The 57,671-nt window shown below is 51.8% G+C and carries 55 protein-coding genes (1 of these 55 running past the window's edge); 35 read left to right on the forward strand and 20 right to left on the reverse strand.

All coding sequences use genetic code 11. The features are described 5' to 3' along the window. From ACJJIW_RS06890 to rpmE, 6 genes are all read right to left on the reverse strand, one after another. A protein-coding gene (locus ACJJIW_RS06890) for a disulfide bond formation protein B (RefSeq protein ID WP_444936976.1) crosses the window boundary here: on the reverse strand, positions 1-383 show its 5' portion. 109 nt of this gene lie to the left of the window's left edge; 383 of the gene's 492 nt are visible here — the first part of the coding sequence; the start codon lies at positions 381-383; the stop codon falls past the left edge of the window. Beyond that, positions 380-982, reverse strand: a complete 603-nt coding sequence (locus ACJJIW_RS06895) for an acyl carrier protein phosphodiesterase (protein ID WP_444936977.1) — start codon at positions 980-982, stop codon at positions 380-382. The genes ACJJIW_RS06890 and ACJJIW_RS06895 overlap by 4 nt, the downstream gene beginning before the upstream one ends. 34 nt (positions 983-1,016) lie before the next feature. Beyond that, on the reverse strand, positions 1,017-2,645 hold the full coding sequence (gshA, locus tag ACJJIW_RS06900; protein ID WP_413663800.1) for a glutamate--cysteine ligase: 1,629 nt from the start codon (positions 2,643-2,645) through the stop codon (positions 1,017-1,019). A gap of 40 nt (positions 2,646-2,685) precedes the next feature. Further along, positions 2,686-3,117 carry a hypothetical protein gene (locus ACJJIW_RS06905; RefSeq protein ID WP_444936978.1) on the reverse strand — a complete coding sequence of 144 codons (432 nt, stop codon included), beginning with the start codon at positions 3,115-3,117 and terminating at the stop codon, positions 2,686-2,688. 130 nt (positions 3,118-3,247) lie between these two features. Beyond that, positions 3,248-4,501, reverse strand: coding sequence for a malic enzyme-like NAD(P)-binding protein (locus ACJJIW_RS06910; RefSeq protein WP_282930667.1), 1,254 nt, complete (start codon positions 4,499-4,501; stop codon positions 3,248-3,250). A 382-nt stretch (positions 4,502-4,883) separates the two neighbouring features. Continuing rightward, positions 4,884-5,096, reverse strand: coding sequence for a 50S ribosomal protein L31 (rpmE, locus tag ACJJIW_RS06915; protein WP_108734996.1), 213 nt, complete (start codon positions 5,094-5,096; stop codon positions 4,884-4,886). A 324-nt stretch (positions 5,097-5,420) separates the two neighbouring features. Here rpmE and ACJJIW_RS06920 point away from each other — a divergent pair, with 324 nt between their 5' ends. From ACJJIW_RS06920 to ACJJIW_RS06950, 7 genes are all read left to right on the forward strand, one after another. Then, positions 5,421-7,634, forward strand: coding sequence for a primosomal protein N' (locus ACJJIW_RS06920; protein ID WP_444936979.1), 2,214 nt, complete (start codon positions 5,421-5,423; stop codon positions 7,632-7,634). An 82-nt stretch (positions 7,635-7,716) separates the two neighbouring features. Beyond that, positions 7,717-8,295, forward strand: a complete 579-nt coding sequence (locus ACJJIW_RS06925) for an SPOR domain-containing protein (RefSeq protein WP_444892358.1) — start codon at positions 7,717-7,719, stop codon at positions 8,293-8,295. Positions 8,296-8,460: 165 nt separating this feature from the next. Continuing rightward, on the forward strand, positions 8,461-9,000 hold the full coding sequence (gene hslV / locus ACJJIW_RS06930; protein WP_108734993.1) for an ATP-dependent protease subunit HslV: 540 nt from the start codon (positions 8,461-8,463) through the stop codon (positions 8,998-9,000). Between the two features lie 73 nt (positions 9,001-9,073). Then, positions 9,074-10,390 carry an ATP-dependent protease ATPase subunit HslU gene (gene hslU / locus ACJJIW_RS06935; RefSeq protein ID WP_282930670.1) on the forward strand — a complete coding sequence of 439 codons (1,317 nt, stop codon included), beginning with the start codon at positions 9,074-9,076 and terminating at the stop codon, positions 10,388-10,390. Between the two features lie 4 nt (positions 10,391-10,394). After that, a complete protein-coding gene (locus ACJJIW_RS06940; RefSeq protein ID WP_444936980.1) occupies positions 10,395-10,769 on the forward strand; it encodes a gamma-butyrobetaine hydroxylase family protein in 375 nt (124 codons plus the stop codon). 267 nt (positions 10,770-11,036) lie between these two features. Next, on the forward strand, positions 11,037-12,572 hold the full coding sequence (locus ACJJIW_RS06945) for an alkaline phosphatase (RefSeq protein WP_444936981.1): 1,536 nt from the start codon (positions 11,037-11,039) through the stop codon (positions 12,570-12,572). 16 nt (positions 12,573-12,588) lie between these two features. Beyond that, positions 12,589-14,151, forward strand: coding sequence for an alkaline phosphatase (locus ACJJIW_RS06950; protein ID WP_444936982.1), 1,563 nt, complete (start codon positions 12,589-12,591; stop codon positions 14,149-14,151). Positions 14,152-14,206: 55 nt separating this feature from the next. On the opposite strand, the gene ACJJIW_RS06955 is transcribed toward ACJJIW_RS06950, so the two are convergent. Next, on the reverse strand, positions 14,207-15,019 hold the full coding sequence (locus ACJJIW_RS06955; protein WP_444892353.1) for a CHAD domain-containing protein: 813 nt from the start codon (positions 15,017-15,019) through the stop codon (positions 14,207-14,209). 123 nt (positions 15,020-15,142) lie between these two features. Here ACJJIW_RS06955 and ubiE point away from each other — a divergent pair, with 123 nt between their 5' ends. The 8 genes from ubiE (at position 15,143) to tatC (ending at position 20,695) form a co-directional block, all read left to right on the forward strand. Next, positions 15,143-15,892, forward strand: a complete 750-nt coding sequence (gene ubiE / locus ACJJIW_RS06960; protein WP_108734987.1) for a bifunctional demethylmenaquinone methyltransferase/2-methoxy-6-polyprenyl-1,4-benzoquinol methylase UbiE — start codon at positions 15,143-15,145, stop codon at positions 15,890-15,892. A 55-nt stretch (positions 15,893-15,947) separates the two neighbouring features. Beyond that, complete coding sequence (locus ACJJIW_RS06965; protein ID WP_444892352.1) at positions 15,948-16,577, forward strand: ubiquinone biosynthesis accessory factor UbiJ; 630 nt, start codon at positions 15,948-15,950, stop codon at positions 16,575-16,577. A 2-nt stretch (positions 16,578-16,579) separates the two neighbouring features. After that, positions 16,580-18,190 (forward strand): ubiquinone biosynthesis regulatory protein kinase UbiB, encoded by a 1,611-nt coding sequence (gene ubiB, locus ACJJIW_RS06970; RefSeq protein WP_444936983.1) that lies wholly within the window; start codon positions 16,580-16,582, stop codon positions 18,188-18,190. Positions 18,191-18,241: 51 nt separating this feature from the next. Further along, positions 18,242-18,634 (forward strand): phosphoribosyl-AMP cyclohydrolase, encoded by a 393-nt coding sequence (hisI, locus tag ACJJIW_RS06975; RefSeq protein ID WP_282934621.1) that lies wholly within the window; start codon positions 18,242-18,244, stop codon positions 18,632-18,634. A gap of 7 nt (positions 18,635-18,641) precedes the next feature. Next, the gene (locus tag ACJJIW_RS06980) at positions 18,642-18,974 is read left to right on the forward strand and encodes a phosphoribosyl-ATP diphosphatase (protein ID WP_282930677.1); all 333 of its coding nucleotides are present in this window, start codon (positions 18,642-18,644) and stop codon (positions 18,972-18,974) included. An 88-nt stretch (positions 18,975-19,062) separates the two neighbouring features. Then, positions 19,063-19,326: a Sec-independent protein translocase subunit TatA gene (gene tatA, locus ACJJIW_RS06985; protein WP_444892350.1), complete on the forward strand. Its 264-nt coding sequence runs from the start codon at positions 19,063-19,065 to the stop codon at positions 19,324-19,326. Between the two features lie 29 nt (positions 19,327-19,355). Then, a complete protein-coding gene (tatB, locus tag ACJJIW_RS06990) occupies positions 19,356-19,949 on the forward strand; it encodes a Sec-independent protein translocase protein TatB (RefSeq protein ID WP_444892349.1) in 594 nt (197 codons plus the stop codon). Next, entirely contained in the window at positions 19,946-20,695 is a 750-nt protein-coding gene (gene tatC / locus ACJJIW_RS06995) for a twin-arginine translocase subunit TatC (RefSeq protein ID WP_413663789.1), read from the forward strand. The genes tatB and tatC overlap by 4 nt, the downstream gene beginning before the upstream one ends. A gap of 310 nt (positions 20,696-21,005) precedes the next feature. On the opposite strand, the gene ACJJIW_RS07000 is transcribed toward tatC, so the two are convergent. Beyond that, positions 21,006-21,179, reverse strand: a complete 174-nt coding sequence (locus ACJJIW_RS07000; RefSeq protein ID WP_282930681.1) for a DUF3149 domain-containing protein — start codon at positions 21,177-21,179, stop codon at positions 21,006-21,008. A 110-nt stretch (positions 21,180-21,289) separates the two neighbouring features. Then, positions 21,290-21,523: a hypothetical protein gene (locus ACJJIW_RS07005; RefSeq protein WP_413663788.1), complete on the reverse strand. Its 234-nt coding sequence runs from the start codon at positions 21,521-21,523 to the stop codon at positions 21,290-21,292. 71 nt (positions 21,524-21,594) lie between these two features. On the opposite strand from ACJJIW_RS07005, the gene ACJJIW_RS07010 reads away from it, so the two are divergent. After that, complete coding sequence (locus tag ACJJIW_RS07010; RefSeq protein WP_444936984.1) at positions 21,595-22,731, forward strand: aminopeptidase; 1,137 nt, start codon at positions 21,595-21,597, stop codon at positions 22,729-22,731. 503 nt (positions 22,732-23,234) lie between these two features. Then, the gene (locus tag ACJJIW_RS07015) at positions 23,235-25,238 is read left to right on the forward strand and encodes a hypothetical protein (protein ID WP_444936985.1); all 2,004 of its coding nucleotides are present in this window, start codon (positions 23,235-23,237) and stop codon (positions 25,236-25,238) included. A 389-nt stretch (positions 25,239-25,627) separates the two neighbouring features. Here ACJJIW_RS07015 and ACJJIW_RS07020 read toward each other — a convergent pair whose 3' ends face one another. Both ACJJIW_RS07020 and tkt read right to left on the reverse strand, forming a co-directional pair. After that, positions 25,628-26,632 carry a type I glyceraldehyde-3-phosphate dehydrogenase gene (locus ACJJIW_RS07020; RefSeq protein ID WP_282930685.1) on the reverse strand — a complete coding sequence of 335 codons (1,005 nt, stop codon included), beginning with the start codon at positions 26,630-26,632 and terminating at the stop codon, positions 25,628-25,630. Between the two features lie 109 nt (positions 26,633-26,741). Next, positions 26,742-28,742, reverse strand: a complete 2,001-nt coding sequence (tkt, locus tag ACJJIW_RS07025) for a transketolase (protein ID WP_282930686.1) — start codon at positions 28,740-28,742, stop codon at positions 26,742-26,744. 258 nt (positions 28,743-29,000) lie between these two features. On the opposite strand from tkt, the gene ACJJIW_RS07030 reads away from it, so the two are divergent. From ACJJIW_RS07030 to ACJJIW_RS07050, 5 genes are all read left to right on the forward strand, one after another. Beyond that, a complete protein-coding gene (locus ACJJIW_RS07030) occupies positions 29,001-29,957 on the forward strand; it encodes a metalloregulator ArsR/SmtB family transcription factor (protein ID WP_108734975.1) in 957 nt (318 codons plus the stop codon). A gap of 72 nt (positions 29,958-30,029) precedes the next feature. Continuing rightward, positions 30,030-31,250: a methionine adenosyltransferase gene (gene metK / locus ACJJIW_RS07035; RefSeq protein WP_282930687.1), complete on the forward strand. Its 1,221-nt coding sequence runs from the start codon at positions 30,030-30,032 to the stop codon at positions 31,248-31,250. 107 nt (positions 31,251-31,357) lie between these two features. Next, a complete protein-coding gene (gene ahcY, locus ACJJIW_RS07040; RefSeq protein WP_369974263.1) occupies positions 31,358-32,734 on the forward strand; it encodes an adenosylhomocysteinase in 1,377 nt (458 codons plus the stop codon). A gap of 64 nt (positions 32,735-32,798) precedes the next feature. Then, complete coding sequence (gene metF, locus ACJJIW_RS07045) at positions 32,799-33,629, forward strand: methylenetetrahydrofolate reductase [NAD(P)H] (protein ID WP_444936986.1); 831 nt, start codon at positions 32,799-32,801, stop codon at positions 33,627-33,629. A 150-nt stretch (positions 33,630-33,779) separates the two neighbouring features. Next, positions 33,780-34,445 carry an RluA family pseudouridine synthase gene (locus ACJJIW_RS07050; RefSeq protein WP_444936987.1) on the forward strand — a complete coding sequence of 222 codons (666 nt, stop codon included), beginning with the start codon at positions 33,780-33,782 and terminating at the stop codon, positions 34,443-34,445. 64 nt (positions 34,446-34,509) lie between these two features. Here the strand turns inward: ACJJIW_RS07050 and ACJJIW_RS07055 are convergent, their stop codons facing one another. Further along, positions 34,510-36,864, reverse strand: coding sequence for a Tex family protein (locus ACJJIW_RS07055; RefSeq protein ID WP_444936988.1), 2,355 nt, complete (start codon positions 36,862-36,864; stop codon positions 34,510-34,512). A 294-nt stretch (positions 36,865-37,158) separates the two neighbouring features. Here ACJJIW_RS07055 and ACJJIW_RS07060 point away from each other — a divergent pair, with 294 nt between their 5' ends. The 6 genes from ACJJIW_RS07060 (at position 37,159) to ACJJIW_RS07085 (ending at position 44,152) form a co-directional block, all read left to right on the forward strand. Continuing rightward, positions 37,159-38,409, forward strand: coding sequence for an efflux RND transporter periplasmic adaptor subunit (locus tag ACJJIW_RS07060; protein ID WP_282930689.1), 1,251 nt, complete (start codon positions 37,159-37,161; stop codon positions 38,407-38,409). Next, positions 38,409-41,540: an efflux RND transporter permease subunit gene (locus tag ACJJIW_RS07065; protein ID WP_444936989.1), complete on the forward strand. Its 3,132-nt coding sequence runs from the start codon at positions 38,409-38,411 to the stop codon at positions 41,538-41,540. The genes ACJJIW_RS07060 and ACJJIW_RS07065 overlap by 1 nt, the downstream gene beginning before the upstream one ends. Before the next feature lie 131 nt (positions 41,541-41,671). Next, a complete protein-coding gene (locus ACJJIW_RS07070) occupies positions 41,672-42,418 on the forward strand; it encodes a 16S rRNA (uracil(1498)-N(3))-methyltransferase (RefSeq protein WP_282930691.1) in 747 nt (248 codons plus the stop codon). Between the two features lie 44 nt (positions 42,419-42,462). Further along, positions 42,463-42,828, forward strand: coding sequence for a hypothetical protein (locus ACJJIW_RS07075; protein ID WP_282930692.1), 366 nt, complete (start codon positions 42,463-42,465; stop codon positions 42,826-42,828). 14 nt (positions 42,829-42,842) lie between these two features. Next, positions 42,843-43,490 carry an HAD family hydrolase gene (locus tag ACJJIW_RS07080; protein ID WP_282930693.1) on the forward strand — a complete coding sequence of 216 codons (648 nt, stop codon included), beginning with the start codon at positions 42,843-42,845 and terminating at the stop codon, positions 43,488-43,490. An 86-nt stretch (positions 43,491-43,576) separates the two neighbouring features. Further along, positions 43,577-44,152 carry an OmpA family protein gene (locus ACJJIW_RS07085; protein ID WP_444936990.1) on the forward strand — a complete coding sequence of 192 codons (576 nt, stop codon included), beginning with the start codon at positions 43,577-43,579 and terminating at the stop codon, positions 44,150-44,152. Between the two features lie 43 nt (positions 44,153-44,195). On the opposite strand, the gene ACJJIW_RS07090 is transcribed toward ACJJIW_RS07085, so the two are convergent. Then, positions 44,196-45,899, reverse strand: coding sequence for a phytoene desaturase family protein (locus ACJJIW_RS07090; RefSeq protein WP_444936991.1), 1,704 nt, complete (start codon positions 45,897-45,899; stop codon positions 44,196-44,198). A gap of 151 nt (positions 45,900-46,050) precedes the next feature. Here ACJJIW_RS07090 and ACJJIW_RS07095 point away from each other — a divergent pair, with 151 nt between their 5' ends. From ACJJIW_RS07095 to ACJJIW_RS07110, 4 genes are all read left to right on the forward strand, one after another. Then, the gene (locus ACJJIW_RS07095) at positions 46,051-46,257 is read left to right on the forward strand and encodes a ParD-like family protein (protein WP_413663773.1); all 207 of its coding nucleotides are present in this window, start codon (positions 46,051-46,053) and stop codon (positions 46,255-46,257) included. Further along, positions 46,250-47,035 carry a type I methionyl aminopeptidase gene (gene map / locus ACJJIW_RS07100; protein ID WP_444936992.1) on the forward strand — a complete coding sequence of 262 codons (786 nt, stop codon included), beginning with the start codon at positions 46,250-46,252 and terminating at the stop codon, positions 47,033-47,035. Before ACJJIW_RS07095 ends, map begins: the two co-directional genes overlap by 8 nt. Positions 47,036-47,450: 415 nt before the next feature. Continuing rightward, positions 47,451-47,699, forward strand: coding sequence for a hypothetical protein (locus ACJJIW_RS07105; protein ID WP_444936993.1), 249 nt, complete (start codon positions 47,451-47,453; stop codon positions 47,697-47,699). 14 nt (positions 47,700-47,713) lie between these two features. Beyond that, the gene (locus tag ACJJIW_RS07110) at positions 47,714-48,361 is read left to right on the forward strand and encodes an SOS response-associated peptidase family protein (protein ID WP_444936994.1); all 648 of its coding nucleotides are present in this window, start codon (positions 47,714-47,716) and stop codon (positions 48,359-48,361) included. 34 nt (positions 48,362-48,395) lie between these two features. On the opposite strand, the gene ACJJIW_RS07115 is transcribed toward ACJJIW_RS07110, so the two are convergent. From ACJJIW_RS07115 to ACJJIW_RS07130, 4 genes are all read right to left on the reverse strand, one after another. Continuing rightward, positions 48,396-49,037, reverse strand: a complete 642-nt coding sequence (locus ACJJIW_RS07115; RefSeq protein ID WP_444936995.1) for a DUF6058 family natural product biosynthesis protein — start codon at positions 49,035-49,037, stop codon at positions 48,396-48,398. Between the two features lie 106 nt (positions 49,038-49,143). Next, the gene (locus ACJJIW_RS07120; protein WP_444936996.1) at positions 49,144-49,941 is read right to left on the reverse strand and encodes a prolyl hydroxylase family protein; all 798 of its coding nucleotides are present in this window, start codon (positions 49,939-49,941) and stop codon (positions 49,144-49,146) included. A 35-nt stretch (positions 49,942-49,976) separates the two neighbouring features. Further along, a complete protein-coding gene (locus tag ACJJIW_RS07125) occupies positions 49,977-51,308 on the reverse strand; it encodes an aldehyde dehydrogenase family protein (RefSeq protein WP_444936997.1) in 1,332 nt (443 codons plus the stop codon). 65 nt (positions 51,309-51,373) lie between these two features. Further along, a complete protein-coding gene (locus ACJJIW_RS07130; protein WP_444892335.1) occupies positions 51,374-52,288 on the reverse strand; it encodes a CmcJ/NvfI family oxidoreductase in 915 nt (304 codons plus the stop codon). Between the two features lies 1 nt (position 52,289). Here ACJJIW_RS07130 and ACJJIW_RS07135 point away from each other — a divergent pair, with 1 nt between their 5' ends. From ACJJIW_RS07135 to ACJJIW_RS07145, 3 genes are all read left to right on the forward strand, one after another. Beyond that, entirely contained in the window at positions 52,290-53,321 is a 1,032-nt protein-coding gene (locus ACJJIW_RS07135) for a LysR family transcriptional regulator (RefSeq protein ID WP_444936998.1), read from the forward strand. Between the two features lie 23 nt (positions 53,322-53,344). Next, positions 53,345-54,358, forward strand: coding sequence for a YHYH protein (locus ACJJIW_RS07140; RefSeq protein ID WP_444936999.1), 1,014 nt, complete (start codon positions 53,345-53,347; stop codon positions 54,356-54,358). A 189-nt stretch (positions 54,359-54,547) separates the two neighbouring features. Further along, positions 54,548-55,885 carry a dicarboxylate/amino acid:cation symporter gene (locus tag ACJJIW_RS07145; protein WP_444937000.1) on the forward strand — a complete coding sequence of 446 codons (1,338 nt, stop codon included), beginning with the start codon at positions 54,548-54,550 and terminating at the stop codon, positions 55,883-55,885. A gap of 37 nt (positions 55,886-55,922) precedes the next feature. Here ACJJIW_RS07145 and ACJJIW_RS07150 read toward each other — a convergent pair whose 3' ends face one another. From ACJJIW_RS07150 to ACJJIW_RS07160, 3 genes are all read right to left on the reverse strand, one after another. Continuing rightward, positions 55,923-56,051: a DUF1810 family protein gene (locus tag ACJJIW_RS07150; RefSeq protein ID WP_444937001.1), complete on the reverse strand. Its 129-nt coding sequence runs from the start codon at positions 56,049-56,051 to the stop codon at positions 55,923-55,925. A 174-nt stretch (positions 56,052-56,225) separates the two neighbouring features. Continuing rightward, entirely contained in the window at positions 56,226-56,906 is a 681-nt protein-coding gene (locus tag ACJJIW_RS07155) for a GDSL-type esterase/lipase family protein (RefSeq protein WP_444937002.1), read from the reverse strand. A 325-nt stretch (positions 56,907-57,231) separates the two neighbouring features. Beyond that, positions 57,232-57,669, reverse strand: coding sequence for a DUF1810 domain-containing protein (locus ACJJIW_RS07160; RefSeq protein ID WP_413663762.1), 438 nt, complete (start codon positions 57,667-57,669; stop codon positions 57,232-57,234). Positions 57,670-57,671: the final 2 nt, after the last annotated feature.

A 57,671-nucleotide genomic window follows, 5' to 3' on the forward strand; every position in this document is an offset into this window, starting at 1 on the left:
CAATTGCCATCGCCGCTCAGCAGCGCCTTGAGCACATCGGCCATCGGGAAAACTTCAATCATATAGCTGACGCTTGGACCACAGGCCGGTACCTGGTCTTCCGGCAGGCTTTGCAGCCACAGCTGGCGACCGGCAAAGTAGAGACCGCCCATTGCCCACAGGGATACCAGCAGGCCGTAGACACGACGGCCAATGGTGGCAGGGTTGTGCAGGAATGCGATCAACGAAACTATACCAACACCCAATAGCATTACCCGCTGGGTAATACACAATTTGCAAGGCTCCAGCCCCTGCACGTACTCGAGATAAAAGGCGGAGCCGAGTAAAAAGGCCACCATTAGGAAGACCAAAAGAAAAGTGATGCGCGGGTTGGGTAAGGTCATGGTAATTCGGGTCCTGAATAGTGCTGTCGAAAGCGGTTCGCTTCGAGATTCAAGTCGGTTAATAGTTTATTGAAATTGCTTTCCAGTTTGTTCCGCCCGGCGATAAGTTCAGGCAGTAGCTCCTGCAGTGCTACCGGGCGGCGCAACCGCTGCCCAACCCGCTCCAGGGTCAGTTCGATTACCCGCTCCTCGCGGTAACTTTGCAGCAGTTTAATTTGCTCGGCGCGCTCAATAAATGCCATTGCGCGTGGCGGAATATACCGGCTGTCGAAATGAAAGTCTCTCCAACAGCGCTGGCAAAACTCATCCAGCGCTTCAGGGTGCCACTGCTGCCAGTTTTCTGCCAACAGGTGGTCAAACCATATATCCAGTGCGATGCCGGCATAGCGACGCCAGCGCGGGTCCAGTTGTGCCAGGGCATCCCGGTAGGCCGGGTGCGCATCGGTGATGGCATCGATGCGACGGTGCAGGCGAATACCATGCTCAATATCCGCTGGCCAACTGTCATCCAGGGGACCTTTAACAAAGTCCCCCAGGAGCCCACCCAGTCGCCAACGCGGTTCGGGCCCGGACAGTAACAGATGTGCCAGATAGTTCATAAGCCTCGCTCAGGCTGCGGCACTGTATCAGCCGCTAGTCCTGGCAGCAGTTGTATTGGGCGTAGTAACGGCTCAGGAATGTTTCAAAAGTACCGCTATCCTGCGCTTCAATTTCTTTTTGCTTGAGCAGTGAGGTTTCTGCCTGCTGTAAGAAGTCTTGCAGATAGTCGCTGTCCAGAGGGCGCTCCAGGAAGTAGCGGCGGTGCTGTTCGGCTTTATCCATAGCCCACTGGGAAAAGGTAATGTTTTGTTCGCGCATCTCTGCCAGTATCTGCTGTGCCGGTGTGAGGATATCCCCTTTCACCTTGGCCTTCTGCACGCCCACTGAGCCGCGGTATTGCGAGCCGCCCCAGGCGTTATCCAGCAGTTCTGCCACTGAGTCGACCTCTTCCAATAACTGGGTGGCCCAGTCGCTCAGTTTGCGCTCGCCACCGTTATCCAGCAGTGTTAGTTCCGGCTCGTGACCCCGGTAGACGATACGCTGTTGGTTCTCCTGGGTACTGCGGTAATCGGCATCACTGGTTTTGGGGCTGTCGGTGAGAAGGCAGTGCAATAGGAAGCTATCGAGAAAGCGCATCTGCTGGGCATCAATTCCCAGGGGGGCGAAGGGGTTCAGGTCGAGACAGCGCACCTCAACATATTCGACACCGCGATTATCCAGGGCAGACAGCGCTGTTTCGCCCCGTTTGGCGGGGTTTTTGGGACGGATCGGTGAGTAAAACTCATTCTCGATTTGCAGTATGCCTGTGGACAATTGCTGGTAGTCGCCGCCTTCATTTTTAACCCCCATTTCCTGGTAGGGGCCGTAGGAACTGCTGATCGCTGAACAGAGCGTCGATAAATAGCTGCGCAGGTCGTTGTAGCAAACCACTAGTGACTGCTGCACGTTGCTGTTGTAGCCCAGGTCGCCCATACGCAGGGACGTAGCGTGGGGCACGTGCAGAGTGTGGTCATCCCCATTGAAGGGCTCAAGACTGTGCTCGCGGCCATCGACAAAAGAAGCGCATACCGCAGGTGCGGCGCCAAACAGGTAAATCAGCAACCAGTAATTGCGGCGGAAATTACGAATTAGATCGAAGTAGCGACGGGTTTTAAAACTTTTTAAATCCTCACTGCTGCCTTCGATTTCATGCAGCCACAGCCAGAACTCTTCAGGAAGCGAAAAGTTGTAGTGGATACCGGCGATAGTCTGCATGGCGCGGCCGTAGCGCAACCCCAGGCCCAGCCGGTAAATAGTTTTCATTGTGCCGCTGTGAGAGCTGCCGTAGCGGGCAACGGGAATATCTTTATCTTCGCCAATCGCACAGGGCATGCTGTTAACCCACAGGCGCTCGTCACCGATCTGGTTGTAGGTGTAGCGGTGGATACGGTCCAAGACCTGTAACGCTTCCTCTGGGGTCGCTACTGGCGGCGTAATAAATTCCAGTAGGGCCTCAGAGAAGTCGGTAGTAATACTTTCATGGGTAAGTGCGGAGCCCAGTGCTGTGGTATGCGGCGTTTGCGCAAGGGCGCCATCGGGAGCGACACGCAGGCTCTCTTTCTCGACACCGCGGAGGATGCCTTTGAGCAGTTGGGCTGGTTTGGCTTGCGATAGCGCGGCCAGGTGGGAAATGGGCACTCGAATCTCCTTGGTACTACCGGAACGCTTCTTTATCGCTGCCATCTCGGGCGACTCTCTGTGCCGGTGCTGAATGTTCTGGCGCTCAGGCGGCGGATTCAGATTTGTTTTCGTCAGGCTGTGCGGGCGTTTCAGCGGGCGCTGGTTCCGGGGCAACCTCAGGCGCTTCTTCCGGTGCGGCTTCAGGCGCAGGCTGGGGTTCTATCTCCGGGTTGGCCTGCTCTGGCAGTTCCTCAGGTGTTGAGGGAGTGATTTCAGGGTCACCCTGACTCACATCATTGGGTACCGGTGCCAGAGCTTCCTCGGGGATCTGGGGGTGCCCCTTAATGCTGAGTTCGCACAGTAGCAATTCAATGCGTAGGCTCACATTGCGAGTATTGGCCTCGAACATCTGGTTGATAGCGACATCTTTATGCTCGCTGCGAAACAGTTTGTTCGGCTCGCGGCCATCGGTCCATTCGCCGCTTTTACTCAGGAACTGCTGGTGCTGATTGGTCAGCACGTACACATGACTCATTGTGTTGGGCAACTTTGATGCTGTGACAGAAAGGCAGTTTAGCGACGGGGGCTTTGTGGCTCAAGAACTCCGTTAGAGCGAAAGCGGTAAATGCCTGCTCTAACGGGTTAAGTGAGGAAATCTGTGATCTTTACAGGGTTTCCAGGGGATAGTTGTCCGGGTAGGGCAGGCGCGCACAGCCACTGTCTACGGCTGCTCGTGCTACGGCCGAAGCCACCTCAGGCAGTAAACGCGGGTCGGTTGGCTTGGGCAGGATATAGTTGGGCCCGAAGCTGAGTTCGATGCCGCCATAACCTTCGCGCACCGAATCCGGCACCGGCAGGTGGGCAATTTTGCGGATGGCCTCGATCGCTGCCAGTTTCATCTCTTCATTGATGCGCGCAGCGCGGACATCCAGGGCACCCCGGAAAATAAACGGGAAGCAGAGGACGTTGTTAACCTGGTTCGGGTAGTCGGAGCGGCCTGTGGCCATAATCAGGTCGTCGCGCACACTGTGAGCCAGCTCGGGTTTAATCTCCGGGTTGGGGTTAGAGCAGGCGAAGACCACCGGTTTTGGGGCCATGCGCTGTAGCTGCTCGGCGGAGAGCAGGTCCGGGCCGGATACCCCGAGGAATACATCCGCACCGACGATGGCATCGTCGAGGGTACGCATATCGGTATCCCGCGCCCACTCACCTTTGTAGGCGTTGATATCCGTTCGACCCGAGTGGATAACCCCGCGGCTGTCGAGCATGGTGATCTGCTCTTTGCGCGCTCCGGCAGCCAGCAGCAGTTTGCAGCAGGCGGTCGCAGCGGCACCTGCGCCCAGACATACCATATGCACTTCACTGATTTTCTTACCCTGAATCTCCAGAGCATTGAGCATACCGGCAACGGTCACAATGGCGGTGCCGTGCTGATCGTCGTGAAAAACCGGTACCGGGCAGCGTTCGATCAGGGTCTCTTCAATATGGAAGCACTCGGGCGCCTTAATATCTTCGAGGTTGATACCGCCGAAGGTGTTGGCGATTGAGGCCACGGTCTGAATAAACTGCTCCGGGCTGCTGGCATCAACTTCGATATCTACTGAGTTGATATCGGCAAAGCGTTTAAACAGCAGTGACTTGCCTTCCATCACGGGTTTTGAGGCCAGCGGGCCCAGATTGCCGAGACCGAGAATGGCACTGCCATTGGAAATGACTGCTACCAGATTACCTTTGCCGGTGTATCGGTAGGCTGCTTCTGGGTCCTTGGCGATTTCTCGCACCGGTTCGGCGACGCCGGGACTGTAAGCCAGGGACAGGTCTTCCTGGGTTTCGGCAGGGGTCGTCAGTTCTACTGAAAGTTTGCCGGGACTGGGGAGCGCGTGGTAATCGAGCGCTGCCTGGCGCAATGAATCCGTCATTTGGGGGCTTTTCTCTCGAATACTGTGGGCAACACTTAAGTGTTATCCCGGTTACTGCGGGGGCCAGAGAATAACCGAGGGAAGCTTGGCGCTACAAGCGTGAAAATCTGCAATATATGGTACGGACTTCTATTTTTATCGTGCTTATCGACGATTTTCGGGATAAATAGCCGCAATATTTTGATTTATAAGGATAAAATGGTCGCCAATAGCGGTAAGGTTAAGCGATTCAAGTCGATTTTGATTTTGTACACAGACGCTTACGGCTGCTGGATATGATGGGGATTGAATAGATACAAAAAAGGCACCATCACAGTGTGAGGTGCCTTTTTGGAATGGACCCTGCCGCAAGCGGCGGGCCCACTCGAGCGAAGAGCCCGGATTATTTGCCGATACGGCTGCCGAAACGCTTCTTGAAACGGTCAACACGACCACCAGTGGTAGCCTGCTTCTGCTTGCCAGTGTAGAAAGGGTGGCACTGGGAGCAAACGTCGATTTGCAGGTCTTTGCCCAGAGTGGAGCGGGTTTTTACAACATTGCCGCAGGAACAGGTAGCGGAGATGTCGGTGTAGTTAGGATGGATATCTGCTTTCATGATTGCCTCTTTTCGAAACCGCCACTCGATCTTTTGCCGAGCACGGCATCGTCATTGGTGCAGGAACCAGTATGGTTCCAGGCTGTTTAAAAAGTCGGCGCATACTATCAGATTAATGTCGCGGTTCAAGCACAATTGGGTGGCGAAATAACTGAGGATGGCCACTTGTTAGCATTGCACAACAGCTTTGATAACAATTGACCTCACTAATTCCTCTGTGACGCCTAAGTCGCCAATTCGGCCCCAGTTATCCCCGACGAAGCCCTGCAACTTGCCACATCTGCCATTACACTAGCGCCTTTTGCTTGAGTGAGTGGGGGTCAGGTGCAGGAGTCAGTCCAACAGAAAGTCATTTTAAGGCTGGCAGTGCCCGTGCCCCTGAGGCGCTTGTTTGACTATTTGCCGCCAGAGGGACTGTCGCCGGAGTCACTGCGGCCCGGCCAGCGCCTCTGGGTGCCCTTTGCCGGGCGCAAGTTGGTGGCAGTATTGTTGGATATAGTGCAGGAGTCGCCGCACAGCAGTTTGAAGCCTGCGCTGGAACTGGTGGATTCGGAGGTTCTGTTTGGTGATGGCAGCCGCAAGCTGCTGTCCTGGATTGCCGACTATTACCAGGCGCCCCTCGGCGAGGTCTACGCCGCTGCCCTGCCCGTGGCACTGCGCAAAGGCAAGCCGTCTGATCATTGGGCGGAGCAGTGGCTTCAGCTCACGACAGAGGGAAAGGGCTTACCGGAAACTGCACTGGCGCGCGCGCCCAAGCAGCAGGCTCTGTTCCAGTTGCTGTTGAATGATGGCAAGCAGAGCCGAACCCACCTTAAGGCCCTCGGCCACAATACCCCCGTGATTCGCGCCCTGCAGGATCGCGGCCTGGTGGAGTGGATTCCAGGCCCTACCGTACCTGCGCCATTGCCCGCTGCAGAGAGCACAGCGGCCCCGGAGCTGAACAGCGAACAGCAACAGGTGCTCGACAGTATCGATTGCAGCAGCTTTTCTGCTTCATTACTGGAGGGCACCACCGGCAGTGGCAAGACCGAAGTTTATTTGCGCCTGATGCAGCGGGTTCTGGATAGCGGTCGCCAGGCATTGTTATTGGTGCCGGAGATTGGACTTACGCCGCAAACGCTGAGGCGTATTGCCGCACGATTTCCCAAGCACAGTATCGCAGCGCTGCACTCTGGCTTGGCCGACGGCGAGCGCGCTCAATCCTGGTTGGCGGCAGCGGGTGGGCAGGCAGATATTGTGATCGGCACCCGCTCAGCCATTATGACGCCCCTGCCCAGGCTCGGCGTTGTGATTGTCGATGAAGAACACGATGCCTCTTTTAAGCAGCAGGACGGTGTGCGCTATTCGGCCCGGGACTTGGCCGTGGTTTTGGGGCGCAATAATAATGTGCCGGTGGTTTTGGGTTCGGCTACGCCCTCTCTGGAAACCTTGCACAACGCTTTGAATGGGCGCTATCAACACCTGCGCATGCGCTATCGCGCCGGTGATGCCAAGCCGCCGCAAATTCACGTAGTTCCGACACTGCGGGAGCCGTTGGAAGAGGGATTTTCTCCCCAGGTGCTGCGCCATATCGGCGATACCCTCGCGCGAGGTGAGCAGGCCCTGGTGTTTATCAATCGGCGCGGCTTTGCCCCCGCGCTGACTTGTGATGATTGCGGCTGGCTGGCGGATTGCCCACACTGCTCGAGCAAGCTGACTATGCACCGGCGGCAACGCCAGTTGCGCTGCCACCACTGCGATTACCGCCGCCCGCTGGTTGATAGCTGCCCACAATGTCACAGCCGTTCGATCTCGGCCCTGGGTGCCGGCACGGAACGCAGCGAGGAACTGTTGGCCCGTCGCTTTGCTGACTATCCGGTGATACGTGTGGACCGGGATACCACGGCGAGCAAACAGGCCCTGGATAAATTGTTAGCACCGGCGCGAGAGGGCGAGCCCTGCCTGTTGCTGGGAACCCAGATGCTGGCCAAGGGGCACCATTTGCCCAAGGTCACTTTGGTAGTGATCCAGGATGCCGATGGCGGTTTATTCAGCGCAGATTTCCGCGCGCCAGAGCGTACCGGCCAGTTATTGGAACAGGTGGCGGGCCGTGCGGGGCGCGGCAGTCTCAGTGGGCGGGTATTGGTTCAGAGCCGCTTCCCCGAGCACCCGCTTTTACAATTGCTGCTGGAAAAAGGCTATGGCGCTTTTGCGCGCCAGTTGCTGAGAGATCGCACGGTTGCACAGTTGCCTCCCGCGAGTGCTATGGCACTGGTGAGAGCGGAGTGTGAAGAGCCTGGTTGGGCCGAAGAGTTTCTACAAAATGCGCGACTCTTTATGCAGTCCCTGGCACCCCCGTCACCACAGATCCAATATCTGGGGCCGGTGCCGGCACTACTGGAACGCAAATCCGGGCGCTTCCGATTTTATATTCAGGTCACCGCACAAAACCGAGCCCACTTACAGCCGCTGCTAGCGCGAGTGTGTGCCTGGGCGGAGGGCAATAAAAATCGCCGCCTGCGCTGGGCTGTGGATATGGATGCGCAGGAATTATCGTGAATATGCGCTGGGTTACGCGCCTGGCACTAAATTGGCGGTACAATTCACAAACCGCTAAAACCTTGCAGGGAAGAAATTTTCGATGAGCCGTCGCACCAGTAATCGCCGCAGTAAAAAAGCCGCAGGCAAACCCGCATGGGTTTGGTTTGTCCTGGGGAATTTTGTCGGTGGCTTTGCGGTGGCCGTACTGTTTCTCCAGGGCATGGACAAGGACAGCCGGGGAATAAGCAGCATTAAGCCAAAGGCGGTGCAGCAGCGAGAGGAAACATCGCCTCAACCGCGTTTTGATTTTTATACAAAATTAAAAGAAAACGAAGTCACGGTACCCCCGCCCAAAGTGGCACAACCGGCGCGCCGCAGTGACTCCACCAACAGTTCCCAGAACAGTAGCTCATCGGAACCCGATCGCAGCACCCCGGCACAGGTATATATCCTGCAGGCGGCGTCGTTTCGCGATGCTTCTGAAGCGGAGCGCCTGCGCGTTGAGCTGACCCTGGCCAACCTGGATGTCAAAGTGGAATCGGCCACCGATAACCGGGGTACCTGGCACAGGGTATTGGTGGGCCCTTACAGCAACCGCTCCCGGATGGCCAAAGCGCGCCAGACACTGGCTGAGCATCGCCTGATGCCGCTGGTGCTAAAACGCCCGGCGACCCAGTGACCATTAATTCCGTTTATTAAGGTGTATTGCCCCACTCAGTAATTGTGACCTCTCTTATTGAAATCGGCGCGCACCGTCCTCACTTACCTAGTCTGAAGACAATTCCCCGGCGCGGGCACCTCGATGCCCGCTGCCAGAGTACACGCGCAATCCGAGAGGTCTCCATTGGAACAGTATCGCGGAACTACTATTTTATCCTGTCGCCGCAACGGCAAAGTTGTGATTGGCGGCGACGGCCAGGTGTCCATGGGCAACACCGTTATGAAAGGCAATGCGCGCAAGGTGCGTCGCCTGTACAAAGATAAGGTTATTGCCGGTTTTGCCGGTGGTACTGCAGACGCTTTCACCCTGTTCGAACGTTTTGAAGCCAAGCTTGAGGCCCACGGTGGCCAGCTGACCCGCGCCGCTGTGGAGTTGGCCAAAGATTGGCGTACCGACCGCGCCCTGCGCCGCTTGGAGGCCCTGCTGGCGGTTGCCGATTCCACTGCCAGTTTGATTGTGACCGGTAATGGCGACGTGATTCAGCCGGAAGACGACCTGATTGCTATCGGTTCCGGTGGCCCCTTCGCCCAGTCGGCAGCCCGCGCGCTGCTGGACAATACCGATATGGATGCCCGCTCTATTGTGGAGCAGGGACTGAAGATCGCCGGCGATATCTGTGTTTATACCAACCAGAACCACACCATCGAAGAACTGGCTTATTGATTACCGGGTACACCCTAGAGTGACCGGCTGGCGGGCTGTTTAAGCCCCCGCAAGAATTTTTGCAGGAATTTGTATGTCCCAGATGACACCCAGAGAAATTGTCCACGAACTCGACCGCCATATTGTCGGCCAGCAGGAGGCCAAGCGTGCGGTAGCCATTGCGCTGCGCAACCGCTGGCGCCGTATGCAGGTTAGTGAAGACCTGCGCGCCGAGATCACGCCGAAAAATATTTTGATGATCGGCCCTACCGGCGTGGGCAAGACGGAAATTGCCCGCCGCCTGGCCAAACTGGCGAACGCGCCCTTTATCAAGGTAGAGGCGACTAAATTTACCGAAGTGGGCTATGTCGGTCGGGATGTAGAGTCGATTGTCCGCGATCTTGTCGAGATGGCAGTGAAGCAGGAACGCGAGCAGGCCATGGCTGGTGTTGAGCAGCGCGCCATGGACGCCGCAGAAGAGCGCATCCTCGATGCCCTGCTGCCGCCGGCGCGCTCCACCGAGCCCACCGATAAGGATTCCAGCACTCGCCAGCTGTTCCGCAAGAAGTTGCGCGAAGGTGATCTCGATGACAAAGAGGTTGAGGTGGATCTGGCCGCTGCGCCCATGGGCGTTGAGATTATGGCCCCTCCCGGTATGGAGGAGATGACCAACCAGCTCCAGGGCATGTTCTCCAATATGTCCCAGGGCAAGACTCGCAAGAGCAAGCTGCCGGTCAAGCAGGCCCTCAAGCAGCTCACCGACGAGGAAGCGGCCAAGCTGGTCAACGACGAAGATGTTAAGACCCGTGCGATCCGCGCTGCTGAGCAGAATGGCATCGTATTTATCGATGAAATCGATAAGGTTGCCAAGCGCCAGGAGAGCGGCGGTGCCGATGTTTCCCGCGAAGGGGTACAGCGCGACCTGCTGCCACTGATTGAAGGCAGCACGGTTAACACCAAGTACGGCATGATCAAAACCGATCACATCCTGTTTATTGCCTCCGGCGCCTTCCACCTTTCCAAGCCCTCGGACCTGATTCCCGAGTTGCAGGGTCGCCTGCCCATTCGCGTGGAATTGAATTCGTTGAGCTCCGCAGATTTCGAGCGCATCCTCACCGAGCCGTCCGCTTCCCTTACCGAGCAGCAAAAAGCATTGCTGGCCACTGAGGGGCTGGAACTGCAATTTAGTGAAGACGGTATTCGCCGCATCGCGGAAGTGGCTTTCGAGGTGAATGAGCGCACCGAGAATATCGGTGCACGCCGTCTGCACACGGTACTGGAGCGCTTGCTGGAGGAAATTTCCTTTGATGCGGGCGATGGCAATACTTCGCTGAACATTGATGCCGCCTATGTGGACAGCCATCTGGGCGAGTTGAGCCAGAACGAAGACCTGTCGCGTTTTATCTTGTAAATCAATGAAACCGCAAAAAATCCGATTAAATCGCGCAGAGAAAAGCCTGCATCTGGTATTTGGCGATGCTGAATTTACCTTGCCGGCAGAGTACCTGCGCGTCTACTCCCCCAGTGCTGAGGTGCGTGGCCACGGTGCCAGCGAACCGGTGCTGGTCAGTGGCAAAATGCATGTGGGTATCGACATGGTGGAGGCGGCTGGCCGCTATGCGCTAAAAATCGATTTCGACGATGGCCACGACACCGGTATTTTTACCTGGGAGTATTTGCACGAACTAGCTGAAAACTATTCGTCCAACTGGGAGGCTTACCTACAGCGCCTGCGTGATGCCGGCCAGGGCCGCGACCCGGATGAGAGTGTGGTGAAGTTTATCGGCTAGTGGCAAATTGATCGGTAATGACAACCGCTCCCCAGGGGGCGGTTCCACCCTTCTCTCTCTCTCAATATCTCCCCACTCTTCTCAATAATTTATTACCGAAATAATTAATTTTTGGTACGTCTTTGCCAAATATTGCCAAGTTTACGTAATTCTTTGATATTCATTGATTTTCAGAGCAAAGATATTAACAACGTAACCGGCGCGTAATTCTTTTGTCACATTTTGGAACTCTAATGCTCGCCAAATTAACGAGTTTCGGAGGCCCCCATGGCAAAAACAATTGTCCGCGCACTGAGCGCCTTTTGTCTGATTCCTCTCGCTTCCGCTGTTTCAGCGGCAACCCTGCCCGACTACCAAACCAATAGTGCCTGGTACACGGAAAGTGCTGACCGATTGGAAGAGCGCGCTTCGCTTTCCCGAGAGGCAAAAACTGCGAAGAATGTAATTCTGTTCGTCGGTGATGGAATGGGCATTTCCACACTAACCGCCGCCCGTATCCTTGAAGGCCAGCTAGTCGGTGAGAGCGGCGAAGAAAATGCGCTCTCCTTCGAAGAGTTTCCGTATACCGCACTGATCAAAACCTACAACACCAATCAGCAGACTCCGGATTCTGCCGGTACCATGACCGCCATGATGACCGGTGTAAAAACCCGCGCCGGTGTAATTAATATCGACGGCGATGCACTGCGAGCTGATTGCGCCAGCACCGAGGGTAAGGAATTAAACACCTTCCTGGAAATGGTGGAGAGCCGTGGCAAGGCCACCGGTATTGTTTCCACCGCGCGTCTGACCCACGCTACGCCTGCAGCCACTTACTCGCGCAGCCCGGAGCGCAACTGGGAGTATTCCGCCGAGGGTGATTGTTCCGATATCGCCTCGCAGATGGTTGAGGTATCTGCCGGCGACGGTATCGATGTCATGCTCGGCGGTGGCCGCCGCAACTTTGTTACCACCGACAACGATGGCAAGCGAGAAGATGGCCGCGATCTGACCAGTGAATGGCTGGAGCGCTATGACGGCGAGCAGACTGCTGTGTACGTGGAGAGTGGCTCCGAGCTGGAAGACGTCGATATTGCCTCCACCGATAAGTTATTGGGGCTCTTCACTAGCAGCCACATGAGTTACGATGCGGACCGTATCGCCAAGGACAGCGATGAGCCGAGCATTGCCGAGATGACTGATACCGCCATCGAGCTGTTGGAAAAAGACAGCGATGGCTACTTCCTGATGGTAGAGTCCGGGCGTATCGACCACGGCCACCATGCCGGTAATGCCTACAACGCCTTGCACGATGCCATTGCCTTTGCGGATGCGGTACAGGTTGCTTTGGATAAAGTGGATCTTGAAGACACTTTAATCCTGGTGACCGCCGACCACAGCCATGTGATGACTATCGCCGGCTATCCGACTCGCGGTAACCCGATACTCGGTAAAGTAGTTGAAAATGACAGCAGCGGTGCCGCAGAAGCGGAAGAAGGTCTTGCTGCGGACGGTCAACCTTACACCACCCTGAGCTATGCCAATGGCCTGGGTTATGCCGATTTAGGTGAAAATACCGACGCGGATGAGCGCTACGATATCGCCGCCGATACCGGACGCAAGGATCTCTCCGGCGTGGATACCGAAGCGCCGGGCTTCCACCAGGAAGCAATGGTGCACCTGGAGTCTGAGAGCCATGCGGGCGAGGATATCAGCTTGCACGCTATCGGCGCCGGCGCCGAGCGGGTACAAGGTAGCCTGGAGCAGAGTGCAGTCTTCCACGTGATGACTGCTGCGACCGACCTGTCGCTGACAGAAGAATAACTGGGGGTAATTCACCATGAGACATTTTAAGAAAACAGTACTGGCCTTCTCTGTCGCCCTACTGGCCACCGCCTGTAGCGACGACAACTCAAACTCTGACGACGTAGTGGAATTACCCGAAGAGGAGCATGTCGGTGTTTCCTCTGCTCAGAGCAACAGTAGCTGGTTCCAGGAAGCCCAGCAGGCGATCGAAGAAGCGAGCGCTGTAGAAATCAACAACACCCCCGGTGCCGCCAAAAACATTATCCTGTTCGTTGGCGATGGTATGGGTATCTCCACAGTAACTGCCGCCCGTATCCTGGCGGGTCAGCAGCAGGGCCTCGATGGTGAGGAACACCAGCTGAGCTTTGAGAAAATGCCGTTTGCCGGCCTGGTCAAAACCTACAACACCAACCAGCAAACCCCGGATTCTGCCGGCACCATGACTGCGCTGGTAACCGGTGTTAAAACCAAGGCCGGTGTATTGAGCGTTGCTGAAAATGTTGCGCGCGGCGATTGTGCTGCCAGCCTCGAGTACCCGCTGACGACGGCAATTGAGCTGGCTGAAGACCTGGGCAAGAGCACCGGCATTATTAGCACCGCGCGTATCACCCACGCTACCCCGGCGGCTACTTATGCCAAGGTGCCTGAGCGCGGCTGGGAGGAAGCAGCCCCAGATGGCTGCACCGATATCGCCGCTCAACTGATAGAGTTTGAAGCCGGTGATGGTATCGATGTGGTGATGGGCGGTGGCCGTCGCAACTTCCTGCCCAGTGATATTACCGATATCGAAGGTGAAGCGGGGCGCCGTGAAGATGGGCGCAACCTGGTGGATGAATGGAAGGCCCGTTACGACGACGATGTAAATAATATTGCCTACGTTGAAGACACTACCGCTTTTGAAGCCGTAGACGCTTCTGCAACTGACAAGTTGTTCGGCCTGTTTAATTCCTCACATATGGAATTCGAGGCTGTTCGCGAGGACGACAAAGCCGGTGAGCCCTCCCTGTCAGAGATGACCGCCAAAGGTCTCAAGATGCTGCAGAAAAATGAGGACGGCTACTTCCTGATGGTGGAATCCGGTCGTATCGACCACGGTCACCACGCCGGCAACGCCTATCGCGCGCTGACCGATGCGGTGGAATTTGCCGAAGCGATTCAGTACGCCATGGATAATACCAGTGCAGAAGACACCCTGATTGTTGTTACTGCGGACCACAGCCACGTGATGACTATCGCCGGCTACCCCACTCGCGGTAACCCCATTCTCGGAAAAGTGATTGGCAATGACGGCAATGGCGAAGCGGAAACCTCCCATGCCCTGGCAGAAGATGGCCTGCCCTACACGACTCTGAGCTATGCCAATGGCCCGGGCTACAGTGCCGGTGATGGCGGAGCGCGTCCGAGCCTGGTGAGCACAGACACTGCCGCCCTGGATTACCAGCAGGATGCCCTGATTCCCATGAGCAGTGAATCCCACGCGGGTGAGGATGTGGGTGTTTGGGCGCGCGGACCGGGTGCGCACCTGGTGAGCGGCACCAACGAACAAAACTTCCTGTTTCACGTAATGGCACGCGCTGGCGGATTATTGGAACAGTAATTCCATCAGCTATTGGTGTGGATGGCATGTTCATCCACACTATCACTTTCCCCGGTCAGATCTTGAATTGAGGCTTGGGGAAGAGCGCCTCACAGAGTGCTTCGGTCTTTTTCATTAGTAGGCTTTGTCGGTGCCGGATAATTTTTAGCACCGTGCCAAACTCACTTTGCAGCTTGTCTCCCTGAGTGATTACCAGCCGTGCCAGCAAATGGAGATCACGCCAGTCACCCAAAACTTCTCCCAACTCCTTTAGTGACTTACAGCGCTCGCCCACAGTGAGCGGATAACGCTTCCTCAATAAGCGGCTCTGGTACCAGTGATCCTTGGCTCTTTTACGCAATAGATGCAGGCGGTTTGCATTTTTTTGCCTGCGCACTTTACGCCATGCGCTTGCGGCTTTTCGGTAGCCGCGCAGGTAACCGGCTTCCGCATCATGCCAGCCGAGCTGTTCAAGCGGCCACGATGGAATTCTTATTTGACCTTTATCGAGGAGTTTCAATGCCGCTTGAACCGCTGAGTGGTTTTGCTCTGCCTGGATCAGTTCGTCGAGGAGATGGTGTAACCGGTGAAAGTGATGTGGCGGTGCCAATCCCAGTAAAGCGATGCGCAGTGCTGTGAGGTCGCGGGTGTGGGCGAGAGTGTTTGCCAATTTTCTGTAGTGGGTATTTTCACGCTGAAAAGTGCTACTGATTTGTGGGCGGACCAGGCGCAGTAGCGCGCGAATTTTCTTGCAGCGTTTGCGCAGTTCGTGGACAGCAGTTTCCCCTCCGTTGCGGAGCAAGTATCCGTTTGCCGCCGTTACTTCTGCCTGGGCGATAGATTTGATTTGCTCGGGAAAAGGAGAGTCACATTGGAATTGATAGCTCATAGAACAGTCCCGGGCGATCTCACTAAATTTTAGTGGTTTCCACTCTGCTTGATTTCAAGCGGTGCCCCACTGGCTCCGGCAATGTACAATGGCCTTTTAAAGTTTTCGCTCAGCAGGCATAGCATGAAGGATCGCAAGACCACCCACTTCGGCTACCAGGAAGTGCCGGTGGAAGAAAAGGCCGGTCGTGTGGCAGAAGTGTTCCACTCTGTAGCAGCCCGTTACGATGTAATGAACGACTTGATGTCTGGAGGTGTTCACCGCCTCTGGAAGCGTTTCACCATCGAATTGTCCGGGGCCCGACGGGGCCAAAGTATTCTCGATATCGCCGGGGGTACCGGTGACCTCACCGCGCGCTTCTCCCGCATTGTGGGTGCCAGTGGCCAGGTAGTATTGGCGGACATCAACGAATCGATGTTGCGAGTGGGTCGCGATCGCCTGCTCGATCGGGGAATCGCCGGCAATGTGGTGCCGGTGCAGGCGGATGCCCAGTATTTGCCCTTCCCGGACAATACCTTTGATTGCATCACGATCGCTTTCGGCCTGCGCAATGTCACCGATAAGGACCTGGCGCTGCGCTCCATGTTGCGCGTGTTGAAACCCGGTGGCCGACTGTTAGTGCTGGAGTTTTCCAAGCCCCAGTCGAAGCTGTTGGAGAAAGTCTACGATCAGTACTCTTTCCGCCTGTTGCCATTTATGGGCAAGCTGGTTGCCAATGATGCGGACAGCTATCGCTACCTGGCGGAGAGTATCCGCATGCATCCAGATCAGGAAACCCTCAAGGGGATGATGGCGGATGCCGGTTTTGTCGATTGTGAATTCCACAATATGACCGGCGGAATTGTCGCTTTGCACCGGGGCATCAAGCCCTGAAAAACTGCATAAGCCTATTTTTTCTCTGAGCGCAGGCACGAGGCCGTAAACCGCCATGAGCGACCCCACTTTTCGCGCGGGCTTTGATGCCGTGCTGGAAACCACAATTAATGCTGCCCTCCAGTATGACCCGGCGACACGAGAACGCCTTTCCGCACTGGATGGGAAAACCATGGCGCTAGATTTAACCGCCCCGCAACTACAGTTTTGCCTGTGTATCGAGGGTGACCAGGTGCGGGTGCGCCAGCACTGGGAGGGGGAAGTTACCACCCAGTTGAGCGGCTCAGCGCTGTCTTTTGTACGCCTGATCAAAGACCCGGATGCAACTCCAGCCGGACTGGGGGTGTCAGTGAGCGGCTCCAGTGCCCTGCTGGCAGAACTGCAGTGGATCATGAGTGACCTGGATATCGATTGGGAAGCGCCGTTGGCGCAAATGGTTGGCGATATTCCCGCCCACTCAATTGGCAATGTCCTGCGCGATGCTGCCCGCTGGTTAGGAGGCAACCTGAATCGGGCGCCTGAAGTGGCGGCAGAGGCTATCAGTGAGGAGTGGCAGCTGACCCCGCCCCAGGCCCAGTTCGAAGCATTTGTCGAAGACCTGGCCGAGGCCTCTCTAGCTGCTGAACGGCTCGAGGCGCGCGTGCGCTTGCTGGAAGAACAGTTTTCCCGCAGGGAGGCCGAGTAGTTTTGCCAGTTCGTCGAAGTCTTACAATCGCGCGGGTTTTTCTGCGCTATCGTCTCGATCAATTATTGCCAGCAGAGGAGCGCCCACTGTGGTTGCGGGGATTACTACTTCCGGTGAAGTTGCTGCCGCAGTCCAAGATGCCACGGGGCGAAAGGCTGCGCCGAGCCTTGGAAGAGCTGGGCCCCATTTTCGTTAAATTCGGCCAACTTCTCTCCACTCGTCCCGACCTGCTACCGCCAGATATTGTCGAGCAATTAGATTATTTACAGGACAAGGTGCCGCCCTTCCCCAGTGACCAGTGCACGGCTCTGATCGAAGAAGCCCTTGGTGCCAAGGTGGATGAGGTCTTCGCCAAATTTGATCAGCAGCCACTGGCAGCGGCTTCAGTTGCACAGGTGCATGCGGCTGAATTAAAGAGCGGCGAATCGGTAGTCGTCAAAGTACTGCGCCCGGGCATTGATGAGGTAATCCAGGAAGACTTGAAGCTCCTGGGGGTGATCGCTCGTGGAATTGAACGCTTTGTGCCCGAAGGGCGCCGCATGCGCCCGGTGGAGGTGGTTGAGGACTATCGGCACACGATTGAAGGTGAATTGGACCTAACTCGTGAAGCGGCCAACGGCACCCAGCTCCGCCGCAACTTTACCAACTCCCCGCTGTTGTATATCCCCGAAGTGCACTGGGATTACACCCGCGAAAATGTCCTGGTGTTGGAGCGCATCGACGGTATCCCCGTCACCGACCTGGCCCAGCTTCGCGCCCAGGACACCAATATGCAGCTGCTGGCTGAGCGCGGTGTTGAGATTTTCTTTAAGCAGGTCTTCGAGTACAACTTCTTCCATGCGGATATGCACCCGGGCAACATTTTCGTTTCCAGGGAGCACCCGCAGCGCCCGCAATATATTGCGATTGATACCGCAATCGTCGGCAGCCTGACACGGGAAGACCAGTACTATTTGGCGCGCAATCTCCTGGCGATGTTCCGCCGTGATTACCGTATGGTGGCGGAGCTGCACGTGCAAAGTGGTTGGGTTCGCTCCGACACGCCGATCAATGCATTTGAGTCCGCTATTCGCTCGGTCTGTGAGCCCATTTTTGAAAAACCCCTGGGAGAGATTTCCTTCGCTCGGGTGTTGATCAGTCTGTTCCAGACTGCGCGCCGATTCGATATGGCGGTACAGCCACAGCTGGTACTGTTACAAAAGACCCTGTTGAATATCGAAGGTTTGGGTCGACAGCTTTATCCGCAGCTGGATCTGTGGAAGACTGCTCATCCATTTTTAGAGCGCTGGATGCGCGATCGAATCCACCCCAAAACAATTGTGGGTGAGATAAAGCGCTACGGTCCGGAGTGGCTTGAGAAATTCCCGCAGATGCCACAGCTGGTGTACTCAGCTCTGGAGCAGTCGCGGGAACTGGCGCCCCAGTTAGAAGTAATTGGCGAGCAGCTGGCGGGCTCGCAACGCCGAGGCTTGCGCCAATATATTCGGCGGGTCGCCGGAGTTGTGTTGGGCGTTGGCGCCATCGCTGTCAGTAAGCCGGAATGGCTGTCTCAGTTGCCGCCGACGGGTTGGGTACTGGGCGTTGCTGCACTAGTGCTACTGCTGTGGCCCTAGGGCGCTTCGGCCTACACTGGAACTTCTAAGGATTGTTAGACATTGACTCAAATTCAAGCAAAGGCCGGTTTTCTCGATAAAGTCAGCTGGAACAGTGATGGCCTGGTTCCTGCGATTGCCCAGGATTTCAAAACCGGGCGGGTGTTGATGATGGCCTGGATGAACCGTGAATCGCTGGCGCTCACTGCCAGTGAGGGTTACGCAGTCTACTGGTCCCGATCCCGCAAGGGCCTGTGGCGCAAGGGAGAAACCTCTGGTTTCCTGCAGAAGGTGCGTGAATTGCGTCTGGATTGTGACGGGGACACCGTATTAATGTTGGTCGAGCAGGAAGGTGGAATCGCCTGTCATACCGGACGCAGTAGTTGTTTCTATCACCTCCTTCAAGATGAAGAGTGGCAGGTGAATCAGCCGGTGATTCAGGACCCGAAGTCCATTTATAAGTGAAACAATTATGAAAGATGTTCTGCAACAGCTCGATGCGGTGTTGGAAAGCCGTAAAAATAGCAGTGATGCTTCTGAGTCCTATGTGGCCAGTTTACATAGCAAAGGCCTGAACAAGATTTTGGAAAAAGTCGGTGAAGAAGCCACTGAAGCTATTCTTGCAGCAAAAGATGCACAGAGTAGTGGCGATAATCGAGACCTGGTTGCCGAGACAGCGGACCTATGGTTTCACTCGCTGGTCATGCTATCTCACTTGGGCGCTGATTCTCAGGACGTGGTTCGAGAGCTTGGGCGCCGATTTGGTCTTTCTGGCCTGGAAGAGAAAGCTGCGCGAACTAAGTAAAATTTGAATCACTTGTGGCACCACCCCTGATGGCGGGAGTGCCCGGTAAGAAACTCAAGCCATCCTATTGAATGTAATGGAGACAATTATGGGATTCGGTGGAATTAGTATCTGGCAGTTGTTGATTGTCCTGGTCATAGTCTTACTACTGTTCGGAACCAAGCGTTTGAAAAACCTCGGAGGCGATCTGGGTGGCGCAATTAAGGGTTTCCGCAAAGCGGTTAAGGATGAAGACAAATCCAAGGATGCTGATGAAGACAAAGATGTCGAGCGTCTCAAGCACGATGAGGAAGAGAAGCCAGGCCAAGACAGTACTGTCAAAAATAAAGATAAACAGTCTCAGGACAAATAATCGGCAACGACTAAGGCGAGTGTCACTCTGTGTTTGATATCGGCTTTTTAGAACTATTGGTAGTTGCTGCCGTGGCCCTGTTGGTGGTTGGCCCTGAGCGACTGCCCGATGCGGTGCGTACCACTTCCCGCTGGTGGTCCGGTTTGAAGCGGACCTTACATAGTGCTCGCGAAGAATTGGAGCGAGAGGTTGGAGCCGATGATATACGGCGTGAACTTCACAACGAGCGCATTATGCGTGAGATTGAGGAGAGTCGTCGTGAGATGGAGCAAACCTTTAGCGAAGCCAATAAGGAAGTTCACGACGCGCTTAATCAGCCTGAAAAACCAAAAGTTGCAGGGACACCAGTAGAAAAACAGGCAGCTGGAGTCAACCATCCTGAGGCACCAAAACCTGAAAAGGCGATAGAGGAACCTGCTCATCCTCGTGCAGAGCAGGAGGATTATTTGCCAGAACAGGATGAAACTGCCGAGGAGTTACAGGATCCGGAGTACCCGGAGCATTGGCATGATTTTGGGGACCCGGATTTAAACCCGGACCATCCTGAAAACATCGATGAAGATGAAGAAGAAAAACAAGGCGAGAAGAAAACATCGCAACAGGAAAAAGATAGCCAGTCATGAGCGATCAGTCCCAAGATAAACATCAGCCTTTTATCGACCACCTGATCGAACTGCGTGATCGCCTATTGCGAATCCTCTTAGTCGTATTGGTCTTATTTGTCTGCTTGATGCCGTTTGCGTCTGAAATTTATAATTTTATTGCCCACCCACTACAGGAGCGTTTGGCGGGTGATGTTGGAATGATCGCTACAGAGGTGACTTCCACGTTCCTTACCCCGTTCAAAACGACCTTTATAGTTTCTTTTTTTATTGCAATCCCATTTGTGCTTTACCAAGTTTGGTCATTTATTGCCCCGGGGCTGTATAAAAATGAAAAACGTATTGCTATACCATTATTAATTAGTAGCGTCGCACTTTTTTATATCGGCATTGCATTTGCGTATTTTGTGGTCTTTCCCCTTCTGTTTGATTTCTTTGTTGGAACTGCTCCAGAAGATATTAAGGTAATGCCAGATATGCGCAGTTACCTGGATCTGGTGCTGAAACTTTTCTTTGCTTTTGGTTTTGCTTTTGAAATCCCTATTGCGACAGTCCTGCTGATTTGGAGTGGGGTAGTGGATGCCAAGACCCTGGCAAGTAAGCGCCCTTATGTGATTGTGGGATGCTTTTTAATTGGGATGCTACTGACACCGCCGGATATAATTTCCCAATCCTTATTAGCCTTCCCCATGTGGCTATTGTTTGAGATTGGCATTTTATTTGGGCGTTGGATGAAGTCTTCACCCAAAGATAAGCCTGCTACCTGAGATATAAAAAGTCACCACTGGGTTTTCAGCGGTTAGCTTCACAAGCAGTGCTTGAGGTATTGCAGTTGCGCTCTCGATAGGGTTACTCACCTGAGAGCGCTAGCGATACGGGTACAACGCCGCACTCTCTTCTCAGTAGCATCAACTCCACCTCTTCCATGACAAGAAGCTTGATGACACGGTTATTTCCCAGCTGCAGGGAGGTTGACCACCCTACCGGCTGTAGAAAGCCCGCTATTAGATACCAGATCGAGAGATAAACGCTAAACTAGCTTGTGCTTGGTTGCTTACAACAACGATGGAAGCCTAGCTATTTATTGGAACCGGTTGCTTGTGCTGCGATGCGTTCCTGTTCGGCAACAGCTTTTTCAACATTGTTGCGAACCAAGCGAACGAAAAACGCTGCCATCAGGAATATAAAGGCAATAACGGCCAAGCTGAGAAGGCCAGAAAAGCTGGTAAACAGGTCAATTAAAGCATCCATTTTTCTCTCCAAATAGGCTAATGCTTCACCTATGCAGTCTAGGGAGCTGTAATGGAAATCTCTTGACCTAAATCAAGCTGGATCAACTTATTGTAAGAACGACGGGTTGGTCAACGCAGGGTCAAGGCTGCTAGCAGGCAGAGTAAGGACGCGCCACATAAAGAATAAAGATCACTATTTTCTCGCCTGTCAGGCAGAAGCAGCAAAAGCGCCAAAGGTGGCATAAATAGTGCTATCAGCCCCGACAAGGGGTCGCGACTAAAACCAATAAATAGCAGTCGCAACCAGGCAACAGCACCTAAAACCAGCGCAAATACTGTTAAGACGGCTGCCACTGGTGACATGGAATAACCTTTTGCACATGGAATCGTTTGACTGGTGGGTTTCTCTAAGAAAAATACTAATAGGAAAAAGAGTGTATATCAGTATTTCTGATCTTAGGTTTTTAGCGCGCCCCAGAGTTTGGCTGCTCGTATTAGTATTGTTAGGGCTCTACGGGTGCGAGACTGCGGGCTATTACTTCCAGGCTGCAAGCGGTCAATTGCGGATACTCTCTGCCCGGCAGCCGATTGAAGAGCTGGTTCAAGACGGCAATGCCAGTGATCAACTCCAGAAGCAATTACAGCTCGTTCAGGAAATCCGTGCCTATGCAGCACAGGAGTTAAAACTACCAGTGGGGCAAGCCTATAGCTCCTATGTGCAGCTCGATGATGAGTACCCGATATGGAATGTCTTGGCCGCACCAGAGTTTTCCCTGAGCCCCAAACGATGGTGTTACCCCATAGCCGGTTGCGCTAGCTATAGGGGCTACTTCCGCAAATCAGCGGCTATTGCCAAAGCAAACAGCCTGCGGAACCAGGGTTACGATGTCTACCTGGGAGCCGTTCCGGCCTATAGCACCCTGGGTTGGTTTAACGATCCTGTGTTATCAAGCTTTGTGAATTGGACACCGGAGAGACTAGCGGGGCTCTTATTTCATGAGTTGGCCCACAGAAGAGTTTATGTGCCGGGTGATACCCGCTTTAATGAGAGCTTTGCTACAGCAGTGTCCGAAATTGCCCTACCTGATTGGCTTCGTAGCCAAGGTCTCTCGAGTTCTGCTGAGGAGACTAAGGCTCAGGCACTGGCGGTACGACAGTTAATGACAGCGACGCGTAAAGAGCTTCAACCAGTTTACCAATCCAACTTGCCGGATGAGGAGAAGCGCCAAGAAAAGGAGGAAATTCTGAGTCGATTGAGGCGTTGCTATTGGCGTATGGCAGCAGAGTGGTCTTACCCCGCGCGCTACCAAGCTTATATAGAGAAAACCAATAATGCTACTTTGGCTTTGGCTGCAGAATATGAATCTTTGGTTCCAGCTTTTCGTCAGCTTTATATTAATAGTAATGGTTGGGAAGATTTTTATCATGCAGCTGAAAGATTGGGTGAGCTTGACAAGGAAGATAGAGAGCAGAGCCTGTTGCAGTTGGCTGTTGAGTATAAACGAGAAAATAAAATATCAACGCAGAGTATTGATAGTGATGTGATAGCCTGTATTCATAATGGGAATTAATTTCTTAAATGGGCTAAGTATTTCCATTATTTAACAATCGTATTTTTATCTTCATGTTGAATTTAGGTGTCGCGAAATAGTAAGTGTATGGTATCTCGATACGCTTTATTTAGTAAAGAAATAGCTATGTTTGATTTTTTCTTTGGGGGATAACATTAGCTGCCCGGGCATCATTTTAATACGTCAGTCCATTTTTTTAAATTATACACTTTTATATATTTGTAAACGTCATTGTTCAAGCTTTGGGTATATGTATCTGATTTTATATCTGAGGTTATTTGATGTGATAGGTTAATAGACGTTTATATGGTTGAGGTCTATCCCTTCTGTCCAATTAATTATCTACACTTATAGTAGTTATTTAAGAATCTCCCTTCCGATTTTACTGCACTTTCGTACAGATTGGGTTTTGTCAGGATTGACTTTTTGTTGATAGATTTTTCCCACTAGAAAATTTATAGTGCTGCCCTTTGTTAAGTTGTGTAAAGGAATAGTTTGGTAGAATGAACAGATACGGATTATCGAAGCTTTTAGGGGCTTGCGTTGTTAGCTTAATAGTAGGCTGCAGTGGTGGAAGTGGTGGAAGTGGTGGAAGTGGTGGAAGTGGTGGAAGTGGTGGAAGTGGTGAGGAGGGAGTTTCGCTTTCTATTCATGGCACCTTGATAGATGGGCCAACTACAAGCGCTGATATTGAAATATTCATAGGTGACTCATTAGTTTCCTCATTTTCCAGTAGCGATGGTGGCTATACGGCTGATATCGAGTTGGATGAATCTGAGTCAGATGAAGTTGTTAAAATTGTTGCCACTTCTCAAGAAGATAGCAAGGTTAAATTTGCGAGCACCCTAGGGACTTTTAGTTATTTAGTCGAAATCGCTGGAGATGATGGTGTTCTTGAACAATCTGAAAGTCATGCTGTAAATATTAGCAGCGTATCTACCGCTATTTCAGCAATATTAGAATCGGAAAGTGACTCAGTTATTGAGTCTTCTGATGAGTGGGATGAGGTATTTAAAAAAGTTGATGCTGAAAGAGCCTTTTCTGTCGCTGCAGCAATAAAAATATTTATAGATTACTCAGAGAGAGGTATATCAATACCTGAAGAAGTAGAAGATACCTATCAGTTTGCTTCAGATTTTGATCTTTCATCTCAATATGTATCTATGTTTATGAATCAGATGGAGGGTTTATTTAAAGAAGTTAAGGTTGCTATGGCCCAAGAAGCTGGCTTTTTAGGCACTTCTAGCAATAATTTAAACCCTATTGAGGGAACATATTACCTTCCATCTGAAGGCGGAAGAATTACATTAAATACAAATGGAACAGGTGAGTATCTCAATGGCAGTGGGTTAGTTGAATTGACTTGGACTCAAGGGCCTGAGGGGATATCTTTGGAGTCTGTAGAGCCCCTTGTAGAGCGTATTCCTATGAAAGTTGGAGAGTATTATCTTTCCGCTGTGAGGGAAAGGCAGTTCGACCGATTGTTCTGGATGTTGGATTCTAAAAATCAAGGAATGGTAGTTTTAGAAACTTCCGATACTCTTAAATTCCCTGATTGGGCTGAGTCGGATGATATATTTGAGACAAATTATATTGCTGCAAACAGTGTTCGCCAATCTGATCTTTTGAGTCCGAAAGATATACTGGTTATTGGTAATTCATATAGTATGCCAACTCCTGATAGAGATGGGGAGGTAGTGAACTACACTGAAAACTTCCAGCCTATTTCTACACTTAAGTCATTAAAAATGAGTTTCGCAGGTGATTTTGAGAATGGCGGCAATGTAAATATTAAAATTCCCGTTGCTTCCGGTAATGGAGAAATAATTGAGAGTGATGTCTCTGCTGTATGGATTGTAGATGATTCTGATCGCCTCGTCGTTAACTTTTCTGATAATGAAAGGTTATATTTCTCTCTATTAAATTTTCAAAATGGGGAAATTCTTAATTCCTTTGTAGAAAGAGTGTCTCCAGATGGACTGCACTCCTCCACAATATCAACTATTTTTTCAAAGGATGTTGAAAACTGGGCTGATAGCGAAATTAAAGGTGTTTATCTATATCCGAAAAATTTCTTCAACCCTCTCAATAGGTTCTATTTCGATATTTCGGCAGATGGTAATATTTCAACGGTATCTATTAATGATTTAGATAATAACGGTGCTATTGAAGATAGTGAGCGTCAGGAGCTAGTTGGGCTCTGGAAATTAAAGGATAACGGTAATCTGTCTATCAGATTTTACAGGTCTGAGTCTGTGGCTGAGCCCTGTATATCAGACTCTTGGAATCCAGAGGTTGATGCAGAGTGTGCTCTTTTCCAAGAGCGTGAATGGGACATCCATCAAATAGATAGTGCTGATAAGTATTGGTTTCAATATAATGTAAAATATTTTGAAGATGCTTATCTTAGCCTTTATGACGAAGATATAGATGTGGATGAGCATGTTTTAAGTACTAATAGAGTTTACCATTCGGGCTTGATTAAGTTATCAGAAAGGCCATTTTAAATATCTAAAGATATGGTTTCCATAGCCAGCTGAATTATTATTTACTGGCGGCACCTTGTGTCGCCATTTTGTATTGATCCAAAAATTAGATAGGTGATTTGGTGTATCTCTAATTATCCCAGATCAGAATTAAATATAAGTTAATTCAGTATTTTATCCATTATTATTGTTTTTGATGCGGTGGTGTTTTTAGGTGCTGATATTTAAGTTCGCAGATTATAACTCGCCTAGAGGTGCAACCGGCACCTGATATCGAGCTCAACACTCATACTATTTATCATTATTTTTCTAGTTATTAAGTCTGTGCCATAAACATTACTCCCAGAGTATATTTTCTAGCTTAAAACGCTGTATCAGTAACTTGCCGAATAATGATGTATAGATGCTTTTTAGATCATTTTTACTAAATCTAACATCCGATTCGCAAATCCCCATTCATTATCAAACCAAATCAGAATCTTGGCTAATCGATTACCGGCTACACGAGTTTGGCTCGCATCGATGATACCGGATCGGGGATCGTGATTAAAATCACAGGATGCGAGAGGTTCTTGGGTAAAACCTAACACACCATTAAATTCAGATTTAGAAACTGATTTTAATAGGGCATTAATATCTTCCCGGCTGACTTCTCTTTGCAGTGAAACGGATAAATCAATCGCGGAAACGTTGACTGTGGGCACTCGCAGGGCTTGCGCCTCAAACTTGCCGACCAAGTTAGGTAATATTCTCTCAATACCCCGGGCCAAAGCCGTATCAACAGGAATAACCGAGCTTACTGCTGAGCGTGTCTTTCTCAGATCAGTATGGTGATAGGCATCACTTACTGGTTGATCATTCATTGCAGAATGGATGGTAGTAATGACTCCAGCTTCTATACCGAAGGCCTTATCCAGAGCAGCAATCACCGGCACGCTGCAATTAGTTGTGCAGGAGGCTGCCGAAATTATTTGCTCTTTGCCATTTAAAATATGGTCGTTTACCCCGTAAACAATCGTGGCATCGACATCGCGGCTGGCGGGTTGGGAAAATAGTACTTTCGTGGCTCCTGCGGCAAGGTGCAGCTCTGCGCTCCGTCGCTGCTTAAAGCTGCCAGTACATTCCAGTACGATATCTACCTGATCCCGCAACCAATCCAGATCTTCTAATCGCTCGCAATGAGTAACGGCAATAGAATCTCCATTAACCTCAAGGATATCTTTATGCACAGAAACTTCGCCTGAGAAGCGGCCGTGGACGGAGTCGTATTTTGTCAGGTGTGCAATGGTGTCGCAGTCAGCCAGTTCATTGATGGCGACTATTTGTAAGCTATCGCGGGCGCCAGACTCATAGAGTGCGCGCAAAACGGAGCGGCCGATACGGCCGTAGCCATTGATGGCAATTCTAGTGGTCATAGCACAACTTTAGGCAGGAGAAAAAATGTCAGCTAAGCGTCCCCGTGCGGCGTTGAGCCAGTGCCGCACGGGGTTGATACCTAAATGATATTCAGTGGAGAGAACAGTATTACTTCAGCAGTTTTTCTACCGCTTCAGCCACATTGTCCACAGTGAAACCAAAGTAGCGCATCAAGTCGCCGGCAGGGGCAGATTCGCCAAAGGTTTCCATACCGATAATAGCGCCATCGAAACCGACAAACTTATACCAGTAGTCTTTGTGGCTCGCTTCTACCGCTACTCGTGCACGTACAGAAGAAGGCAGTACGGACTCACGATAAGCCTCTTCCTGCTCCATAAACAACTCGGCACAGGGCATGGAAACAACGCGAATTTTCTTGCCAACCAGTTTCTCCTGGGCCGCCATCGCCAGCTCTACCTCGGAGCCAGTGGCAATAATAATGGCTTCAGGAGCACCTTCGCAGTCGGACAGTACGTATCCACCGCGCTCAATCTGAGCCAGCTGTGCGCTGTCGCGATCTTGAGGAGCCAGGCCCTGGCGGCTAAAGACCATGGTGCTGGGGCCCTCTTTGCGCGCGATAGCCATCTTCCAGCTCACTGCGGATTCAGTGGCGTCACAGGGGCGCCAAGTGTGCAGGTTCGGAGTGGCGCGCAAGGCGCTGAGCTGTTCTACCGGCTGGTGAGTCGGGCCGTCTTCGCCCAGGCCAATAGAGTCGTGGGTGTAGACAAAGACCACACGCTGCTTCATCAGTGCGGCCATGCGCACAGCGTTGCGGGCGTATTCCATAAACATCAGGAAGGTAGCGCCGTAGGGCACGAAACCACCGTGCAGAGCGATACCATTCATAATGGCGCTCATACCGAATTCGCGCACACCGTAATAGATGTAGTTGCCGGAGGCATCCTCGGCGCTGATGCCTTTGGAGCCTGACCAGATAGTGAGGTTGGAGCCAGCCAGGTCGGCGGAGCCGCCGAGGAATTCGGGCAGCAGCGGGCCGTAGGCGTTGAGAGCGTTTTGGCTGGCTTTACGAGAGGCGATCTTCTCTGCACTTCCCTGGCAAGCTTTGATGTACTCATCTGCTTTGCTGAGGAAGTCCGCAGGCAGTTCACCGCTCATACGGCGCTCAAATTCGGTTGCCAGCTCCGGGAATTCTTCGCGGTAATCGGCGAGGATATCTTTCCACTCGTCTTCCTGGGCTTCACCTTTGGCTTTGGCATCCCAGCCAGCGTAGATATCTTCGGGGATTTCAAATGGGCCGTGGGCCCAACCGAGGGTTTCTCGAACCAGGGCGATCTCTTCGTCACCCAGCGGTGCACCGTGACACTCTTCGCGCCCCTGTTTGTTCGGGGAGCCGAAGCCGATCACGGTTTTGCAGCAAATAATGGTGGGCTTATCGGTGACAGAGCGAGCTTCTTCAATAGCGGCTTTGATAGCGGCGGAATCGTGGCCATCCACATTGGGAATTACGTGCCAGCCGTAGGATTCAAAGCGCTTGGGCGTGTCGTCGGTGAACCAGCCTTCCACTTCACCATCGATGGAGATGCCGTTGTCGTCATAGAAGGCGACCAGCTTGCCCAGGCCCAGAGTACCGGCCAGGGAGCAGGCTTCGTGGGAGATACCTTCCATCAGGCAGCCATCGCCCAGGAATACATAGGTGTGATGGTCTACCAGCTCATAGCCGGGGCGATTGAACTGGGCACCCATTATCTTTTCCGCCATTGCCATACCAACAGCGTTGGTGATGCCCTGACCCAGTGGGCCGGTGGTGGTTTCTACACCAGGGGCATAACCGTATTCGGGATGGCCCGGAGTTTTGGAATGCAGTTGGCGGAAGTTCTGCAGCTCTTCTATCGGCAGGTCATAGCCGGACAGGTGCAGCAGGGAATAAAGCAGCATGGAGCCGTGACCGTTGGACAGTACAAAGCGGTCGCGATCGGCCCAGTTGGGGTTGGCCGGGTTGTGCTTTAAGTAGTCATTCCACAGCACCTCGGCGATATCCGCCATACCCATGGGCGCACCGGGGTGGCCACTTTTGGCTTTCTGGACCGCGTCCATGGACAGGGCGCGAATGGCGTTGGCCTTATCAGCGCGAGAGGGAGTAGAAGACATAAGAAGAGCTCTCTGGTTTCTTAGCTAGGGTGCGGCGCTGCTCTGCCGGCAGATTCCCGCAACAACAAAATGGTGGCGTATTTTCCCGTAAAGGGCGGCCCCGCGCAAAGCTTTGGTTGGGGATTTGTTGTTGAGTGCAGCAACAAACTTCCAATTCTATGCATTAGGCGGCGCCATTAACATCTATATCAAAAATATTTAATAAAGCTATATCAAAACATTTTGATATAGGTGTGCTCCCCTGCTAGACTTCGCCCCATGTCTGAAAATGAGCCAGCACCCGAACTGAGTCCAGCCGAGGCAATTCCTCAGCTGGCCTTGACCCTGAAAGCCGCCGGAGATCCCCTGCGGCTCGAAATATTGCGCCTGCTCAGCCAGGATTCTTACAGTGTTTTAGAGCTGTGCCGAATCTTCGATTTGCGCCAACCGGCCCTGAGTCATCACTTGAAAGTGCTCGCCCAGGCAGGTCTGGTAAACAAGCACCGCGAAGGTAATAACCTTTTCTACCGGCGCACTGCAGCTACTCCACTGCTGGCACAGCTTTTTACCAACCTGGATCATTTGCCTCTGGCCGATGTGCGGGTGCAGGCGGTATCCCGGATTTCTGAGGAGAGAGCGGAAGCATCGCGACGTTTCTTTGCCGATTACGGCAACCGCTTTCGCGAGCAGCAGGAATTGATTGCCAGCTATGACGTATACGGGCCACAGGTGGCTCAGCTGCTCAAACCTGGTCGTCATGCCTTGGAAGTTGGGCCTGGAGAAGGTGAATTTCTACAGGAGTTGGCTCAGCGTTTCGCGACAGTGACAGCACTGGATCTATCTTCTGCAATGTTGGAGCGGGCCCAATCTTTTGCCGATGAACAGGGTATTAAAAATATCGAGTTTGTCTGTAGCGATACTCGCGCTGCTGCTGCACGGCCGGCCAGTGCCGACACCATCGTGGTGAACATGGTGCTGCACCACACTCCTGACCCGGCACAAATTTTTCACGATTTGCACGGCGCCCTAAAAAAGGGCGGGCAGCTTTTAATTGCAGAATTGCAAGAACACAGCCAGGACTGGGCCAGAGAGGCCTGCGGAGATTTATGGCTGGGTTTTGCTCCAGAGCAGTTGAGTGACTGGGCCGCGACTGCCGGCCTGCAAGATGGGCGCAGTATTTATAGTGCCCTGCGCAACGGCTTTCAGATCCAGATAAGAGAGTTTATTAAGCCCTGACGGGGGTTTGTCAGGCACAGCCTGAAGTTAAAAGATATTCAACCGCTGCGGCGGGACAATGGAGACCTCAAAATGAGTGAATACAGACTGTTTACCTCAGAATCCGTATCTGAGGGGCACCCGGATAAAATTGCCGACCAGATTTCCGATGCTGTATTGGATGCTCTACTGGCCCGTGACAAGCAGGCGCGGGTTGCCTGTGAAACCCTGGTGAAAACCGGTATTGCTGTTATTGCCGGTGAGATTTCCACCTCTGCCTGGGTAGACCTGGAAGAGCTGGTGCGTAAAGTTATCACCGATATCGGCTACACCTCTTCTGACGTGGGTTATGACGGTGAGACCTGTGGTGTTATCAATGTGATCGGTAAACAATCTGTGGATATCGCACAGGGTGTAGACCGCGCTAAGCCGGAAGACCAGGGTGCTGGGGACCAGGGGTTAATGTTTGGTTATGCGACCAACGAAACCCCCACCTTTATGCCTGCACCGATCTACTATTCCCACCGTCTGGTTGAGCGTCAGGCTGAAGTGCGTAAATCCGGTCTGCTTCCCTGGTTGCGTCCCGATGCAAAAAGCCAGCTGACCTTCCGTTACGACGAACAGGGTCGCCCCTGTGCGATCGATGCGGTTGTTCTTTCAACTCAGCACAACCCGGATGTCAGCCAAAAAGATCTGCGCGATGCAGTGATGGAGTTGATTGTTCACAACACCTTGCCGCTGGAATGGCTGCATAAAGACACCAAGTTCCATATTAATCCGACGGGCAACTTTGTTATTGGTGGGCCAGTTGGGGACTGCGGTCTCACCGGGCGCAAGATTATCGTTGACACTTACGGTGGCTCTGCTCGCCATGGCGGCGGTGCATTTTCCGGTAAGGATCCCTCCAAGGTTGATCGCTCTGCCGCTTACGCGGGTCGCTATGTAGCTAAGAACATTGTCGCAGCAGGCTTGGCCAAGCGCTGTGAGATTCAGGTTTCCTACGCCATCGGTGTCGCCGAGCCGACTTCCGTAGCAATTAATACTTTTGGAACCGGTTTGGTACCAGAGGATAAGCTGGTAGAGCTGGTGCGCGAAAACTTTGACCTGCGCCCTTACGCCATCTCCAAATCCCTCGATCTGCTGCACCCGATGTATCAGTTGACCGCAGCTTACGGTCACTTTGGTCGCGATCCGTTTACCCACACTTACAACTGGATCGACAGCAATGGCCAGGAACGCAGTGAGAGCTTTACTGCTTTCCCATGGGAAAAAACTGATAAAGCGGATGCGCTCCGCTCCCAAGCCGGCCTCTAAGTTTCAGAAATAAATATTCATGCCCGGGCCAAAAGCGCGGGCACACAAAATATGCTGGGTACCACTCGGCAAGCTGATAATTTTTGGACTCAAAAACGATGAATCAAATGAGCACTGAATTTAAAGATTACAAAATCGCGGACATTTCCCTGGCCGAGTGGGGGCGCCGTGAAATTGAAATTGCAGAAGGTGAAATGCCGGCACTGATGACTCTGCGTGAGAAATACCGCGCAGAGCAGCCGCTGGCGGGTGCCCGTATCATGGGCTGTATCCACATGACGATCCAGACTGCAGTGCTGATCGAAACCCTGGTCGCACTAGGTGCTGAAGTTCGCTGGTCCTCCTGTAATATTTTCTCCACCCAGGATCACGCCGCTGCCGCCATTGCTGCGCGCGGAATCCCCGTATTTGCCTGGAAAGGTGAAACTGAAGAAGAGTACGAGTGGTGCCTTGAGCGCACTATTGGTGCCGATGTTGCCGGCTGGCAACCCAATATTATTCTGGACGACGGTGGCGACCTCACCGAGCTGCTGCACCGCGAATACCCGCAACTTCTCGATGCTTGCCACGGTGTGAGTGAAGAGACCACCACCGGCGTACACCGTCTGCAGGATATGCTGCGCGAAGGCACCCTGAAGATTCCTGCGATCAACGTCAATGACGCTGTGACCAAGAGCAAGAACGACAACAAATACGGCTGTCGCCACAGCCTCAACGATGCCATCAAGCGCGCCACTGACCACTTGCTCTCTGGTAAGCGAGCGCTGGTTATTGGTTACGGCGACGTAGGTAAAGGTTCCGCAGCATCCCTGCGCCAGGAAGGCATGATCGTACGGGTTTCTGAAGTGGACCCGATCTGTGCGATGCAGGCTTGTATGGACGGCTTCGAGCTGGTTTCCCCCTACATCGACGGTGTTAATACCGGTACTGCTGAGGGTATTAACAAACAGCTGCTGGCCAATACAGACCTGATCGTTACTACAACCGGTAATGTGAATGTTTGCGATGCCCACATGCTTTCCGCCCTGAAGAGTGGTGCGGTGGTTTGTAATATTGGTCACTTCGATAATGAAATCGACACCGCCTTTATGCGTGAAAACTGGGAGTGGCAGGAAGTTAAGCCGCAGGTACATAAGGTGGTTCGCAATAGCGAAACCAACGATCACTTGTTGCTGCTCTCTGAAGGTCGTCTGGTAAACCTCGGCAATGCTACTGGCCATCCGAGCCGCATCATGGATGGCTCTTTTGCCAACCAGGTTCTCGCCCAGATCCATTTGTTCAAAGAAAAGTTTGCTGACTTACCGGCAGATCAAAAAACTTCAGCGCTGTATGTAAAAGTACTGCCCAAGCACCTGGATGAAGAAGTTGCACGCTATATGGTTGAGGGTTTTAGTGGTGTTATTACCCGTATGACCGAGCAACAAGCTAACTATATCGGTGTTTCAGTTGAAGGTCCGTTCAAACCTGAAAGTTATAAGTACTAATAGCCCCTAACTAAGAGGTGCCGGCATTGCCGGCGCCTGAATTGTGCGGGGTTGGAGAAATATAATGAAAGACTCCATTCGCATAAGTTTCGAATTTTTCCCTCCTAAAACGCCAGAGGGTCGCGAAAAGCTATACAAAACTCGCGAAGCGCTCCAGGCATTTAACCCTGAATTCTTTTCTGTTACCTATGGCGCCGGTGGTACCACGAGAGAGACAACGTCGAGTATTGTTACCAATATGCGGCGAGATGGTATTTCAATTGCCCCACATTTGTCGTTTGGTGGTGATAATGAAGAGGCAATACTGGGTTTGTTAAATGATTATAAAGAGGTGGGAATTAATCGAATAGTTGCACTGCGTGGTGATATGCCGTCGGGTATGGGTGCAGTGGCGCAACTGGTTTATGCGAATGAATTAGTCGCCTTTATTCGCCGACATACCGGTGATCAATTTCATCTTGAAGTAGCTGCTTATCCAGAGATCCACCCGGAGTCGAACAGCTATGATGATGATATTCGCTATTTAAAAGGTAAATTTGAGGCAGGTGCTAATAGCGCACTGACTCAATATTTCTATAACCCGGATTCCTATTTTTACTTTATTGATCAGTGTGAAAAAGCGGGTATCGATGCGCCCATTTATCCAGGTATTATGCCGATAGCTAATTTTGCCAACCTTGTGCGTTTCTCTCGCAATTGTGGTGCGGAAATTCCGAGGTGGTTGGTTAAACGCATGGAAAGCTTCCGTGATCCTGAAGACATTCGAAAGCTTGGATTAGAGGTTGTTACCGACCTCTGCGAGACCTTATTAGAGGGAGGTGCACCGGGTTTACATTTTTACACAATGAATCAGGATGCAATCGTTACTAAGATTTTAAAAAGCCTCAAGCTTTAATTGAAAACTCGAAAGCTATTGCTTTCGAGTTTCTGTTTATGAAACATTGATTGAAATTTGCATATCGTTTGTTCAGAGTTTACTGGCTGGAAATTTAGTATCTTTTCTGGGCCATCTGAAATATTTTTAAATTCCGGTAGGTTGGTATAAATGCGGAATTATAACCCCCCCCTGAAACCATTCCTCTCAATACTATATGAGGATGAAGCACTACTGGTTTTAGAAAAACCCAGCGGGCTTCTCAGTGTTCCGGGAAGAAGTGCTGATCATAAAGACAGCTTAGCTAGTCGAGCGCAATCACTATATCCAGATGCATTAACTGTCCATCGATTGGATATGGATACTTCAGGACTAATCGTAATGGCGCGCAGTGTTGAGGTACATAAGGCGCTGAGTGCTCTATTTCAAAATCGTGAAGTTAAGAAAACCTACTATGCGCGAGTATGGGGTGTGCCTGAAAATGTAAGTGGTGAAGTGAATTTACCCCTTATTTGTGACTGGCCAAATAGGCCGAGGCAAAAAGTAGATTTTGCCGAGGGCAAGCCATCTCTAACCCGCTGGGAGAAAGTCTCCAGCTCTGAAAACAGTAGCTTGATTCGACTTATGCCAGTTACTGGACGCTCTCACCAACTCCGCGTGCATATGCAGGTAATAGGACATCCAATATTGGGGGACCCCTTTTATGCCCACCCTGATGCATTGAAGGGGGCTTCGAGGTTACTGTTACATGCTAGCGAGCTGAAATTTTCTCATCCTGTAAGTGGAGAAGCATTGCATTTTACTAGTGAGTTGCCCGGAGAGTTTTTAATTGAATAATATGGCAAGAGGGGTTGTCAGAGAGATATAAAAAGGACGGCCATTTGGCCGCCCTTTTTATCGGTTATTTTTTATTCTTCATCGCCGCCATCAAAATATCACCCATGCTGCCACGGCCATTACCTTGCCCCCCTTTCTGGGAGCGGTTGCCCTGCTGCTTATTGTAGCGTTGGGCTTGGCGGTTTTCGCGCTGGTCACCCTTTTTGATGCCGCCACTACCCTGCTCACCAGGCTCGTCAGATAAGCGCATGGAAAGGCCGATACGTTTGCGGGCAACATCCACTTCCATCACTTTAACTTTGACAATATCACCGGCTTTTACGACTTCGTGGGGATCTTTAACAAACTTCTCTGAAAGAGCAGAGATATGTACCAGGCCATCCTGATGAACACCGATATCCACAAAGGCACCGAAGTTGGTGACATTGGTGACGGTCCCCTCGAGCACCATTGCCGGGCGCAGATCTTTTATTTCCTCTACGCCCTCTTCAAATTTGGCCGTGCGGAATTCCGGGCGCGGGTCACGGCCGGGTTTTTCCAGTTCGGCGATAATATCGGTAACGGTAGGTACACCGAATTTTTCGTCGGTATAGTCTGCCGGATTCAGTCGGCGCAGGAAGCCGGAGTCGCCGATAAGGCTGTTAATTTCACGGCTGTTTTTTTCGGCAATGCGTTTAACCACGATATAGGACTCGGGGTGCACACCGGATTTATCCAGCGGATTTTCACCGTTATTAATACGCAGGAAGCCGGCGGCCTGTTCAAATGCCTTGGGGCCCAAACGCGGAACTTCCATTAGCTGCTTGCGATTTTTGAATGCGCCGTTCTGGTCGCGGTAGCTGACAATATTGTTGGCAATAGATGCGGTTAGGCCGGAAACCCGAGCCAGCAGCGGTGCAGAGGCGGAGTTCAGCTCAGCGCCGACACCGTTTACACAGTCTTCAACCACGGCGTCCAATGAGCGAGCCAATTGAGTCTGGGAAACGTCGTGCTGATACTGGCCAACACCAATGGATTTGGGCTCGATTTTCACCAATTCTGCCAGCGGGTCCTGCAAACGGCGGGCGATGGAGATAGCTCCACGGATAGTCACATCAAGATCCGGGAATTCCCGCGCAGCAAATTCAGAGGCGGAGTAAACGGAAGCACCGGCTTCGTTAACCACTACTTTTTGAGCCGTCAGCTTGTATTGTTTAATGGTTTCCCCGACAAATTTGTCGGTCTCACGGCTGGCGGTGCCGTTGCCAATGGCGATCAGGCCCACATTGTATTTATTACACAGGGCGGCAATAACCGCTGCAGACTCCTGGTGACGATTCTGTGGCGGGTTGGGGAATATGGCGGTGTGATCGAGTATCTTGCCGGTGGTATCGACCACGGCGACTTTGACCCCGGTGCGCAGGCCTGGGTCGAGGCCGATGGTGGCTTTTTGCCCAGCCGGAGCTGCCAGCAGCAGATCTTTCAGGTTTCGGGAGAATACCTTGATGGCCTCCTCCTCTGCTTTCTCGCGAAGCTCACCCATCAGGTCAGTTTCCAGTGCGGTCAGCAGCTTGATTCGCCAGGTCCAGCGCACCACTTCGCCGAGCCATTTGTCTGCAGGACGACCTTCATCGATGATATCCACATGGCGGGCAATCATGGCTTCGCAGGGGTGGCTGGCGGTTGGGGAGGCCCCTTCTTCTTCGGCGAGGCCCACACTGATAGCGAGTACGCCTTCGTTGCGGCCGCGGAAAATAGCCAGGGCACGGTGCGAGGGAACCTTGGACCAGTCTTCGGCGTATTCAAAATAGTCGCGGAACTTGGCCCCTTCCTCTTCTTTTCCTTCGAGCAGTTTGGATTTCACCTGTCCATCGCGCTTGAGGAATTCACGTAGCTTGCCCAGCAGCTCGGCGTCTTCGGCAAAGCGTTCCATCAGGATAAATTTGGCTCCATCCAGAGCGGCTTTGATGTCTTTGACGTGAAGGGAGGCGTCTTCGTTGTCGGTATTGAGGTATTGCTCTGCTTCGGCTGCAGGGTCGAGGGAGGGGTTGTTGGTCAGTGCGTCGGCCAGCGGTTCCAGTCCAGCCTCAATGGCGATTTGTCCTTTGGTGCGGCGCTTGGGTTTGTAGGGGAGGTAGAGATCTTCGAGGCGATTCTTGGTGTCGGCACTGTTGATTTGTTGTGACAACTCCGGGGTCAGCTTGCCCTGATCATCGATGCTTTTCAGGATGGCAGCGCGGCGCTCTTCCAGTTCGCGCAGATAGCGCAGTCGGTCTTCCAAGGTGCGCAGCTGGGTGTCGTCCAGGGCCCCTGTCACTTCTTTCCGGTAGCGCGCAATAAATGGGACTGTGGCCCCTTCATCGAGCAGGGATACTGCGGCGGTAACCTGTTGTGGTCTGACATTGAGTTCTTCGGCGATGCGAACGTTGATATCCAGCATTTGATGTTTACATCCGTTTTCCGGGAAATTTCGTACCTTTAGGGGCGACGTTGGACCAGTAAGTAGCCTTTCAGTTTCCGTGGTTTGTAGCGGGTAAACGAGAGGGCCATTACAGGGGTAATTTCGGGTCGGCATTATGCGTTACCCGAGCGCAGCGAGGAAGGTTTGCGGCAGGACACAAACTTGTGCGGCAGTTTGCATCCAAATTGCGCCTTATCTGCGTCGAACTTCAGTAGAATGCGTGCTAACTAAAATTTGACCAATTTAGGTCAGGGAACGGGGTAGAGGGTACCTGTGAAAGTCTCGAGTAAAAACAAGCTGTTATTCATTGTATTGTTAATCGGGGTGGCTGTTATTGCTGCGGTGGTTGTATTGAAGCCAAAGCCGGAGGAAAAACCACCGGAGGCAGTGATACCGCCAATGGCTGATGTCCTCTATATAGAGCCCAGTCGTCAGACACTGTTGGTTCCCAGCCAGGGAACTGTACATGCCCGCCATGAAATCGAAGTGATTGCCCGAGTTGGTGGTGTGATTGAAAGTGTCGATGAAGCCTTTGTTGCCGGTGGTTTCTTCAAAAAAGGCGCCAATTTGCTGCAGCTTGAGCAAGCTGATTACCAGTATCAGGTTACCCGCGCAGAAGCTCAATTGGCAGATGCCAAGTCTGCCCTTGCACAGGAGCAGGGCCATGCCAAGCAGGCCAAGCGCGAGTGGCGCGACTTGGGGTCAGAGGCTGCCAACGCTTTATTCCTGCGCAAACCCCACCTAGAGGCGGCCAAGGCGGCGGTGGAGGCTGCACGGGCCGATCGCGATCAAGCCAAGCTGGATTTAGCACGTACCACATTGAAAGCGCCCTTTGCCGGTCGTGTTGTGGAGACCTATGTAGATTTGGGCCAGTACATTACCCCCGGCACGCCGCTAGCAAAAATTCACAGCACCGGCATTGCCGAAGTTCGCCTTCCCCTGACTGATCAGCAATTAGCACTGCTCAACCTGCCCCTGGGTAAATCCATCGAGAATGGCCCCGCCGTGCGCTTGCAGGCCGTGGTAGCCGGTCGTGAACATAAGTGGCGCGCACAGCTGGTGCGCACCGAGGCCAGTATTGACCCCAATAGCCGCTTTATCTTTGCTGTTGCCCAGGTTCAAAACCCCTACGAGGGAGAGGTTCCGCTGATGAATGGCCTGTTTGTAGAGGCCGACATCGCCGGTAAAACTTTTGATGATGTTGTGGAATTACCGCGCCAAGCACTGCACGAAGGGGATCACTTGCTGGTGCTGAATGAAGAGAGCCAGTTGAGTTACAAGACTGTAGAGTTACTGCAAACCGTGGGAGACAAAATCTGGCTGCGCGGCGATATCGCTGTAGGCGATCGGGTTATTGTTTCGAGTCTGGGCTACTCCCGTGAAGGTATGGTGCTTACCGCCAATCCTCTCAATGAGCGGCCTGCGGGTCTGGGTAGCCTCTCAGAGGATTCTGCTGAGCCCGCCAAGTTGTCAGCTGCGGGTGATGCCGGAGGCGTTAGTAATGCTTCCCAGGGAGGCAAGTAATGAACGGAATCATCCCTTGGTTTGCGCGCAATAGTAAGGCGGCAAACCTGCTGATGATCATGATTATCATCGGCGGATTCTTTGGTATATCCGGTATCGATCGGGAAGTATTCCCAACGGTGCAGCTGGGTATTGTCGATGTGGATATTTCCTATCCTGGTGCCGGTCCTGCTGAAGTAGAGCAGCAGGTAACTGTACGTGTTGAGGAAGCAATCTCCGAAGTAAAAGGTATTAAGGAAGTGAATTCCGCTTCCCGGCGGGGCCATGCTTCTATTGAAGTTCAGGCGATGGATGGTTACGACGAACTGCGCCTGCTCAACGATATTAAGGTGCAGGTGGACAGTATCAGCACCTTTCCGGATGGTATTGAACGTCCTGTTATTCGCTTGATCGAAGCTAATGCCGAATTAATGATGATCGCTATCGGCGGTCCGGTTTCAGAGCGTCAGCTTAAGGAGACAACTCTAGATCTGCGCGACAAGCTCAACTTGATTCCGGGTGTGCGCCGCGTTGATGTTTGGGGTGATCGGCCGGACGAGTTATCTATTGAAGTTTCCGAGCTGGATTTGCGTCGTTATAACCTGAGCTTTAATCAGGTTGCCGATGCGGTGCGCCGCTCCTCTCTGGATCTGCCTGCCGGCATGGTGCGCTCGGATCGCGGTGATATCCAGGTTCAAACCCGAGGCCAAGCCTATACCGCTGAAGACTTTGAGCGCATTCCCGTGGTTAGCCGTGCTGATGGCTCTGTATTGTTACTGCGTGATGTAGCGACAGTGCGGGATGGCTTTGAGGAATACAACAACGTTATTCGCTTTAATGGCAATCCTGCCATGAACCTCCGCATTATTCAGGGCGAGCCCCTGGATGTGGTGAAAACGGCAGAGCGAATCAAAGATTTCCTGGAAGAGACTCGCGAGCAATTGCCTCCGGGTATGGAACTGGATGTCTGGTTCGACTTCTCCAAGGCATTTGAAGGTCGCATGAATCTGCTGACTACCAATGCCCTGAGCGGTTTTGCCATGGTGTTTGTCATGCTGATGCTGTTCCTGCGCCCGGCACTGGCCATGTGGGTAACCGTAGGTATTGTTGTCGCTTTCCTTGGTGCTTTTTGGCTGTTGCCGGTGACCGGCGTCAGTCTGAATATGCTGTCGCTGTTCGCTTTCCTGTTGATACTCGGGATTGTGGTGGATGACGCCATTATTGTGGGAGAGGCCGTGCATGCTGCCCACGATAGAGGTGAATCTGGCTTAGCTGCGGCCGAGCAAGGGGTGAAGCAGGTAGCTTCGCCGGTAATTTTTGCCGTGACTTCCACCATGGTGTTCTTTATTCCCATGCTGTTCCTGCCCGGTGTCACCGCACAGATGATGCTGGCCCTGCCGGTGGTGGTATTGCTGTGTCTGGTGTTTTCGCTGGTAGAGTCCCTGTTAATCCTGCCGGCTCACTTGGTAGGCATGAAGCCTGAGAAGCCAGCCAAGTCGACACTGGGAATTAAGTTACAGAAAGTGCGTGGGCGTTTTGCCGGCGCTATGAAAACTGCTGGCGACAAGTATTACTTGCCGCTGCTGAAGAAGTCCCTCAGCAATAGCCGAACCACAGTAATGAGCTTTATGTTGGCGCTTGGTTTGTCGATCGCTGTTTTTCAGAGCGGTTATGTGGGCTCTTCATTCTCCCCCCAGGTCCCCTCTGATTTATTGCAATTGCGAATTTCAATGGCCTCTGGTGAGCCTTTCAGTGAAGCTGAACGGGTAATGGAGCAGGTACTTAGCGCCGCTGATAAGTTGGAATCTGATGAGGGAATGCTGGAGCAGAACAAGGGTGAGCCTTTCTTGGAGAACTCCTTGGTTTTCAATTGGCGAGGCAACATCTATGTAACCCTGCAGCTCATCGATGGAGAGATGCGTGATGTTACTTCTGAATCTTTGGCGCTGCGCTGGCGCGAATTGATTGGCGAACTACCAGCTAGTGTCGAAGATATGAATATTGATGCCACTATTAACAATAGCGGCAATGGTATGAGTCTAAACCTGAGCACTGCCTCGGGGGATATGGAGGAACTGCGTGCTGCGGCTGACCTAGTTAAGGAAAAGCTGGATAGTTATGTCGGTGTTTATGATGTGCGCGATAACCTGACCAGCGCCCGTCGGGATATTGAAATCCAGCTGAAGCCTTACGCTACCACGATGGGCATTAACCTGTCAGATGTGGCCAGGCAGGTTCGCCAGGGCTTCTATGGTGAGGAGGTTCAACGTATCCCACGTGGTCGTGAGGATGTTCGCGTAATGGTTCGCTACCCCATGGAGGAGCGCGCCAGTGAAGAGCAGATGGACCGTATTCGTATCCGTACCAACGATGGGGAGGTACCCTTCTCAGCGGTAGCTGATGCGGTTTATGTGCCAGGCTACACCACGATTCGCCGCAACGACCGCGAACGCACAGTTCGGGTAACCGCTGAAATAACACCGAATACTTCCAGCACGCAGGATATCCTTAAGGATATGCGCGAGACCCTGGTACCTGAACTGGAGCGTCAGTTCCCCGGCTTCTCTCTCAGAACCGCAGGAGAAATGCAGGAAGAAGAGGAATTTAATGGGGCTATCCTGGCCTTCTTTGTGCTGTCTTTGTTCGCTATTTACGCATTGCTGGCGATTGCCTTCCGCTCCTACTCTCAGCCGCTATTGATCCTCACTGCTGTACCTTTTGGATTCTTCGGTGCTTTAGTTGGCCACCTGTTGATGGGGCACAACATCAGCATTATGTCGATGCTCGGTTTCCTCGCAGCGGCGGGCGTGGTTGTGAACGACAATCTGGTATTGATGGATCGTATTAATCAGCTGCGCGCTCAGGGTATGGCGGTGATGGATGCGGTAGTACACGCGGGCCGGGATCGTTTCCGCCCGATTATCCTGACCTCGATTACTACCTTTATTGGTCTGGTACCGATTATGTTCGAGCGTTCAATCCAGGCCCAGTTCCTGATCCCGATGGTGATCAGCCTGGCATTCGGTGTACTGTTTGCAACGACAGTGACTTTGATCTTGGTCCCCAACCTGTACAAAGTTATTGAGAAGTTACGCCCGAAGCACAAAGTTGCAGTAGAAGACGATACCCCGGTCTCATTGGAGACTGTGTAGCGCGGGTATCCAGGCGCAATGGTGGATCGCCTTCACCATTGCGCCTTTGGGGTATAAATGCCTAAACTAACTGCCAGCAAAATGCCGACATTCCTGTCGGCTTTTTTATGGTGTTTGAATAGGATTCTCCCATGCGCATCCCGCGTATTTTTTCCAAGCAGCCTCTGGCTTCCGATCAAGAAGTAGACCTGGATGAGCTGGCTTCCCGTCACCTGGTAAAAGTACTTCGCTTGAATGCGGGCCACCCCTTAGTTCTTTTTGATGGCAATGGCGGTGAGTACACGGCGGAGTTGATCGAGACCGGCAAACGGGCGCGCGCGCGCACGGGAGAGTACTGTGCAGAGGATCGCCAATCACCGTTGGCACTGACCCTGGCGATCGGTATTTCCCGTGGCGATCGCTTCGATTGGGTGATACAGAAAGCCACTGAGCTGGGAGTGGCGGCGATACAGCCGCTGTTTACCGAACGTTGTGAAGTGAAGCTGTCCGGGGACCGCTTACAGAAAAAACTGGGTCACTGGCGCCAGATTGCTATCAGTGCCTGTGAGCAGTGTGAGCGCAACCGGGTGCCGGAGATTGCCGAACCGATAAAGCTGGCGCAGTATTTACAGAGTGAATCTGCTGAAGCTGAGCCCCAAGCCAAGTTGGTACTGCATCACCGCACCGAGCTGGATCTGCGCCAATGGCAGGCGGAGCGCGGTACACCGGAATCCGCCCTGCTACTGGTAGGTCCAGAAGGCGGGCTATCGCAGGTGGAAATCGATGCGGCACTGGCGCAGGATTTTATGCCTCTGCGCTTGGGACCAAGGGTGATGCGCACTGAGACAGCGCCGATAGCAGCATTGTCGGTATTGCAATTTCAATGGGGTGATTTGTAAGTCACTGAAGGATTGGACTCGAGAGTATTCAGGGAGAGAAGAGCATGATAAAAGCATTTATCTGGTTGTTGGGCATTGTCATCGTTGTGTTATCACTGGCGATTATTGCCAAGCCGAAGCTGGCACAAAGCCTCAGCGAGCGGCTTAACGAAACTGGCTATGCCCTCTCCGCCTGGGCGCGAATTATTATTGGCCTGATCCTTTTACTAATTGCAGACACTCGCCACTGGTATATTTTGTTCAATGCCCTCGGCGTACTGGTGCTATTGAGTGGTGCCTATATGCTGCAAATTGGTTTTGAGCGGGGCAAAGAATTAGCGGTTAAAATTTCCCGTGGCAATGAAAATTTCCTGCGTATTAGCGGCGTCATCGGTGTCATTCTCGGCCTGATGCTGCTCTCTGCGCGTTAACGATGTAGGTTCCCATGTCTTCTACCGATTTAATTATTTTTGACTGTGATGGTGTGCTGGTAGACAGCGAGAGCATCGTCTGTCGCATATTGGCAGAAGAAATGAATCGCCTGGGCTTGCAGACCACCGCCGAGGAGCTGGACGAGCAGTTCAGCGGTCGCCCGGCCAGGGACTGCTTGGTGGAAATCGAGAAGCGCTTTGGCGGACCACTACCGGATAATTATTTTGGCAATACGGAGCGGCGTATCCGCGAAGCGTTCCAGCAGGAATTACAGCCGGTTGTGGGTATTGAAGGCCTGCTCGACCAACTGCAACAGCTGGGTCTGCGCAGCTGCGTGGCCTCCTCGGGCTCTCACCAGAAAATGCAGCTGACACTGAATAAGACCGGTTTGTACGATTATTTCGACGGGCGGATTTTTAGTGCCGACGATGTATCCCGGGGCAAGCCCTGGCCAGAGCTGTTCCTGCACGCGGCAGATGCCATGGGGGTGGCGCCGGAGCGCTGTCTGGTAGTGGAGGACTCCATTGCCGGTGTCTCTGCGGCGGTCTCTGCAGGTATGCGCGTGGTTGGCTACAGCGCTCACCCAGTGCGGGGCCCCCAGCTGGAACAGCAGGGTGCCCGGGTAGTCACTGACATGATGGCGGTTCTGAACTTTATTTAACGGCCACAGTGGCTGAGGCTTCCGGTTGATCAGCGCTTTTGCTGTTCTACACTGAATTTGACGTCGAGAAACCGGAAGCTGTACCTATGGCGGGTAAATTATTGTCTGCCAGTTGCCTATTCTTATTGGCCTTTACCCTGGTGGGCTGCGATCAGTCTGAATCCCCAAAGAAATATACGCTCGAACCTGTCGATGGAATACAGTCGGGTGACAGTGAAAGGACTGCCCGTAAAGCGGCCCCTTTTGCCGATGAGCTGGTGAGGTTTTTACGGGGAAATAATCGGTCAATAGGCGATACATTCCGCCTGCGCCTGGAGTTTGATCCCGGTGGTTTTGCTCCCCGCATAGAAACCATTGCCGATCTGGAAGCCTTGCTGGTGATCATGCGCGATTTTTCAGAGATGCGAATCTCCATTGAGGGGCATACAGACAGTGGCGGCGATGCGAAAAAGAATCTCAGCCTGTCCCAGCGCAGAGCGGATTGGGTAAAGCATTTCCTGATAGAGCGGGGCGTCTCCGCTGACCGTATGGAAGCCCAGGGCTACGGCGATACTGATCCGATTGCGGATAATGAGACAGAGAAAGGCAAGCGGGAGAACCGCCGCCTGATGATCCGGGTACTAAATTTTGATCGTGTTCCCAGCAAACTGCCGAGGCGCTAACCCCGAACAGCTTGCAGGTGAAGAGCTAGCTTAGGATAGTGTCTCAGCTAGAGGCATTACCCAATTCCTCACTGGAATTTACCGGCGCCTTTGGGGCTTGGTTGGAAAATATTTTCTTCATCAACTTTCCAGTTTGACGCAGTCCAATAATACTCTGCGCTGTGAGCATACCGGAGATCATTGCACCAGCTACGCCGCAGCTCATCACATCCTGTCCGGTAAGGTAGAGCCCTTTGACCCGGCTTTTGGGTCTCAGCCAGGATTGCTCAAAGCGGTTGGGATCGTGATCCAGTCCGTAGATCTCTCCTCGTGGATAGAAGCAGAAGTAATCCGTGGATAACGGGGTTGAAAGCTCGTAGTAATCAATTTCCCCACGCAACTGCGGCATATGCTTGTACAAATGTTCCAGTAGGCGCAGGCTAAATGCCTCCTTCAGATCCTCGTAATCATCTCCTCGCTTGCCCCAAGGCTTGTCGTGCCACTGGGCAAACCAATCGTAGTTGGCCGGTGCCACAATTTCGATAGTGGCGCGGCCCGGGTAGCGTTGGGTAAAGGTGGGGTCTTTCGCAGACGGGAACGAAATATAGACTAGCGGTATTTCCTTATCCTGATCGTCGATAAAGGCCTGCATATCCTCTTCATACTGATCGCTGGAATAGATCCAGTAATTAGTCTTGGGCAGGTTTAATTCTTCCGCTGTTTTCTCCAAGCCAATATACAGACACAGGTGAGACATGGAGCGGTTGACGGTGTCCAGGTCGCGGATATATCCCATGCGCTCACTGGTACTGCGCGGTAACAGCTTCTCGAAGGTATTAAATACCCCTGCGCCGGAGACAACTAATGGTGCTTCGATTTCATGTCCGTCGGACATTCTTACACCGCGAACCTGATCCCCATTCATCAGGATGGTTTCCACCTTGGCATAGGTAAATACATCCCCACCACTGGCCTGAATCTGGGGAATAATCGTTTCGGAGATTTTGCTGGCGCCGCCGACAGGATAGTAACCGCCATAGAGATAATGTTTGGCGATCAGGGCGTGAATAATAAAGCTGCCCTCGGATGGGGTCATGCCATTATCACCCCACTGCCCTGTCAGCACAGAGATCAGCTTTTCATTGCTGGTGATTCCACTGAGAACTTCGCGGGTGGTTTTATTGAGCCAGGCGGGTTCGCGCAGTTTTCTCCACAGGCGAATAAAAGGTCCACACCAGGAGGGCAGCATTTTTTCCATTGCCAGTCGCTGCATGGCTTTAGCAACCACATTCAGCCGCTGCAGGTACTCCTCGATATTCGCGCGCTCATCGGGGAAGTGGCTGACCAATTCATCGATAAATTGCTGGCGGCCGGCTTTCAGGTCGTATTGTTTATCGCCAATACAGATGCGGTCATAGGTGCTGTCCATTGGCGCCCAGTGCAACTGGTTATTGGAGATAAAGTCGAAGATCTTGCGGGTCATAGTGGGGTGTTCGCCCACATCGCCGATATAGTGGACGCCGACATCCCACTCATAACCATTGCGGTCATAGGCGTGGGTGTATCCCCCGGCAGTGTAGTGTTGCTCAAGGACAAGTACTTTCTTGCCCATGGCACTGAGCATCGCAGCACAAGTCAGACCGCCAATGCCTGAGCCAATGATAATGGCGTCGTAATTGCCTTCCAGGCGGCTCGGGCGATAGCGCCGACCAATACGCAGCCGGCTTGGTTTTGGGGCACTGCGCTTCTTCTCGGGGGTCTCTGTCATGATGGCCTCGCCACTATTGTTTTTATTCCTCAACCATAGCGCCCCCTATCGAGCTATGCAATAAGTTGCATATTAATATTCTGTATATCTATTGTGCGCTTTTATATGTAACGTATACAATTTGTATATAAAGCATATCAAGGTAATAGTTATGGGCATCGTCAAGATATCCGATGAGCTACACGATGAGATTCGCAAGGCCAGTACGGTGATGGCCCGTTCAATTAATTCCCAGGCGGAGTACTGGATCAAGATTGGGATGCTGGCGGAGCTGAACCCGGAATTAAGCTACAGCGACTTGTGTAAAAAGTTGCTGCGCAATCAGGCATTAACCCTGGAAGAGCTGACACGTGAGTGAAATAAAAATAAAGACTCCTGATGAGCAGGATTTAATGCGCCAATCGGGTCAATTGTTGAGCCGTGTATTTGCCATGCTGGACTCCTTTATTGAACCGGGGGTCTCGACAATGCAAATTAATGAGCGGGTAGAAGAATTTATTGTCAATGAACTCAATGCCCGCCCCGCCAGCAAGGGGCAATATGATTATCCCTACGCCCTGAACACCTCAGTCAATGAAGTAGTCTGTCACGGCATGCCGAGTGATAAGCAGCTACTGCGGGAGGGAGATATCATCAATGTGGATATTACCCTGGAGAAATCTGGCTATATCGCGGATTCCAGCAAAATGTATAGCATCGGTACCGTGACCCCTATTGCCAGAAAACTGGTAACCACCTGCTATGAAGCTATGTGGGCCGGTATTGCCACGGTAAAGCCGGGAGTTACTTTTGGTGATATCGGCAATGCAATCCAGCGCCATACCGAGCGCAACGGCTTCAGTGTCGTACGGGAATATTGTGGCCACGGTATTGGCCGGGAAATGCATGAAGCACCTCAGGTTCTTCACTTTGGGCGGCCTGGTTCCGGTGAAGTTTTACAGGAGGGAATGACATTTACCATTGAGCCCATGATCAATCAGGGAAATCGTAAAACCAAACTCAAGAAAGATGGCTGGACTGTAGTAACTAAGGATAAAAAGCTATCGGCCCAATGGGAGCATACGATTTTGGTAACTGGTGACGGTTATGAAGTGCTAACGCTTAGGGATGAGGAAAGACCTTCCCAGATCAAATAGATATTAATAATAACTGCTGGGTAAATAAAGAAGGGGTTGTGAGATAACAAATATTCACACTCCCTAATTTTTTAGAAGGGTGAGTTATTTTAGGAAGTCAGGTTCAGCTATTGGCATTGCCCTCCACGACATTTTGGCGTGTTTGGGCACTCGAGATGAGATTGATGTGATGGTAAATTCTGAGCTCCTATTACCTCGCAATATTATTTTTTGATGTGATAAAAAATCAGCATTGCTGGATTTACCCCCCCTCCCCTAACGCATTAATTTGTCATCAAATGACTCCTGTCCTCATAAGCAAAAATACGATGCCGCTGATGAAGAATGGCCCTGATGCCAAGTTGTGGCCTTCTTGACATATCCGCAGGAAACCAAGATATACTGTATTTTCATACAGTATACTAGGTGGTTGATTATGCGCCCCAGAGTTATAGTTTTTGATAGTGAGCCGATTCGTATCTGCCGTTATCGATCCAGTTACGACAATCGCCCTATGTACGCGATTAGTATTTTGAACTATGAAAAGTACGTACGTCGGTTTTCTGTTGCTGTGGGAGTGGATTTGCGCAAGGAATTGGAGTTAACCTTGTGCCAGATGAGAGGGATCGAGAGTAATTTAAGGTGGCTGTCCGAACATACTGAAAAAACCAGTTCAGCGGGATAAGTGGGAGGCTCTGGGTGTGTAGTGTCTTTGATGTCAGTGATCATGCGGGTATGGAGCGCTTTCTCGATACCTATGGTATCCGGGGTGCCGGACATATGATTTACGGTAGGCGCCGGAGGCCCACCCAGCAGGTGTCTATCGTAACTACTCGGAAGGGTTCTGCTGAAATAGAAAACGCTATTTGGCATCTCTACCTTGAGAGGCATGGTGATACTTGGCGGCCCCATAAAAAATACTGGTCCATCAACAGCAATTGGAAAAAATTGGATTCCAGACAGGAATATCGCAAGTCCCGCTGTTTAATTCCGGCTACCGCCTGGGTGGAAAGCCAAGGTGGCAAGCACCCGGTGGAATTCAGTTATGGTGAACCTTTTTTCTTTTGTGGTTTGTATAAAATCTGGGGAAATTTACTCAGTTGCTCAATCATTACTTTGGACTCCCATCCAGCCACTAAGCGCTATCATGAAAAGTCACTTCCCATGATTGCGCCCAATCGCCCAGATTTTGTAGAGTCCTGGTTAAATTGTTCGGGGGTGACAGAAGATTTTAGCCCATACCTGAAACCATCCATTGAGTACTCGGGGAAAATACTTACGGCTCATCCTTTGCTGAGGGCAACTTCTACGGAGTATATCGGGGGCCCTATCCCCGTAATTGAGTAATTATTTGCCCTGGGATATCGGAGTATAGAAAAATTTAAATTGCACAGCCTAAATTGTACTCCCGGCGCGGCATATCAATTAGCTTCGTTCTTGAACTTATACTTCTTTCGTGAGGTGCAAAATATGCGCTGGTTTCATCTAGAAGATCTACAAAGCGATTAAGCCGATGTATTTGTTTTTGGCTTAAAGTATCTTGTGTAAGAAGCGCATTGATTTCTATGCTAGCCAGTTCCTTTGTAGCTATATCCTCCGGCAGGCCACTGCGAGTACATAATCCATAAGTCCCCTCAATAAAGTGTTGCCACTCCTCTTCGATATGTTGAGAGATTCCGGATGAAAATTTTAAGTTGCTAGATTCGTATCCTAGGTTTCGCAATTGGGCTATTTTATCCTTGTATCGATCACCAAAGCACTGGTAAATAGAGTTAAAGTCTTGCTTAGCCTCTATGATACCAATCCAGCTGGCGTAGCCTTTTGCAAAGTACTCAACTGCCTGTTTTTCGGAGTGGGGTCCAAAAAAGGATTCACAGTCCCATTGAATATTGAGCTTATAAGAGGGCTTTGGCATAACACCCTCATCCTGGTAGCGCTGCAATTGTAGTTCGCTGATTTGAGTAGCCTGAATAAGCTGTTCTTTGGTTAGGAAGTGTTTATCCAGATAGTTAACTAATTCCACTGAATGTGCTCCAAGGTAGAAATCGAATGAAATTCTAGCACCTGGAGCACTTAATACTTCGATGTGAGCCGAAGCATCTTTTCCCTTTTAACAGGTCTTGGAGAATTTATTCCTGCAGGAAGAGAATATCCGTTCTAATAATATATTTGATTCCTCGGGTGATTGGAGTAGAGCTGTGAATTCTGTGTAAGGGATGCATTCCATGGGGGAAGCACAGTACGGCCCCGGCAGGTATGCGGACATCGATGTCTAATAAAGAATCCCGACTGGGTTGTTTTAGGGGATCATCTGCATTCACCCTGAATCGGGTTGCACCACCTTCAAAATCTTCACTCAGCAGTACTAAAAACGTCATTTCACTATAGCGATCGGGGAAGCCATTGGTGATCAACTGGTTGTTGTCAATGCGGCTACCGGGCCAGGCGCCATCGGTGTGGAACTGGAAGAAATCTCCCTCACCATAGCGATAAAAGCGGAAACGCCGATTGATGCCGACAGCCTCTCTTCCACCAAAGTAACCATTTAAGTCCTGCGCCAGGTCTCGGCATCGCTGCCAGATCAGACGTTCTGTAACTTCGTCTACCACCCAGGTCAGGTTATCGTTATGGCGGACCTCCCGGAGCAGGGAGACGGCTGCATCCGGTAAATAGCCCACCGCTTCAGTGATATTAATGAGTCGTCGGCATTCCTCTTTTGAAAAGACATTGAGCAATTGGAAGGCTCCGGGTACCTCGGCGATATCTCGTCGTGAAACCGGCTGCGGCGCCTGCTCGGCCAGCGCCGCCGGGTTTTTGCTGCGAGTAGCCCAGGTGGGTAGGGCCGGGTGTTCTGCTCCGGGTTCGCGGGCGATAACAAAGAAGTCATCCAAGTGGGTGACAGTATCAATACTTTCAGTCGTGGACATCTGCTGTACTTCTATTGGAAAATTTTTTCAAAGGCTTAGCGGTTTAAAACGGTAGTTTGTGCAAACTGCCGGTGCCCGTCGGCTCCACCGTGGAAGCCAAAGCCACTTTGCTTGGCGCCCACCCAAGGTGAGCCGCCGGCGCCCTGGTTGATGCCAATCATTCCCGCTTGCAGCTGGCTGGCGACTTGCTCGGCCAGTTTGCTTTCACCAAACACAACTGCACCGAGACCGTAAACAGAGTTATTGGCCCGCTCGACCACATCGTCTACTGAGCTAAAGCGGTCGATGGCTACGATAGGCCCAAAAGTCTCATCATCTTCCACCAGCATGCCCGGTCGAATACCACTGATCACTGTGGGCGGAATAAACGGCACCTGTGGATCGCGCTCCCCTAGAAGAAGCTTTGCGCCTTTATTCAGGGCATCGTGGATATGCTCCACCACCTTTTGGTGTTGGCGGTGATTAACCAAGGGGCCGATATCCACCTGTGGCTCCTGCCACCCGCCGACACGATATTGCTTCGCCAATGCCACCACGGCATTTTCGAATTTATCGGCAATTTTTTCGTCCACATAAATACGCTCTGTGGAGGTGCACATCTGGCCAGAATTCTCAAAACTGGAGCCAACGGCAAATTGTGCAGCCTGGGGAATATTGGCGCTCTGCAACACGATCATTGGGTCATTGCCACCCAACTCCATAACCAGGCGTTTCAATGCCGGAGCGGCATTGGCCATAATTTTTTGGCCCGTTGTTCGCGATCCGGTAAAGGCGACCATATTGATGGGGGATTTCACCAGGGCTTCACCGGTTGCGCCATCGCCGTGAGCAATTTGTAAAATGTCCTGAGGCAGGGTTTGATTGAGTATTTTCACCAATAAGTCAGCGACCAATGGCGATTCTTCTGAAGGTTTTAAAATCACAGTGTTGCCTGCTACCAGGGCGGGAACAATCAGGTTATTGGCCATGGCCAGTGGATAGTTCCAGGGGGAGATAACCGCAACAACGCCCAGTGGCCGATATTGAATTTCGCTACCGCCACTGCGTTTTGCCCGCAGGGCCTCTCCGGCATCCCCCGCTAACCAGGCACCGCCTTGGACTACGCCGCCGGCTTCAAATTGTGCACGCCGGGCATCTTTGCCCATTTCACGGCTGATAAGTTGTGCCAGACCTCCCTCTTCCGCATTCAGTTTTGTGTAAGCCTGCTGAAGTAGTTGTACCCGCTCCTGAAGAGATTTACTCGACCACACTCGCTGCGCTTTGTGGGCTTTCTCCACCATGTCCTGAATATCTTGGGGCTTGCTGACAGGTAGTGATCCGATGGCCTCTCCGGTTAGTGGATCAATCGATCGAAGTATATTTTCCATAATGAGGTCTCACTCAATCCGGCCACTTTATTGAGTGGCCGGGTGTTTTCTTAAAAGCGTTGGTGTTATTGGTCAAACAGGACAATAGTGCGAATTTCCAGGCTGGTTCTGCGTGGTGCCCCTGCACTTCCCGGCAGGTCGAAAGCGCAGTGGGGAACACCGGTTACATCGCCTCGGTGCTGGCTATCGAAGACCCGCAGTAAAATGCCTTCGCCGGGCTGCATATCGCTAAACCAAATCCAGCGGTGAACCGGGTTGAAACTCAACACCGAAATCTGCCCTTTTCGCTCTGGGTAAATTAATCGCATATTGTGGAAATCACTGGCGGCGACCGTGCGCAGGTCCACCATTGCCAACGGTGACTCCTGCACCGGGCGCAATAGGGGCAGCCAGAGATTAATAAACTGGTAGCGCGGATAATCTGATGGCTTGTACCCCCGGGCCTCCAGGGTTTCCTTTAGCTGGCGCTCTGCGGACCAGGGCGTGTAATCGTTGTGCACCAGTTTCACCGGGGATCGGCGGCTGCGGCTCAGCTCCGGTGTCGCATCAGTCGATGGCTGGGCTCGCAATGTGTGGTCAAAGGTCAGTACCTTTGCTGCACCCAGGTGAGCGCCTATCCAGGATTCAATAGCTGGATACCATTGGGTGCGAATCAACTGGTCGCGCTCCTCAGGGCTGGGGCTACTCCCTGAGGGTTGGTCCAGCGCGTGTAGCGCATCATCCAGCTGGCGCAGGTTTATGCCGAGCATAGGGCGTACCAGCTCAAATCCCTGGGTATCGAGACGAAAACGCTCCCCGGCGGTTTTCAGGGCGCGACCATCGTAGATGTGAACCTGCTGGGAAATAACATTCTCGACCAGATTGGCGGGCCCTGGGCCCTCTGAACGCTTGTCGTACACCAGATCGCTACTGGGATCAGCGTAGTGAATAATTGCTGTAACTAATTGATCCTGAAAGGAGGATCGGGCTGCGGTTTGCATAGTGAACTCTCCCCCCACCGAAGTGGATGCCATACGGGCCAATCTACTCACAATGCTAGGGTTACGTGGATACAATGAAAACCAAGTAACAGTTGTGAGTGATACAGGTTTGAGCAGAAATCATCGGGCGAACCCATTGGAGAGGCTGGAGTTACGTCAACTTCGCTTAATGAACGCTATCTTGCGGGAACTGAACTTATCCCGGGTGGCTGACCAGCTGGGTGTGAGCCAGCAAACAGTCAGTGAACAATTGAAACGCCTGCGTGAAATCTTTGATGACCGGCTTTTTATTCGCACCAGCAACGGTGTTATTCCCACCCCCCTGGCCGAGCGCCTGGCTCCCAAATTGGATGAGATCCTGAACAATGTCGCGGCGCTGCTGCGTACGGATGAATTTGATCCGGCACAGCATCGGGGCATCTTTACCATCAGTGCAACGGACTTTGAGCAGCGGGTGGTACTGCCGGTTCTCCTCAAGCAACTGCGTCAGCAGGCCCCGGATATAAAAGTCGTGGTGCTTAAGTTGGAAATTGATCGCATGGCCCAGCAACTGCAAACCGGTGAAGTGGATCTGGTGTTTAGCACGCCGGGATTTGTGCCGGATAACAGTCCCAGCATGTTGTTGTATCGAGAGCACTACGTCTGCGTATGTTGTCAGCACACCGATATGCTGCACAGCGCCAATCAGCCTTTGGAAATGGAAGAGTTGGCGGCTTTGCCACAGCTGGTGGTATCACCTTCCAGGGGAGATCTGCGGGGCATGGCGGATAGTTGGTTTGAGCAGTTTGGTTTGGAGCGCAATGTGGTGCTGTCTGTCCCCTCTTTTGCCGCCGCAGCCGAGTGCATTGCCTCTACCAATACCGTTGCCTTTTTGCCCTCGCGACTGTTGCCTGATCCCCGACTAAAAACACTGCCTATTGTCGAGCAGCCCCCGGGGTTTGATGTGATTGCCGCCTGGCATACCCGTAGCAGTCAGGACCCTTTGCACAAGTGGATTCGCGCCCTGTTAGCACAACAATTTCCCAGCAGTTAGTAAGGGAGGTAGCGCTGCTAAACTTGAGCATTCCAAGTGTTCAGGTAGTGGTCGCCATGCGTGTAGCATTTTTTCTGCTGATATTTTTGAACTCTTCTGTTTACGCTCATTCCGATTTTACCGAGCAAATGGGCATCCCCCACTTATTTGCCAAGGACGCACTGGTTGAGGAAATTAAAAAGGTGGATTGCACCCTCTCCGAGGGACGCAAGACCCAATGCTGGATGATTGTGGTAAAGGCAGAACCCAAACATAAAATGGGGCCCTGGTGTCCACGCAATGTTGTAGACCCAATTACGTCTGGCGGCATGATGTTTATCAAGCAGCAGATAGTGCCGATTGATGGACCTTTCGTTAAAAACGCCGCGACTTTTTTCTCTGATTCAAAATGGAGCCTATACGATCCTGAAACCGGGGCGATAAAGGTTACCGATTCAAAGCAGGCCTGCGAGATGGCCGCGCGGCCTGATGTAGCACCGGAGTACAACAATTACTGCGTGGAATGCCTGGCCAGCTATATGGGCCCGGATTTTCATACCCGCTACCTGATCCCTGTACAGCCTGCCAAGGCCAAGTCAAAGCAGAATCCCGATGGTTTTTCCGGTTATGGAGTCGCTTTTAATGGGGTTAAATTTGATATCGCCGCGCCCATCGGTGCAATTTTAGGTGCACATACCTTAGCGCCAGTGGATGCCTGTGGTGGTCATGTAAATCCCCACGTGGGCTATCACTACCACGCTGCCCTGGGTTGCAGCCAAGCCTACCCGTCTGCCGCAAGCCATGCTGCGATAGTCGGTGTCGCCATAGATGGCTACCTGATCTATGCGCGGGAGAATGCCGATGGCCGCGAGCCCGATGACCTGGACGAATGCCGTGGCCATGAGTTTGCAGACCTGGGCTACCACTACCACGCCAACCTCGCTGCAGAAAACGATATCTTGCATTGCCTAAAAGGGGAGAGAGGTTGTGCCCTGACCGGCAATCAAAGCCAGTGCGATTTCTCCCACCGGGGACCTCCCGGACCACCCAGGCGTTAACTCAGGCCCAATTGTTGCTTCAAATAGTGAAAGACGAAGAGAGTCTCAGCGCTCTTTTTGGTATTGATATCAATAAATGGCGTTGAATAACTGTCTTAAAAGCCCAGGACTTGATCTGACCGTCAGGTTTCCTTAATGGCCCTGGGACATAATGCCTCTAACTATTTCAGGTAATCCGGAATACCAACAATGAGCAATGGTACAAATTTCTATCTGATCCGAATGGTGGAATCCCTCGGTGTGCTGGTGCGCACTCGCCTGTGGATGCAGATAGTGGTCGCCATGATCCTGGGGCTAACTGCCGGCCTGCTGCTATCTCCTGAAGGGGCCGCGCTGGTGAGCCAGGATCTCAGTGCGGCACTGGCCAGCTGGTTTAAGCTGCCGGGCTCAATCTTTCTGAATATGATCCAGATGGTGGTGATACCGCTGATTATGTCCTCAATCATCCTGGGGCTCAGTGGCAGCGGGAATGTCAGTCAGCTTAAACGGGTCGGGCTGCGCATCGCCCCCTACTTTGTCGGCACTACTACCGTTGCGGTGATTATCGGGATTATCCTGGTCCAGTTGATCCAACCCGGCGACTATATCGATGAGTCCCTGCTCAGCGCCGCTACCGAGTTGCAAGTTGCGAGCGCCCCCCAGGTTATGGAGTCCAAACCGCTTCCCGAGCGTATTGCTGAATTGATTCCCGCCAACCTCAACGAAAGTATCGCCATGCGCAATATGTTGCAGCTGGTGGTCTACGCGATTTTTATTGGTGTTGCAGTGATGCTGTTACCGCAAAAGCAGCGGGAAACCGCAGTATACGCTTTTGGCATTATTCAGGAGGTGGCACTTAAGGTAGTTGGCTGGGCCATGTTGTTTGCGCCCCTGGCCGTATTTGGCCTCCTGGCAGATATTGCTATTCGCGTGGGCCTCACTGCAATTCTGGGAATGTCTGTGTATGTGGGCACCGTGATTCTGGGACTACTTATTCTTCTCAGCTTTTACCTGATAATTGTTTCCCTGGTGACCTCCGTCGGCCCGATCACATTTTTGCAGAGAATTAGCGGAGTGCAGCTGCTGGCATTCTCCACATCCAGCTCTGCTGCGGTAATGCCGCTGTCAATGAAAGTTGCAGAAAGTCCCCTGGGAGTAAAACCATCCATCGCCAAATTTATTGTGCCCCTGGGCGCTACTGTGAATATGGATGGCACAGCGCTGTATCAGGTGATTGCTGCGGTATTTTTAACCCAGGTATATGGCATTGACTTAACCACTGCACAGTTGGTGGGTCTCACCGTGACCACTGTGGGAGCATCTATTGGGTCACCCAGTACTCCCGGAGTGGGTATTGTTATCCTTGCTACTATCCTGGCCGGTATTGGTGTCCCGCCGGAGGGTATTGCGCTGATTCTGGGGGTGGATCGGATTCTCGATATGTGCCGTACAGCAGTCAATGTGACCGGGGATCTGACAGCCTGTCTGGTGATGGACCGCTTGTTGGGCAGCGACAACCTGGAGGAGGAAGCCGCCCAAACGGCCTGACTGTCAAAGTGATGGCTTAAATGAGGGTTCCCGGTTTCTATTGCGGCATAACTAGAATCTCCAGAGTACGAGGGTCTTTTTGACCCTCGTAGTATTTCTCCAGGACTGTATCAAACAAAGTTCTGCCCTCTTCTGCCAATGCGAATAAGTCCATAGAATATTTCATCTTCAAATCTTAATTACTTCTATTGTATCTAAAGGAAGCTTGAAATAGAGAAAAGTGGCATATGTAAAGTATGGGTGATCTTTATAAAATGAAAAAATAAATATAAGCTATTTAATATCGTACTAGTCATTATATTTTTTCAGAATTTATCTGGTTTAAAAATATGTATAAATACTAAAAGTAATTTTTAGAGATAAAATCCCAAGTCTGTTCATACAGTAATTGATGTCCCTTGGGATTTGCATGGAGGCCATCCTCTGAGAGAAGGGTAATAAATTCCTGATCTCGCCATAAATTGTCAAACTCCAGTATGGGGATCATTTCGGCAGTGGCAGATTCTTTCATAGCTTGGTTATAAAGATTCGCATCAGCCTGATAGAAATAGCTATCACTATTCCGAAAGGGAGTAGTTCGTTGCTCATCGAACGGAATGCCTGCCATTAGGAAGGACGGCGCGATGGTTTTAGACGTTTGTAACAGCTGTCGCACTGTTTGACGGAAAGAGTCCAGCGCTACAGAATTCTCAGCCTTTGGTCCCCCGATGCGGCAAATATCATTGAAACCAGGATATATCCCGATTAAGTGTGGCCTTCTTGGAGGCAGTTCTCGGGAAAGTCTTATGGCTAAAGAGTTCGCGTTCTCTCCGAATATTCCCAGAGCGTAAACTATATTATGGGAATCTAAAGTTTCGAACCGAAACCGGAATCGTTGAACAAATCCGCCTAGTTCTGTATCACCTTTTCCATAGATAGAACTGGAGCCAATAAAGACAATTTTTTGGGGACTCTTCGTGCCATAGAAAGTCACTAATTTGACTAAACTTTGGATTTTATTTGCCGTTACCATTATAGACATCGACTAGGTCCAAGTTGTATGCATTAGTATCAAATCTTGATTTCGAAAAGTTGAGAGTCAAAGGCTGGAGTAGAAATAGCCTTGTTAAAAAACAATTAGAAATCGAATGGAGAGAGTTCTAAGGTGGGCTGTAGATTTACAGTTTCTTTGGAGGGGGGGAAGAGGTGCTGATCGGCTTGGCTTAAAATGATGAGGAAAATTTAATATGGGTAGAGTGGTAGATTCTGTGAGTATGGATACTACAGTTTGTACGCCAATATAATGGTTCAGATTATGATTGCCATCCAGCCTTCCGATCATAAAAAAGCTCCACCCTTGCAGGTAACTAATGTTGGACAGGAACTTTCAGTATCTCGAAAGTACGAAGGTCCTTCTGTCCTTCATAGTATTTTTCCAGCACCTCTTCAAATAGCTTGTCTTTGGGATCGGCGATAGAAAATAGCGTCATGGATGACTTAAGTTTTACATCATCCGGTGAGCCGAATATCTGGTAAGCGGAGTAATTATTCAGTTGCAATAACTCCTTGCAGCACTCTTTGAGCCTGGGGCCGAGCACAGGGTGCTCCAGGTAAGCCCGGGCTTCATCCAGGTTTTTAATTGCAAAATGTTCGGATGTCGCGCTGTGCCCCAGGCCGGAGATCTGGGGGAATATATACCACATCCAGTGGGAGCGCTTATGGCCGCTATGCAACTCACTCAGGGCACTTTCATAAGAGCTTTCTTGCGCCGTCACAAAACGCTCAAGGTGAAATGGTTGGGCCATGC

It is taken from the genome of Microbulbifer maximicatervae (SeqCode) (assembly GCF_052467815.1).

Coding starts and splice junctions, on each gene's coding strand:
- ACJJIW_RS07080 (WP_282930693.1), top strand. CDS start 42,843: ATGTCTTCTACCGATTTAATTATTTTTGACTGTGATGGTGTGCTGGTA.
- ACJJIW_RS07105 (WP_444936993.1), top strand. CDS start 47,451: ATGCGCCCCAGAGTTATAGTTTTTGATAGTGAGCCGATTCGTATCTGC.
- ACJJIW_RS07055 (WP_444936988.1), bottom strand. CDS start 36,864: ATGCTGGATATCAACGTTCGCATCGCCGAAGAACTCAATGTCAGACCA.
- ACJJIW_RS07120 (WP_444936996.1), bottom strand. CDS start 49,941: ATGTCCACGACTGAAAGTATTGATACTGTCACCCACTTGGATGACTTC.
- ACJJIW_RS06925 (WP_444892358.1), top strand. CDS start 7,717: ATGAGCCGTCGCACCAGTAATCGCCGCAGTAAAAAAGCCGCAGGCAAA.
- ACJJIW_RS07050 (WP_444936987.1), top strand. CDS start 33,780: ATGCGGAATTATAACCCCCCCCTGAAACCATTCCTCTCAATACTATAT.
- ACJJIW_RS07070 (WP_282930691.1), top strand. CDS start 41,672: ATGCGCATCCCGCGTATTTTTTCCAAGCAGCCTCTGGCTTCCGATCAA.
- ACJJIW_RS07155 (WP_444937002.1), bottom strand. CDS start 56,906: ATGTCTATAATGGTAACGGCAAATAAAATCCAAAGTTTAGTCAAATTA.
- tkt (WP_282930686.1), bottom strand. CDS start 28,742: ATGTCTTCTACTCCCTCTCGCGCTGATAAGGCCAACGCCATTCGCGCC.
- ACJJIW_RS06955 (WP_444892353.1), bottom strand. CDS start 15,019: ATGAGCTATCAATTCCAATGTGACTCTCCTTTTCCCGAGCAAATCAAA.
- ACJJIW_RS07145 (WP_444937000.1), top strand. CDS start 54,548: ATGAGCAATGGTACAAATTTCTATCTGATCCGAATGGTGGAATCCCTC.
- ACJJIW_RS07020 (WP_282930685.1), bottom strand. CDS start 26,632: ATGACCACTAGAATTGCCATCAATGGCTACGGCCGTATCGGCCGCTCC.
- rpmE (WP_108734996.1), bottom strand. CDS start 5,096: ATGAAAGCAGATATCCATCCTAACTACACCGACATCTCCGCTACCTGT.
- ACJJIW_RS07090 (WP_444936991.1), bottom strand. CDS start 45,899: ATGACAGAGACCCCCGAGAAGAAGCGCAGTGCCCCAAAACCAAGCCGG.
- ACJJIW_RS07000 (WP_282930681.1), bottom strand. CDS start 21,179: ATGGATGCTTTAATTGACCTGTTTACCAGCTTTTCTGGCCTTCTCAGC.
- ACJJIW_RS06965 (WP_444892352.1), top strand. CDS start 15,948: ATGAGCGACCCCACTTTTCGCGCGGGCTTTGATGCCGTGCTGGAAACC.
- ahcY (WP_369974263.1), top strand. CDS start 31,358: ATGAGCACTGAATTTAAAGATTACAAAATCGCGGACATTTCCCTGGCC.
- ACJJIW_RS07125 (WP_444936997.1), bottom strand. CDS start 51,308: ATGGAAAATATACTTCGATCGATTGATCCACTAACCGGAGAGGCCATC.
- hslU (WP_282930670.1), top strand. CDS start 9,074: ATGTCCCAGATGACACCCAGAGAAATTGTCCACGAACTCGACCGCCAT.
- ACJJIW_RS07065 (WP_444936989.1), top strand. CDS start 38,409: ATGAACGGAATCATCCCTTGGTTTGCGCGCAATAGTAAGGCGGCAAAC.
- ACJJIW_RS07015 (WP_444936985.1), top strand. CDS start 23,235: ATGAACAGATACGGATTATCGAAGCTTTTAGGGGCTTGCGTTGTTAGC.
- ACJJIW_RS07130 (WP_444892335.1), bottom strand. CDS start 52,288: ATGCAAACCGCAGCCCGATCCTCCTTTCAGGATCAATTAGTTACAGCA.
- ACJJIW_RS06910 (WP_282930667.1), bottom strand. CDS start 4,501: ATGACGGATTCATTGCGCCAGGCAGCGCTCGATTACCACGCGCTCCCC.
- ACJJIW_RS07095 (WP_413663773.1), top strand. CDS start 46,051: ATGGGCATCGTCAAGATATCCGATGAGCTACACGATGAGATTCGCAAG.
- ACJJIW_RS07150 (WP_444937001.1), bottom strand. CDS start 56,051: ATGAAATATTCTATGGACTTATTCGCATTGGCAGAAGAGGGCAGAACT.
- gshA (WP_413663800.1), bottom strand. CDS start 2,645: ATGGCAGCGATAAAGAAGCGTTCCGGTAGTACCAAGGAGATTCGAGTG.
- ACJJIW_RS07160 (WP_413663762.1), bottom strand. CDS start 57,669: ATGGCCCAACCATTTCACCTTGAGCGTTTTGTGACGGCGCAAGAAAGC.
- ACJJIW_RS06950 (WP_444936982.1), top strand. CDS start 12,589: ATGAGACATTTTAAGAAAACAGTACTGGCCTTCTCTGTCGCCCTACTG.
- ACJJIW_RS07085 (WP_444936990.1), top strand. CDS start 43,577: ATGGCGGGTAAATTATTGTCTGCCAGTTGCCTATTCTTATTGGCCTTT.
- ACJJIW_RS06940 (WP_444936980.1), top strand. CDS start 10,395: ATGAAACCGCAAAAAATCCGATTAAATCGCGCAGAGAAAAGCCTGCAT.
- ubiE (WP_108734987.1), top strand. CDS start 15,143: ATGAAGGATCGCAAGACCACCCACTTCGGCTACCAGGAAGTGCCGGTG.
- ACJJIW_RS06905 (WP_444936978.1), bottom strand. CDS start 3,117: ATGAGTCATGTGTACGTGCTGACCAATCAGCACCAGCAGTTCCTGAGT.
- tatC (WP_413663789.1), top strand. CDS start 19,946: ATGAGCGATCAGTCCCAAGATAAACATCAGCCTTTTATCGACCACCTG.
- ACJJIW_RS06980 (WP_282930677.1), top strand. CDS start 18,642: ATGAAAGATGTTCTGCAACAGCTCGATGCGGTGTTGGAAAGCCGTAAA.
- ACJJIW_RS06945 (WP_444936981.1), top strand. CDS start 11,037: ATGGCAAAAACAATTGTCCGCGCACTGAGCGCCTTTTGTCTGATTCCT.
- metK (WP_282930687.1), top strand. CDS start 30,030: ATGAGTGAATACAGACTGTTTACCTCAGAATCCGTATCTGAGGGGCAC.
- ACJJIW_RS07030 (WP_108734975.1), top strand. CDS start 29,001: ATGTCTGAAAATGAGCCAGCACCCGAACTGAGTCCAGCCGAGGCAATT.
- ACJJIW_RS06895 (WP_444936977.1), bottom strand. CDS start 982: ATGAACTATCTGGCACATCTGTTACTGTCCGGGCCCGAACCGCGTTGG.
- tatA (WP_444892350.1), top strand. CDS start 19,063: ATGGGATTCGGTGGAATTAGTATCTGGCAGTTGTTGATTGTCCTGGTC.
- ACJJIW_RS07075 (WP_282930692.1), top strand. CDS start 42,463: ATGATAAAAGCATTTATCTGGTTGTTGGGCATTGTCATCGTTGTGTTA.
- ACJJIW_RS07005 (WP_413663788.1), bottom strand. CDS start 21,523: ATGTCACCAGTGGCAGCCGTCTTAACAGTATTTGCGCTGGTTTTAGGT.
- metF (WP_444936986.1), top strand. CDS start 32,799: ATGAAAGACTCCATTCGCATAAGTTTCGAATTTTTCCCTCCTAAAACG.